45 protein-coding genes and 1 riboswitch (1 of these 46 only partly in view) are annotated in these 49,286 nt (G+C 63.8%); of the genes, 28 read left to right on the top strand and 17 right to left on the bottom strand.

Going from position 1 to position 49,286, the window contains the following annotated elements:
* Positions 1 to 160: 160 nt before the first annotated feature.
* Positions 161 to 550: a DUF3224 domain-containing protein gene (locus tag ACFQ6H_RS16100; RefSeq protein WP_378647183.1), complete on the bottom strand. Its 390-nt coding sequence runs from the start codon at positions 548 to 550 to the stop codon at positions 161 to 163.
* 66 nt (positions 551 to 616) lie between these two features.
* On the opposite strand from ACFQ6H_RS16100, the gene ACFQ6H_RS16095 reads away from it, so the two are divergent.
* Positions 617 to 913, top strand: coding sequence for an antibiotic biosynthesis monooxygenase family protein (locus ACFQ6H_RS16095; RefSeq protein ID WP_378538845.1), 297 nt, complete (start codon positions 617 to 619; stop codon positions 911 to 913).
* A 150-nt stretch (positions 914 to 1,063) separates the two neighbouring features.
* On the opposite strand, the gene ACFQ6H_RS16090 is transcribed toward ACFQ6H_RS16095, so the two are convergent.
* From ACFQ6H_RS16090 to ACFQ6H_RS16075, 4 genes are all read right to left on the bottom strand, one after another.
* Positions 1,064 to 2,668, bottom strand: coding sequence for a cytochrome bc complex cytochrome b subunit (locus ACFQ6H_RS16090; RefSeq protein ID WP_378538906.1), 1,605 nt, complete (start codon positions 2,666 to 2,668; stop codon positions 1,064 to 1,066).
* A 59-nt stretch (positions 2,669 to 2,727) separates the two neighbouring features.
* Positions 2,728 to 3,870 (bottom strand): ubiquinol-cytochrome c reductase iron-sulfur subunit, encoded by a 1,143-nt coding sequence (locus tag ACFQ6H_RS16085; RefSeq protein ID WP_020908103.1) that lies wholly within the window; start codon positions 3,868 to 3,870, stop codon positions 2,728 to 2,730.
* Positions 3,867 to 4,718 (bottom strand): c-type cytochrome, encoded by an 852-nt coding sequence (locus ACFQ6H_RS16080; protein WP_378647181.1) that lies wholly within the window; start codon positions 4,716 to 4,718, stop codon positions 3,867 to 3,869. The genes ACFQ6H_RS16085 and ACFQ6H_RS16080 overlap by 4 nt, the downstream gene beginning before the upstream one ends.
* Before the next feature lie 64 nt (positions 4,719 to 4,782).
* Positions 4,783 to 5,394, bottom strand: a complete 612-nt coding sequence (locus tag ACFQ6H_RS16075; protein WP_020908101.1) for a heme-copper oxidase subunit III — start codon at positions 5,392 to 5,394, stop codon at positions 4,783 to 4,785.
* Positions 5,395 to 5,521: 127 nt separating this feature from the next.
* Here ACFQ6H_RS16075 and ACFQ6H_RS16070 point away from each other — a divergent pair, with 127 nt between their 5' ends.
* Positions 5,522 to 6,010: a hypothetical protein gene (locus tag ACFQ6H_RS16070; protein ID WP_378538844.1), complete on the top strand. Its 489-nt coding sequence runs from the start codon at positions 5,522 to 5,524 to the stop codon at positions 6,008 to 6,010.
* 113 nt (positions 6,011 to 6,123) lie between these two features.
* Positions 6,124 to 7,215 (top strand): anthranilate phosphoribosyltransferase, encoded by a 1,092-nt coding sequence (gene trpD, locus ACFQ6H_RS16065; protein ID WP_378538843.1) that lies wholly within the window; start codon positions 6,124 to 6,126, stop codon positions 7,213 to 7,215.
* Between the two features lie 43 nt (positions 7,216 to 7,258).
* Here trpD and ACFQ6H_RS16060 read toward each other — a convergent pair whose 3' ends face one another.
* Together ACFQ6H_RS16060 and ACFQ6H_RS16055 are read right to left on the bottom strand one after the other, a co-directional pair.
* Entirely contained in the window at positions 7,259 to 7,534 is a 276-nt protein-coding gene (locus ACFQ6H_RS16060) for an Lrp/AsnC family transcriptional regulator (RefSeq protein WP_003941677.1), read from the bottom strand.
* Between the two features lie 78 nt (positions 7,535 to 7,612).
* Positions 7,613 to 9,295: a DEDD exonuclease domain-containing protein gene (locus ACFQ6H_RS16055; RefSeq protein WP_378647187.1), complete on the bottom strand. Its 1,683-nt coding sequence runs from the start codon at positions 9,293 to 9,295 to the stop codon at positions 7,613 to 7,615.
* A gap of 599 nt (positions 9,296 to 9,894) precedes the next feature.
* Positions 9,895 to 10,073, top strand: a riboswitch (cyclic di-AMP (ydaO/yuaA leader).
* Positions 10,074 to 10,087: 14 nt separating this feature from the next.
* Here ACFQ6H_RS16055 and ACFQ6H_RS16050 point away from each other — a divergent pair.
* The 4 genes from ACFQ6H_RS16050 (at position 10,088) to ACFQ6H_RS16035 (ending at position 14,678) form a co-directional block, all read left to right on the top strand.
* Complete coding sequence (locus tag ACFQ6H_RS16050) at positions 10,088 to 10,645, top strand: C40 family peptidase (protein ID WP_151531771.1); 558 nt, start codon at positions 10,088 to 10,090, stop codon at positions 10,643 to 10,645.
* A 325-nt stretch (positions 10,646 to 10,970) separates the two neighbouring features.
* A complete protein-coding gene (locus tag ACFQ6H_RS16045; RefSeq protein WP_378538842.1) occupies positions 10,971 to 12,023 on the top strand; it encodes a C40 family peptidase in 1,053 nt (350 codons plus the stop codon).
* Positions 12,024 to 12,097: 74 nt separating this feature from the next.
* A complete protein-coding gene (locus tag ACFQ6H_RS16040; protein WP_378647179.1) occupies positions 12,098 to 13,456 on the top strand; it encodes a peptidase MA family metallohydrolase in 1,359 nt (452 codons plus the stop codon).
* A 94-nt stretch (positions 13,457 to 13,550) separates the two neighbouring features.
* Positions 13,551 to 14,678, top strand: coding sequence for a glycosyltransferase family 4 protein (locus ACFQ6H_RS16035; protein ID WP_378538840.1), 1,128 nt, complete (start codon positions 13,551 to 13,553; stop codon positions 14,676 to 14,678).
* Positions 14,679 to 14,761: 83 nt separating this feature from the next.
* On the opposite strand, the gene ACFQ6H_RS16030 is transcribed toward ACFQ6H_RS16035, so the two are convergent.
* Positions 14,762 to 16,573, bottom strand: a complete 1,812-nt coding sequence (locus ACFQ6H_RS16030; RefSeq protein WP_378647177.1) for an AMP-dependent synthetase/ligase — start codon at positions 16,571 to 16,573, stop codon at positions 14,762 to 14,764.
* Between the two features lie 159 nt (positions 16,574 to 16,732).
* Between ACFQ6H_RS16030 and ACFQ6H_RS16025 the strand changes: the two genes are divergently transcribed.
* From ACFQ6H_RS16025 to ACFQ6H_RS15990, 8 genes are all read left to right on the top strand, one after another.
* The gene (locus ACFQ6H_RS16025; protein ID WP_378547077.1) at positions 16,733 to 17,119 is read left to right on the top strand and encodes a polyketide cyclase / dehydrase and lipid transport; all 387 of its coding nucleotides are present in this window, start codon (positions 16,733 to 16,735) and stop codon (positions 17,117 to 17,119) included.
* A 54-nt stretch (positions 17,120 to 17,173) separates the two neighbouring features.
* Entirely contained in the window at positions 17,174 to 17,611 is a 438-nt protein-coding gene (locus tag ACFQ6H_RS16020; RefSeq protein ID WP_378448008.1) for an SRPBCC family protein, read from the top strand.
* On the top strand, positions 17,612 to 18,859 hold the full coding sequence (locus ACFQ6H_RS16015) for an ArsA family ATPase (protein WP_378647175.1): 1,248 nt from the start codon (positions 17,612 to 17,614) through the stop codon (positions 18,857 to 18,859). It begins immediately after the preceding gene.
* Positions 18,856 to 19,251: a hypothetical protein gene (locus ACFQ6H_RS16010; protein WP_378647173.1), complete on the top strand. Its 396-nt coding sequence runs from the start codon at positions 18,856 to 18,858 to the stop codon at positions 19,249 to 19,251. Before ACFQ6H_RS16015 ends, ACFQ6H_RS16010 begins: the two co-directional genes overlap by 4 nt.
* Before the next feature lie 124 nt (positions 19,252 to 19,375).
* Positions 19,376 to 20,416, top strand: a complete 1,041-nt coding sequence (locus ACFQ6H_RS16005) for an ROK family protein (protein WP_051119159.1) — start codon at positions 19,376 to 19,378, stop codon at positions 20,414 to 20,416.
* A 94-nt stretch (positions 20,417 to 20,510) separates the two neighbouring features.
* The gene (locus ACFQ6H_RS16000; protein WP_378647171.1) at positions 20,511 to 21,317 is read left to right on the top strand and encodes a lysophospholipid acyltransferase family protein; all 807 of its coding nucleotides are present in this window, start codon (positions 20,511 to 20,513) and stop codon (positions 21,315 to 21,317) included.
* Between the two features lie 66 nt (positions 21,318 to 21,383).
* On the top strand, positions 21,384 to 21,875 hold the full coding sequence (locus ACFQ6H_RS15995) for a polyadenylate-specific 3'-exoribonuclease AS (RefSeq protein WP_003941683.1): 492 nt from the start codon (positions 21,384 to 21,386) through the stop codon (positions 21,873 to 21,875).
* A 90-nt stretch (positions 21,876 to 21,965) separates the two neighbouring features.
* Positions 21,966 to 23,351, top strand: a complete 1,386-nt coding sequence (locus ACFQ6H_RS15990; RefSeq protein WP_007730070.1) for a class II 3-deoxy-7-phosphoheptulonate synthase — start codon at positions 21,966 to 21,968, stop codon at positions 23,349 to 23,351.
* 63 nt (positions 23,352 to 23,414) lie between these two features.
* Here the strand turns inward: ACFQ6H_RS15990 and ACFQ6H_RS15985 are convergent, their stop codons facing one another.
* Positions 23,415 to 23,843, bottom strand: coding sequence for a protein phosphatase (locus tag ACFQ6H_RS15985; RefSeq protein WP_378538833.1), 429 nt, complete (start codon positions 23,841 to 23,843; stop codon positions 23,415 to 23,417).
* Positions 23,844 to 23,870: 27 nt separating this feature from the next.
* Positions 23,871 to 25,934 (bottom strand): Stk1 family PASTA domain-containing Ser/Thr kinase, encoded by a 2,064-nt coding sequence (pknB, locus tag ACFQ6H_RS15980; protein ID WP_378636983.1) that lies wholly within the window; start codon positions 25,932 to 25,934, stop codon positions 23,871 to 23,873.
* Between the two features lie 333 nt (positions 25,935 to 26,267).
* Here pknB and ACFQ6H_RS15975 point away from each other — a divergent pair, with 333 nt between their 5' ends.
* The gene (locus ACFQ6H_RS15975; RefSeq protein ID WP_378538831.1) at positions 26,268 to 26,636 is read left to right on the top strand and encodes an Rv2175c family DNA-binding protein; all 369 of its coding nucleotides are present in this window, start codon (positions 26,268 to 26,270) and stop codon (positions 26,634 to 26,636) included.
* A 32-nt stretch (positions 26,637 to 26,668) separates the two neighbouring features.
* Here the strand turns inward: ACFQ6H_RS15975 and ACFQ6H_RS15970 are convergent, their stop codons facing one another.
* The 4 genes from ACFQ6H_RS15970 to ACFQ6H_RS15955 all read right to left on the bottom strand — a co-directional run bounded on the left by ACFQ6H_RS15970 (position 26,669) and on the right by ACFQ6H_RS15955 (position 32,031).
* The gene (locus tag ACFQ6H_RS15970) at positions 26,669 to 27,610 is read right to left on the bottom strand and encodes a phytoene/squalene synthase family protein (protein WP_378647169.1); all 942 of its coding nucleotides are present in this window, start codon (positions 27,608 to 27,610) and stop codon (positions 26,669 to 26,671) included.
* A 19-nt stretch (positions 27,611 to 27,629) separates the two neighbouring features.
* Entirely contained in the window at positions 27,630 to 29,198 is a 1,569-nt protein-coding gene (locus ACFQ6H_RS15965) for an alpha-(1->6)-mannopyranosyltransferase A (protein ID WP_378636973.1), read from the bottom strand.
* Positions 29,199 to 29,296: 98 nt separating this feature from the next.
* A complete protein-coding gene (gene crtI, locus ACFQ6H_RS15960) occupies positions 29,297 to 30,889 on the bottom strand; it encodes a phytoene desaturase family protein (protein ID WP_378647167.1) in 1,593 nt (530 codons plus the stop codon).
* A 2-nt stretch (positions 30,890 to 30,891) separates the two neighbouring features.
* Positions 30,892 to 32,031: a polyprenyl synthetase family protein gene (locus ACFQ6H_RS15955; protein ID WP_378647165.1), complete on the bottom strand. Its 1,140-nt coding sequence runs from the start codon at positions 32,029 to 32,031 to the stop codon at positions 30,892 to 30,894.
* Between the two features lie 170 nt (positions 32,032 to 32,201).
* Here ACFQ6H_RS15955 and ACFQ6H_RS15950 point away from each other — a divergent pair, with 170 nt between their 5' ends.
* A complete protein-coding gene (locus tag ACFQ6H_RS15950; protein WP_378647163.1) occupies positions 32,202 to 33,191 on the top strand; it encodes a methylenetetrahydrofolate reductase in 990 nt (329 codons plus the stop codon).
* 48 nt (positions 33,192 to 33,239) lie between these two features.
* On the opposite strand, the gene ACFQ6H_RS15945 is transcribed toward ACFQ6H_RS15950, so the two are convergent.
* The 3 genes from ACFQ6H_RS15945 to ACFQ6H_RS15935 all read right to left on the bottom strand — a co-directional run bounded on the left by ACFQ6H_RS15945 (position 33,240) and on the right by ACFQ6H_RS15935 (position 36,290).
* On the bottom strand, positions 33,240 to 34,019 hold the full coding sequence (locus ACFQ6H_RS15945) for an LppM family (lipo)protein (protein ID WP_378538825.1): 780 nt from the start codon (positions 34,017 to 34,019) through the stop codon (positions 33,240 to 33,242).
* 70 nt (positions 34,020 to 34,089) lie between these two features.
* Complete coding sequence (locus ACFQ6H_RS15940; RefSeq protein ID WP_378647161.1) at positions 34,090 to 35,688, bottom strand: phytoene desaturase family protein; 1,599 nt, start codon at positions 35,686 to 35,688, stop codon at positions 34,090 to 34,092.
* A complete protein-coding gene (locus ACFQ6H_RS15935) occupies positions 35,685 to 36,290 on the bottom strand; it encodes a GNAT family N-acetyltransferase (RefSeq protein WP_378636964.1) in 606 nt (201 codons plus the stop codon). The genes ACFQ6H_RS15940 and ACFQ6H_RS15935 overlap by 4 nt, the downstream gene beginning before the upstream one ends.
* 147 nt (positions 36,291 to 36,437) lie before the next feature.
* Between ACFQ6H_RS15935 and ACFQ6H_RS15930 the strand changes: the two genes are divergently transcribed.
* The 11 genes from ACFQ6H_RS15930 to ftsW form a co-directional block, all read left to right on the top strand.
* Entirely contained in the window at positions 36,438 to 36,989 is a 552-nt protein-coding gene (locus ACFQ6H_RS15930; RefSeq protein ID WP_378647159.1) for an SAV_6107 family HEPN domain-containing protein, read from the top strand.
* A 237-nt stretch (positions 36,990 to 37,226) separates the two neighbouring features.
* Complete coding sequence (locus tag ACFQ6H_RS15925) at positions 37,227 to 37,673, top strand: DUF3040 domain-containing protein (protein WP_378647157.1); 447 nt, start codon at positions 37,227 to 37,229, stop codon at positions 37,671 to 37,673.
* A 593-nt stretch (positions 37,674 to 38,266) separates the two neighbouring features.
* Positions 38,267 to 38,698 (top strand): division/cell wall cluster transcriptional repressor MraZ, encoded by a 432-nt coding sequence (gene mraZ / locus ACFQ6H_RS15920; protein ID WP_003941779.1) that lies wholly within the window; start codon positions 38,267 to 38,269, stop codon positions 38,696 to 38,698.
* 190 nt (positions 38,699 to 38,888) lie between these two features.
* Positions 38,889 to 39,902 (top strand): 16S rRNA (cytosine(1402)-N(4))-methyltransferase RsmH, encoded by a 1,014-nt coding sequence (gene rsmH / locus ACFQ6H_RS15915; RefSeq protein ID WP_378647155.1) that lies wholly within the window; start codon positions 38,889 to 38,891, stop codon positions 39,900 to 39,902.
* Entirely contained in the window at positions 39,899 to 40,543 is a 645-nt protein-coding gene (locus ACFQ6H_RS15910; RefSeq protein ID WP_378547129.1) for a hypothetical protein, read from the top strand. Before rsmH ends, ACFQ6H_RS15910 begins: the two co-directional genes overlap by 4 nt.
* Positions 40,540 to 42,414, top strand: coding sequence for a peptidoglycan D,D-transpeptidase FtsI family protein (locus ACFQ6H_RS15905; protein WP_378647153.1), 1,875 nt, complete (start codon positions 40,540 to 40,542; stop codon positions 42,412 to 42,414). Before ACFQ6H_RS15910 ends, ACFQ6H_RS15905 begins: the two co-directional genes overlap by 4 nt.
* A 179-nt stretch (positions 42,415 to 42,593) precedes the next feature.
* Positions 42,594 to 44,225, top strand: coding sequence for a UDP-N-acetylmuramoyl-L-alanyl-D-glutamate--2,6-diaminopimelate ligase (locus tag ACFQ6H_RS15900; RefSeq protein WP_378647151.1), 1,632 nt, complete (start codon positions 42,594 to 42,596; stop codon positions 44,223 to 44,225).
* Positions 44,225 to 45,811, top strand: a complete 1,587-nt coding sequence (gene murF / locus ACFQ6H_RS15895) for a UDP-N-acetylmuramoyl-tripeptide--D-alanyl-D-alanine ligase (RefSeq protein WP_378647149.1) — start codon at positions 44,225 to 44,227, stop codon at positions 45,809 to 45,811. The genes ACFQ6H_RS15900 and murF overlap by 1 nt, the downstream gene beginning before the upstream one ends.
* Positions 45,808 to 46,890 carry a phospho-N-acetylmuramoyl-pentapeptide-transferase gene (gene mraY / locus ACFQ6H_RS15890; protein WP_003941699.1) on the top strand — a complete coding sequence of 361 codons (1,083 nt, stop codon included), beginning with the start codon at positions 45,808 to 45,810 and terminating at the stop codon, positions 46,888 to 46,890. Before murF ends, mraY begins: the two co-directional genes overlap by 4 nt.
* A 5-nt stretch (positions 46,891 to 46,895) precedes the next feature.
* A complete protein-coding gene (murD, locus tag ACFQ6H_RS15885; RefSeq protein ID WP_378647147.1) occupies positions 46,896 to 48,419 on the top strand; it encodes a UDP-N-acetylmuramoyl-L-alanine--D-glutamate ligase in 1,524 nt (507 codons plus the stop codon).
* Positions 48,416 to 49,286, top strand: the 5' portion of a protein-coding gene (gene ftsW / locus ACFQ6H_RS15880) for a putative lipid II flippase FtsW (RefSeq protein ID WP_378647145.1). 608 nt of this gene lie beyond the right edge of the window; 871 of the gene's 1,479 nt are visible here — the first part of the coding sequence; the start codon lies at positions 48,416 to 48,418; the stop codon falls past the right edge of the window. The genes murD and ftsW overlap by 4 nt, the downstream gene beginning before the upstream one ends.

The following is a 49,286-nucleotide window of genomic DNA, read 5'->3' as shown; positions in this document are numbered from 1 at the left end:
CTTCTGTTTTGTATATGCCACTGTTACTACCCCGCCCCGATTAATCCTTTTTTTCACCTCACTTCAACACGCGCCGACAAATCCACCCGGATGCGGCGCCTCTGTTGTCGTTGATGCAGGTGTAGGGCGGACAAGCTTGCCGAGTATCAACGGCTGTCTGTCAGTCGTGGAGTAGGTATTCGAGGTCGTAGCGGTGCAGACCGTCCACGACCTCGAGTTCGAGAGTGCCCGAGATACCCTTCAATTCGCCGGTTCCGGAGCCCGGCACGATCTCGTACAGGAGCTTCTGCGTTCCGTCGATCATCTGACCGAACCGCTGCAGGGCGAACGACCCCACCGCTTCCTCGACTTGCCCGGTGACAACCTCCAACGCGACGTAGCCGGCTTCACCGTGTGTCGGGTCGCCGGCGGACAGCATGAGGCCGGACGACGTACCTTCGATGCCGCCGACGAATGTCTTGTCGAACTCGAAGCGGCCGACGCGTCCGGCGAGCTCAGGATCGGCAGGGCGGAGATCGATCTCGAAGGTGCCGAGCGCATGGGATGTCATGGTCCGAGTATCTCACCAGGCGGCAACGCCTCGTGGGGACTCTCGAGAACGTGAAACACTTCGCCTATGATCCTCGAACATGCTGTCCTGCAGGTCGATCCGGCGCAGTCAGCGCAATTCGAGTCCGCGTTCGACGTGGCCCGCGCCATCATCTCCGAGGTTCCCGGATTCATCAGGCTGCGGCTCTCGCGCTGCGTGGAAGCACCGGAACGGTACCTCCTGCTCGTCGAGTGGGAGGACTTGGAGTCTCACACCATCGGGTTCCGTCAGTCCGCGGGATACGAGAAGTGGCGAGAACTTCTCCATCACTTCTACGAACCGTTCCCGACGGTCGAGCACTATTCGTCCGTCTTCGAGGTCTGAGATTGGGCGTACTGCCCTTCACACCGGCCGCATACGGCGAACCGGGGGAGTGGCAGAACACCTGGTGGTTCTTCGAATTGAATCGCTCAGAGAACGAGTGAGGCCCCGAACCGGAATCGGGTTCGGGGCCTCACTGGTCAGCTGTCGTTCTTAGTGGAGTTCTCCACTGGAACCGTTGGTCTTGCCGTTGGTTCGGTTCTGGTAGTCCAGAAGGATCTGAAGCTGCTCGTGCTCAGCTTCGTGATGAGCGGCTTCGAGAGCCTCGCTCTCCTCGACCGGGTCAGCGGTGATGAGGCTACCGCTACCGGGCTTACCGGCGAGGCCGAGCTTGTTCATCTTCTTCGGGACAGCTGCACCCTGGTACTCGAGCGGGATCGGGTGTCCGTGCTCGTCGACGGGGCCGAGCGGCTGGTGGATCTCGATGTACTGGCCGTTCGGCATCCGCTTGATGATGCCGGTCTCGATGCCGTGCTCGAGGACTGCACGGTCACTGCGTTGCAGGCCGATGCAGAACCGGTACGTCACGAAGTACGCAATGGGCGGAAGGATGACCATGCCGATACGGCCGATCCACGTCATTGCATTCAGCGAGATGTGCAGGTGGTACGCGATGATGTCGTTGATGCAGGAGATCGTGAGCACCAGGTAGAACGCGATGGACATTGCACCGATAGCGGTACGGACCGGCACGTCGCGCGGGCGCTGCAGGATGTTGTGGTGAGCGTCGTCTCCGGTGAGGCGCTTCTCGATCCACGGGTACGCGATCAACAGTGCGAACACGAGACCCATGATCAGGGCGACGGCGAACACAGCGGGGATCGTGTAGCGGTTGAACAGGTAGATCTCCCACGCCGGCCACAGTCGAGCAAGGCCGTCCGTCCACATCATGTAGATATCGGGCTGGGAACCAGCCGAGACCTGAGACGGGTTGTACGGACCGATGTTCCACACGGGGTTGATCTGGAACAGACCGCCGAGCAGTGCGAGCACGCCGAAGGTCATGGCGAAGAACGCGCCACCCTTCATCGCGAAGACCGGGAGAATACGAACGCCGACGACGTTCTGTTCCGTACGGCCGGGGCCGGGGAACTGCGTGTGCTTCTGGTACCAGACCAACGCGAGGTGGCCGGCGATCAGGGCCAAGATGATGCCCGGGAACAGCAGCACGTGCGCGACGTAGAGGCGCGGAATGATGAGGTCGCCGGGGAAGTCGCCGTCGAAGATCAGCCAGTGCATCCAGGTACCGACGATCGGGATACTCATCGTGATACCACCGAAGGCGGCGCGGAGGCCGGTGCCCGAGAGCAGGTCGTCGGGGATGGTGTAACCGAAGAAGCCTTCGAACATCGCCAGGATGAGCAGCAGGCAGCCGATGACCCAGTTCGCTTCGCGCGGGCGACGGAATGCGCCGGTGAAGAAGATGCGAGCGAGGTGAACGATGATCGACGCCGCGAACATCAGTGCAGCCCAGTGGTGAATCTGGCGAACGAAGAGACCGCCGCGCACCTCGAAGGAGATGTTCAGGGTCGTCTCGTAGGCGCGAGACATCGTCACACCGCGTAGCGGCTGGTATGCGCCCTGGTAGACGACGTGTGCCATCGACGGATCGAAGAACAGCGTCAGGAACACACCGGAGATCAGCAGGATCACGAAGCTGTAGAGCGCGATCTCGCCGAGCATGAAGGACCAGTGCGTCGGGAAGACCTTGTTGATCTGCCTGCGCATGCCTGCAGCGAGGTGGTAGCGGGAGTCCATAGCCTCCGCTTGTCCAGCCGCTGCCGCGCTGATCTTGGACGGTTTGGTTGTTGTTGTGGTCACGGTCGACGCTCCCAAAATGCCGGGCCGAGTGCTTCGATGAAGTCACCGTCGGCGACCAGGAAGCCCTCTTCGTTCACTGTAATAGGCAACTGCGGAAGTGCGCGAGCAGCGGGACCGAAGATCGGCTTGCCGTAGGTCAGTGCGTCGAACTGCGACTGGTGGCAGGGGCACAGAATACGGTTGCTCTGCTGTTCGTAGAGCGAGGTGGGGCAACCCAGGTGGGTGCAGATCTTCGAGTAGGCGAAGTAGTCGCCGTAGTTGAAGCTTTCCTGGCCCTTGCGCTTGGTGACACGCGCGGTGTCTTCCGTGCGCAGGCGGATGAGCATCACCGAGTTGCGAATGCCGCGCAGTGCTGCGAGCAGAGCATGCTCGTCGCCACGGTCGGACTCGCGGAACGGGAAGACCGTTTCCATCGATCCGGCATCGAGATCTTCCGGGCGAACGAGGACGATGTCCTCGGGACGGCCGGTGTCACGACGCAGGTAGATGGTCTCGCCCGGGTAGTTGGGGGTCCAGCCGGACACCCACAGGGGTGAGTCGTCGCCCTTGGCCCACGGGTTCTTGATGAGTCCGCCGAGAGGCATGACCATCATGACGCCGAGTGCGCCACCACCGAACATCAAGCTGCGCTTGATGGCCTTGCGGCGGGGGAGGGTGGACGTATCGAGGGTGTCACCGAGTTCGGCAACGATCGTGCGACGATCGACCTCTGTGGAACCACCGTCGTGGCGATCCTGGATCGAAACCTCTTCGGGGATGAACTTCTTCGTGAACTGAACGGCACCGATACCGACGCCGAGGATCGCCAGACCCATGGTCAGGCCGATCAGCGGGGTGTACAGGCTGTACTTGCCGTAGTTCTCGTCACCGGCACCGGCGTACTCCCAGGGCCAGAACAGGTAGATCGCGATGAACGCGATCGCCGAAACGCCGGCGAGGCCGAACCAGAAGGCGACGTTGCGCTCTGCGCGCTTCTCCGCCCTGGTGCCCTTTACCGACCAACGATCACGGCGGTAGACGACGTCGACGCCATCGAGATTGGTACCCAGCTTGACCAGGTCGTCGCGTGACATCGCGTCGAGCTCTTCATCTGTGTACTTCTTAGGCGTATCGCCGCCATGCTGGCCAGCGTCGCTCATGACCTTGCTCCGATCCACAATGCTGCACCGACGACAGCGATGATTCCGACGGCCCACATGGCGAGACCCTCAGAGGCCGGACCGAGGCCACCGAGCCCGTACCCACCGGGGTCCTTCGACTCGTCCGACGACTTGACGTAGGCGATGATGTCCTTCTTCTCCTCGATCGTCAGCTGACGATCCGAGAACTTCGGCATGTTCTGGGGGCCGGTAACCATGGCAGCGTAGATCTGCTGCTCGCTGGCCGGATCCAGGACCGGGGCGTACTTGCCCGAGGACAGTGCGCCGCCGCGGCCGGTGAAGTTGTGGCAGGAAGCGCAGTTGAGCCGGAAGAGCTCACTGCCGCGTCCGATGTCGCCACCGCGCAGCGAGGACTGGGCGATTTCGCCGTTCTCGTCGCGGATGAGCGTCGGGCCGCCGCCGTTGGCCTGGATGAAAGCGCCGAGGGCGTCGGTCTGCGCAGCATCGAACTTGGGGTCCTTGCGTGCAGCCTGGGCCTCGTTGCGAGCTGCGGGCATACGACCAGAGGAGACCTGGAAGTACACGGCTGCTTCGCCGACGCCGATGAGGCTGGGACCGCGGTCCTGCACGCCCTGCAAGTTCGCGCCGTGGCACGTGATGCATGACGTGTCGTAGAGCTGCTTGCCTTCACGAATCAGGGCTGCTGAATCGTCACTGGCGGTCGCAACCTGCGGAGCTGGTGTCAACGCCGAAGCGAGGAAACCTGCGCTGATCAATCCCATCATCAATACGAGCGCGCCGGTAACGCGCCGGCGGATTTTCCGCTGGCGACGCGACTTCGCGGCATTCGCTGAGTTATCGGATGCGGGAGGGGGGGATGAACTCATCTGTATCCCTTTGGTATGTCGGGACGGAACTGGACGTCAGGGGCTGCCTGGGGCGTACAGCTGATTAACGGATGAAATAAATCGTGGCAAACAGCGCGATCCACACGATGTCGACAAAGTGCCAGTAGTACGAAACAACGATCGCGGCGGTGGCCTGGGCGGGCGTGAACTTGCTGACCCGGGTACGTGCGATCAAGAAGACGAAGGCGATGAGACCGCCGATGACGTGCAAACCGTGGAAGCCGGTGGTCATGTAGAACACCGAGCCGTACACGCTGCTCGAAATCGTGGTGCCCTCGTGCACAAGGTGGTAGTACTCGTAACCCTGGCCGGAGACGAAGAACGCCCCCATGATCAAGGTGATGGTGTACCAGCGACGAAGTCCGAAGACGTCGCCACGCTCAGCCGCGAAGACACCCATCTGGCAGGTGAACGAAGATGCGATCAGCACCAAGGTCACCGGCACGGCCAGATACAGGTTCAATTCGGTTGGCTCCGGCGGCCAATTTCCGTTCGCCTGAGCTCGTGCCACGAAGTACATGGCAAAGAGCCCTGCGAAGAACATGAGCTCACTTGACAACCACACGATGGTGCCAACGCTGACCATATTCGGCCGGTTCAGCGAGTGCACGCGTTGGGTGATTGCCGATCCTGAAGTCCCTACTGCGCTCGTCACAGACAGAAGTATGACGCTTCGTCGTAAGAGACGACCACTCGGGTCCACCATCGGCGCGTCGCTCGGCTCGAGTTCGCGGGATCGGGCGGCGAACGCGCTGGTGGCGTGGTCGGAATATGCTGGCGCGATGGCAGCTACACACAAGAGTAGACCGTGGTTCCTGAGAATTTTCGGCACAAAGATTCCGACGCCGCTCGACGCGGGGCGGTCGGATCTGGTCGTCGTCGCCGAGGGCTTCGACGACGCCGAGGCGAGTTCGACCGCTCTCGAACGTGCCGGCTCCACCGAGCCGAAGTTCCGGGCGGAGTCCGAAGTGGTTCTGCGGCACCATCTGGACCTGCCGGAGGGTGCGGTTGTCGATGCCGAGAACATCGTCGCCCAGGACGGCTATGTGCGAGGCGTGAGTCGGCCCGAGGACGTGGCTCAGGCGGTCGAGAATTCGGTTCGCGTCATCTTCGAGCGTGTCCAGGTGCTGGACGCCCTGCATTGCTCCCAGGAGCGATCACGAATGGCCGGTCTGGCCCAGCGACTGGGTGGTTCGGTAGCCGGGTGGGATGCGCTTCAGCCCCCACCCCTTGCGGAGGCGACACCCAAGCGCGGCCGCCGAAAGTCCTGAGCGGCCCTATTCGGTGTCCTCGCTACCTCACTGACTAGGCTGCGAGGGTCAGAGACAGCACGTAAAGACAGCACGAAATCCAGCCCACATGAACGACAGGGGACCAAGGCACTATGGCCGGCACCGACGCATCCAACGCCGTGAACGTCGATTCGAGTGCAGTGGTGCGGTCCTGGCCGATGATTCTCGGTTTGCTCACGGACGGCAGTGACTTGTCGGAGGCGGACTCCCGTTGGGCGATGGGCGAGATCATGTCGGACAACGCCACTTCCGCTCAGATCGCAGCTTTCGGCGTCGGGCTGAAGATGAAGGGCGAAACTCCTGCGGAGTTGGAAGGGCTCGCTGCCGCGATGCTCGAACACTCCCGGCGCGTGCCGGTCGATTCCGACGTCGTCGACATCGTCGGTACGGGCGGTGACCGCTCCAACACCGTCAACATCTCGACGATGGCCTCGATCGTGGTTGCCGCGTCCGGTGTGCGAGTTGTCAAGCACGGCAACCGCGCTGCTTCGTCCAAGAGCGGCGGAGCCGACGTGCTCGAGGCGCTCGGCGTTCGCATCAACCTCGGGCCGGAGCAGGTGGCGAGGTGCGTCGAAGAGGTCGGCATCGGCTTCTGCTTCGCGCCGGTCTTTCATCCCGCACTGCGCTTTGCAGCGGTGCCCCGCAAGGAAATCGGCATCCCGACGGCGTTCAACGTGCTCGGTCCACTGACCAATCCGGCTCGCCCGCGCGCCGGCCTGATCGGGTGCGCATTTCCGAAGCTGATCTCGGTTGTCGCGGGAGTACTTGCGCAGCGCGGCAATTCGGCATTGGTGGTGCGCGGAGACGACGGACTCGACGAGCTGACCACCTCCACGACTTCGACGGTCCACATCGTCGGCGGCGGAAGTGTGCGAACCGTCACGCTGGATCCGCGTGATCTCGGAATCGACCGCGTTCCTCTCGAGGAGTTGCGCGGAGGAGACGCCGAAGTCAACGCCACGGTCGCGCGAACGCTGCTCTCCGGGCAGAAGGGCCCCGTCCGGGACGCGGTCTTGCTGAATGCGGGAGCAGCCATCGCGGCATTCAACGGTGTCGGCGACGACCTCGAGGGTGCGATCTCTGCCGGGATGGACGCCGCCGCTGCCGCGATCGACAGCGGCGCGGGCGCTGAACTGCTTCACAAGTGGGCGGCACTCACCGCCGATCTGGCTGACCAAGCCTGATCGACGTCAGTCGAAGAGGCGTCGATCAGGCTCGGTCGACGGGCTACTCGCCCAGAGAGAAACCGGCTTCGACGTCAGCGCTGGAGAACGACTGGAATGCAATGTGTGTGGCGGTTCGGAGAACACCGGGCACCTTGTTGATTCCTCCGGTGACCACGTCGGCGATCTGGGCGTGGTCACGTACTTTCACGATGGCGATCAAGTCGACGTCACCTGCGCACGAGTAGACCTCGGTCACTCCGGACAGGTCGGCGACGGCCTGAGCGGTTTCCGGGATCCGGGCGGACTCGGCGTGAATCATGACGATGGCGTTGATCATTTCTCTCCTCGATTTCCCGGCGGGTTGTGATGACCCGGTGGTTTCGATCGAGCTTAGGGGTGCCGCCCCGCCGTTACGTCATCGATGTTCGGATTCGGTACCGGCTCGCGCGAGTCGGCACCAGGCTTCCCACTTGCCGGCGCCGCCCACCGGTTCGACGTAGCCGGATGTCGCCGACACGATTCGGACACCGTCCGATCCGAGCCATCTGGCGATCAGTCCCAGTTCTTCGGGCGAGGCGCCGCGAAACGGGGCGTCGTCCGGCAACACGGTTTCGGCGGCTGCTGTGATGGCGTCGACGACGGGCATCGGGTGTGTTCCGCGCCCGGCGAGTCCCGCGGAGGCGAGCCGTCCGGATCGGATCACGGACAGCTCCCAGCCGCCGTCCCCCGTGGGGCGGGCGAGAACGAGTTGTTCGATCGCCGCGACTGCGGCGAGCCGCTGTGTTCGCCGCACTGCGGTAGCGACTGCGACGGTTCGGTCACGCAGACGAGCAGCATTCTCGAACAACGCGTGTGCGGACAGCTCGTCGATCCGCGCCTGCATCTTTTGGAGAGGAGCGTCGTTGGTCCCCCGGAAGAAACCACGCACAGCCTCAGGGGCCGCCGCGTAGTCCTCTGCAGTGATTTCCGGGGCCCAGGAGGCCGGACACGCTCCCAATTCGCGAGCGGGGCAGTCAGGGCCGTGGACGGCGCCGCGCCCCAGTCGCTTGGTGCAGGTGCGTAGACGACTGAACTCTGCGACCGTTTCGGCGACGTCTACTGCATCGGCGCGAGAGGTGAACGGGCCGATGGAATCGGCCGTCGGCGTGCGAACCACGGACAATCTCGGGAATGCCTCGTCCGTGATGGTGATCCACCAACCGCGCTTGGGAAACTTGGAGCGGCGGTTGTACGGCGGCGCATGCGCGCTCAGCAGGCGCAGTTCGCGGACCCCGGCTTCCAAAGCATGCGCGCACTGGACGTGGTCGACGCGAGTGGCCAGCGCGACCATTTCCTTCATACGGCCGCGCGTCTCCGAACCGGTGAAGTAGTTGCGGACGCGGCGTCGTAGATCGGTAGCAGTTCCTATATAGAGGGCTTCGTCCGAAGGACCTCGGAAAAGGTAGACGCCGGGGCTTCTCGGCAGGTCGGCGGCAAAGGACCGTTTGGCCCGTTGATGCGAGGAAATATTGGGCAGGTAGTCGATGAGTTCGCTGTAACTGTGGACGCCCTGGTTCCCGACCCTGTCGATCAGTCCGTGGAGGACGTCGACGGTCGCACGCGCGTCGTCGAGAGCCCGGTGCGTCGGCTGGGTGGTCACTTGGAAGAGATGGGCGAGTGCGGAGAGCTTCACCGAAGGTGCTTCGTCGCGTGTGAGTACCCGTCGGGCGAGTTTGACGGTGCACAGGACACGGAATGCCGGCCACGGGCGTGCGCTGCGTGACGCCGCTGCTTTGAGGAAGCCGATGTCGAACGGCGCGTTGTGTGCCACCAGCACCGCGCCCTCGGCGAACTCGAGAAATGCAGGCAGGACACGCTCGATCGGCGGTGCGCCGATCAGCATGGCCGTGGTGATTCCGGTCAGCTCGACGATGTACGGCGGAATCGACCGGCCGGGGTCGACGAGTGTGGCCATTTCACCGAGGACCTCGCCGCCCCGGATCTTGACGGCGCCGATCTCGGTGATGGAGTCCTGGTCGGCGCTTCCACCTGTGGTCTCGAGGTCGACGACGACAAACGTTGTCTCGCTCAGCGGTGTGTCCAACTCGTCGAAGCTCAGTTGCCGCCCGACGTCGAATTTCTCCCCGTCGGAGAACGGGGGCGGAGACGGAAATTCTCGGGCCGAGGCGGGACTCACATCGCAGACAGTAGAAGGACCCCCCGACAGGAATTGGCGAGTGCTGACGCGGAATCCGGCTCACTCCGACTTCCATTGGGAAAGCAGCGGATTGACCCCCGACAAAAGTATGAGAGACGAGGATCACACTTGCGGTGGGAACTCGCGAATGCGGCCTCGCACCTACTTGCCGGTAGGGCGATTCGTGAGGTTGTTGCTACGACGATCAGCCGCCGAAAATGCTGGATTGATCGAAACAGGTTCTAGTTTCAAGTAATCGGCGTTGAACTGCATGGAAGATCGGATTGTCGGGTTTGGTGACCCTTGCCAGTGGGTACCAAGCGCAGGTTTGCGGGCCAGGTGAGCCTCGCCGAACAGACCTGTTGTTATCTCTTCGTGACCCGTTGGGAGTATCGCGGGCGCGGCAGCACGATTTCCGGCGAATCAGGCGCGATTGTCACGAAGCGGTCGACATCGTCGCGATCATTTCGTAACCTTCCTGAGACCTAACGAAGTCTTGCCGGACCAAACAGGACCGGCATCGTCAGGAACCGCCTAATCGGGATCTCCGCGAGGAACCCGAACCGGGAACCCAAGTTTCCACTGGGGTGAATCCCGCCTGGGGTGCAGCACGCACGATCGCTGCAGACCACGCGGGTAGGGCTGATCTTCCCAGCCCGAACCCGTCAGCTAACTCGGTCGGCGGATGAATGGAAGAAATGGAGCACCCCTTAAGTGGCGTCACAGAGTTTCAAGCGTTCAGCGCAGTTGGCAGTAGCCGGCGCGCTCGCAGTCGGTGCATTTGCTGCAACCGCTGCACCTGCCTCGGCAGACCCCATCACGATCCCCGGCGTCGGCACCTTCGAGGTTCCGGGCGTTTCTATTCCTCAGTTGCCGGTCATCCCGGGCATCACCGACATCGCACCGGCCGCACCGGCCGCTCCCATCTCCAGTGTTGGTGAGCAGGCAGTTCGCGCCGCAGAGAGCAAGCTGGGCTCCCCGTACGTGTACGGCGCATCGGGCCCGGACGCATTCGACTGCTCCGGTCTGGTCCAGTGGGCATACAAGCAGGCCGGCCTGAACCTGCCTCGCACGAGCTACGACCAGGCTGCAGCCGGCGTTGCCGTTGCACAGTCCGATCTCCAGGTCGGCGACGTGATCTCCTTCTACGGCGGATCGCACTCGGGCATCTACGCCGGCAACGGCAATGTCATCCACGCGTCGACCGCTGGTCAGCCCGTGAAGCTCGCACCGGTGTCCTCGATGCCGTACGACGGTGCTCGCCGTTACTGATTTCTGATCACGCTCGACGGCTGTCTCCGGTAGGCAGTCGGAACGATCCGCCGCTGCAAGGCGGCGGAGCTCGGGGGAGCTCCGGATCTTCGAATGTGGGCCTCGAATCTTCTGATTCGAGGCCCACATTTTTGGTTTCTCGACAATCCGCCGGTACTTCACCCCGACACGCCTACCGGCGAGTAGACACAAACGTATGCCGTTCCGTAACCTTACCGAGACATTTCGCGGCCGAGACAGGTACTGTGGATAGTTGACAGCCAGCTAACAGATCGTCGACCGGTCCCGGTCGACGTCGCTTCATCGAGACGGAGAGTTGCATTCCGTGGTTTCATCGAAAAACAACAGTCGAGTACGCGCCGCATTGACAGTGGGAGTGCTGGCGTTCGGACTCGTCGCAGGGCCTTCGATGCAGGCCGGTGCCGATCCCGTCATCACCAATCCGACCGAGGCACTCGACAAGCTGGGTGAGCTCTCCCGGGTATCCGAGCAGACCAACGAAGCGCTGCACAACGCGCAGATCGATCTCGACGCGAAGCTGGGCGTCGCGAACGATGCGGACGCGCGATCGGCAGCCGATCAAGGCCTTCTCGACGCGGCTTCGGCACGCGTCGCGGAGTTCGCTCCGGCGGTAAACCGCATTGCCACAGCGAATTACCAGGGTGCGCGGACCAATCGCCTCTTCGCTTTGATGGTGAGCGATTCGCCGCAGCAGTTGCTCGACCAGATGTCCGCGCTCGACGTGATCTCCAACGACGCCGCAGTGCAGGTCTCCCAGTTCAACCAAGCTACTGCCGATGCGCGTGCTGCCTCGGAAGCGTCGAAGCGATCGGCCGAAGAGGCTCGAACCGCCGCCGATCAAGCCCGTGCACTCAGTGACGACTTGCAGCGCAAGCAGAGTGAACTGCAGACGCAGATCGCCGATGTGACCAAGGCATTCCAGAACCTCACCGATGCCGAGCGTAACCAACTGAGCGGTACGCCATTCCCGCCGGACGTCGATCTCAGCAAAATTCTAGCTAACTTGACGCCAGGTTCCGGCGCCGCGGCGCTCCAGGCAGGCCTGACCCGTATCGGTGATCCGTACGTCTGGGGCGCAACCGGCCCGAACGAGTTCGACTGCTCAGGTCTGGTGGTCTGGGCCTACAAGCAGATCGGGAAATCTCTGCCCCGTTCGAGCCAAGCGCAGGCGCAGGGCGGTGTTCCGGTCTCGAGGGACCAACTGCAGCCCGGTGACGTCGTGACTTTCTACAGCGACAACTCGCATGTCGGTATCTACGCCGGCGACGGAAACATTCTGCATGCGTCGACGTTCGGCGTACCGGTAAAGGTTCAGTCGATGGCAGGCATGGAGTTTTCCACTGCGCGTCGTTACTGACGGCTTGCTGCGTCCGGGCGACGTGTGGCCAGCCGCCGTGAAGCGTCGAGTCGAGTTCTCCTACACTCGGCACCGTGCCGACTGAACCGATGACGACGCCCGACGTCGGCGCAGATCGAAAACGCCGTTGGGAGTACCCAGCTCTCGTGGCACTCGGTGTTGCCGTGGTGCTCGTTCTCGGATTGACGATCTTCCTGACGAACAGGTCCGATTCCGACGAAAATGCAGCCAGCGAGCAGGATGCCGAACGAACCGCTCAGGTACAGGCCTTTCTCGATGCCTGGGCTGCGGCGCAGATGTCCGACGATCCGTCGGGGCTGGCGAAGTTCGTCGACGATGCCGCCGCACCCGGTGTGCTCGAAGCGGAAATTCGACGAGCCACCGCAGCGGGAGCGCTCGACTTCTCCGACTGGGGATACGAGATTCCCAGCGGCGGCCTGACTCCGGCGCCGCGAACCGGTGCGCCGGACGGAGACGTCGAAGTATGGAATGCGCAAGTCCTGTTGCGGTACGCCCTCGACGGCGTCGACGCGTTACCCACTCGCAAGGGCGTGTCCATGACGCTCGCGAAACGCGGTGATCTGTGGTCGGTTCTTGCTGACGGGGCGATCGTCGGGCTGGACGGAGCCCGAACGACGGGCGAATCCTGGAACGGCCCTTGGGACTTCGGCCCGCTGGCCGTCGCCGAAAATTCTGCGGGTAACGCGCTGGTGATCGGGCATCCGGGTCAGCAGGCGTTTGTCGATGCCTTGGCGTCCGATGTGGACTCGGCCATCGAGAACACGACGCAATTGTGGGGTCCATGGTGGTCCGAGCGAGCGGTGCTCATGGTGGCTGGATCGGCGGAGGAATTCACCGCACTGGTCGGCTCCCATCACGACGGCGCTTCGATTGCCGCAGTGTCGGTCGCGGATGCGACGGCGGACGGGTCTTCCGACGTGAGCGGCCAGCGGGTGGTTTTCTCGCCTGCCGCGGCTTCGAGGTTGACCGACATCACCAGGCGAACGGTGTTGCGCCACGAACTCATGCACATAGCCGCCCGATCGAAAACCCGTGACGGGTCACCGATGTGGGTGTTGGAAGGGTTCGCCGAATACGCGGGCAACCGCGGCTCCTCGCGGGCCTGGGGCGAGATCGCGCCGACTCTGGCAGCAGCGGTACGCGCCGGCGATACTCCTACCGAGTTTCCGGACGACACGCAGTTCGGCGGTGTACCGGTCGTGAGTTCACTGGCGTACGAATCGGCGTGGTCGATCAACGCGTACATCGCTGATCGATTCGGAGAGGCCAAGCTGACCGACCTCTTTCGGGCCCTGGCCTCCGGAAAGATGACGGCCGAAGACCTCGACTCGCGGATCCGAGCGGTGCTCGGCGTCGGAACCGAGGAACTACGAACCGGATGGGTCGACTGGACCAACAGCCATCTGGGCTGAGTAGTCGGCGGTTCGGTCGTTCGCGGCGCTGTCGTCCGTAACTGCGAGGTGACCTTGTCACGTCTCGACGAACCGGGTGCCCTACGGTGGACGGATGCGCCGGACCCTCTTGGTGACCAATGATTTTCCTCCTCGCCCCGGAGGTATCCAGTCTTATCTCCACACGTTCGCAGGGCACCTGCCGGCGGACAAGTTGGTGGTGTACGCGCCGCGGTGGCGGGGCGACTCGCACAAGAAGTTCGACGCGGCACAGCCTTTCGAGGTCGTTCGGCACCCGACGACGCTGATGCTGCCCTCGCCTTTTGTCGCTCGTCGGGCCGCGAAGCTGGTCAAGAAGCACGACTGTGAGTCGGTCTGGTTCGGTGCGGCGGCGCCGTTGGCATTGTTGGCGCCGGTTGTTCGGCGCGCGGGAGCGAGCCGAGTGATCGCGAGTACCCACGGCCACGAGGTCGGATGGTCGATGATTCCCGGTGCGCGGCAGTCGTTGCGCGTGATCGGTGATCACACGGATGCTGTGACGTTTGTCAGCAAGTACACCCGTGGACGGTTCTCGGCGGCTTTCGGCCCGCAAGCGGCACTCGAGCACCTGCCGTCGGGCGTCGACACGTCGGTGTTCCACCCGGACTCGGTCGCCCGGGCAGAACTGCGCAAGCGATATGGGCTGGGGGAGCGGCCCACGATCTTGTGCTTGTCGCGGCTCGTGCCCCGCAAGGGACAGGACATGCTTATCAAGGCGCTTCCGGCCATTCGCAAGAGCATCGACGGGGCGGTACTGGTGATAGTCGGCGGTGGGCCCTACGAAGACCACCTCCGTCAACTGGCGCGTAAAACCGGGATGGACGATCACGTCGTCTTCACCGGCACGGTGCCCGCCGCGGAGTTGTCGGCTCACCACACGATTGCCGACGTGTTTGCGATGCCGTGTCGTACCCGAGGCGCCGGCTTGGACGTCGAAGGATTGGGAATCGTCTACCTCGAGGCTTCGGCGACCGGCGTTCCAGTCATCGCCGGGCGCAGTGGTGGCGCCCCGGAAACGGTGCAGCAGAACAAGACCGGGCTCGTGGTCGACGGCACCTCGGTTCGTGACGTGGCCGAATCGGTGATCGAGGTTCTGTCCGATCGTGATCGAGCGGCCGCGATGGGAGCAGCCGGCCGGGCGTGGGTTGCCGAAGAATGGAAGTGGGACACGCTCGCTTCGAAGCTGCGTAATCTCCTCGGCTGAGCTACTGCGGACTCGAACGCCAACGGCCCGCACCGAATTCGGTGCGGGCCGTTCACTGCGGCGGAGACCTAACTGTCGAAAAACTACTTGGCGTAGATCTTTTCGATGTCCGCGGCAAAGCTCTCGTGCACGACGTTGCGTTTGAGCTTCATCGTGGGCGTGAGTTCGCCTGTGTCCTCGGAGAAGTCGACCGGAAGAATGCGGAACTTCTTGATCGCCTCGGCGTGTGAGACGAGCTTGTTGGCCTCGTCGATGGCGTCCTGGATTTCACCGACCAGTTCGCCGTCCGAGACCAGGTCGGCAGCTGTGGTTCCCGCGGCCTTGTTGTTGCGCTCGTTCCAGGCGGGGAGAGCCTCGGCGTCGATGGTGATGAGAGCGCCGATGAAGGGCTTCTGGTCGCCGACCACGATGGCCTGGCTGATCAGCGGATGGGCACGAAGGGAATCTTCGAGCTGAGCGGGGGAGACGTTCTTGCCGCCTGCCGTGACGATGATTTCCTTCTTGCGTCCGGTGATGGTGATGTAGCCGTCCTTGTCGACGGTGCCCAGGTCGCCGGTGTGGAACCAGCCGTCCTCGATCGACTCGGCGGTCGCCTTCTCGTTGCGCCAGTAACCGGTGAAGACCACGGGTCCCGAGAGGAGGATCTCGCCGTCTTCGGCAACGCGAACGGAGTTGCCGGCCAAGGGCTTTCCGACGGAGCCGACCTTCTGGGCGCCGATGGTGTTGACGGCGAACGCTGCGCTGGTTTCGGTCAGTCCGTAGCCCTCGTAGATCGTGACGCCGATACCTCGGAAGAAGTGGCCGAGTCGAGCGCCGAGAGGTGCGCCACCGGAAATGGCCAGCTGGCACTGTCCGCCGAGTGCAGCGCGCAGCTTCGAGTAGACGAGCTTGTCGAAGAGGGCGTGCTTGGCTTTGAGGACGATGCCGGCGCCGCCCTTGTCCTGGGCCTCGCTCCAGGCAACCGCAGTGTCTGCGGCCGCGTCGAAGATCTTGCCCTTGCCGTCGCCGTGAGCCTTGGCACGTGCGCTGTTGTAGACCTTCTCGAATACACGCGGCACCGAGAGGATGAAGTCGGGCTTGAACTCACCGAACGTCGGAACGAGGTTCGGGATGTCGCTCGTGTGCCCCAGCGTTGCACCGGCATCGAACGACGCGATGCTCACTGCGCGAGCGAGAACGTGCGCGAGCGGCAAGAACATCAGGGTGCGAACACCGGGAGTCTTGAGCAGCGTGCCGAGGTTGGAGTCGAGGATGCCCTTCGACTCGGCAATGAGGTTGGAGTGCGTCAGCTGGCAACCCTTGGGTCGGCCTGTGGTGCCCGAGGTGTAGATCAGGGTGGCGGGATCGGAGGCCTTCAGTGCAGCGACGCGGGCGCGGACGTCCTCGTCGGAGATGTCGACGCCCAGTGCTGTCAGTTCCTCGACAACACCTTTACCGCCCGCCGCGGCATCGATCTGGTAGACCGAGCGGAGCGCGGGTGCGGCTGCAGCGACGTCCTTCACGGTCGCGGCGTGCGTGTCGTTCTCGACGATGAGGTCGATTGCCTCGGAGTCCTCGAGAATCCAACGAACCTGCTCGGCTGCGGAGGTTTCGTAGATCGGAACCGTCACGCCACCGGCTGCCCAGATTGCGTAGTCGACGAGCGGCCATTCGAAGCGAGTCGCCGACATGAGGCCGACGCGGTCTCCCTGCTTGACGCCGATCGCGATGAGCCCCTTGGCGACGGCGGTCACCTGAGCGGCGAAATCGCCCGCAGTGACATCGACCCATGCATTTCCGACTTTGCGCTTGTAGACAACCGCCGCCGGCTTCGTCTTCGCGAAGGCGAAGACCGAGTCGACCGCGGAGGCATCCTCGGGAATGGTGAACGTCTGGGGTGCGCTGAACTCAGGCACGAAATACCTCCGACACTGCGAAATACTGACGAGTAGGGTTTTCGTCTCCTACTGTAGTCGCATGTCCGACGCAGTTGTGGCCAGGCTTACAGTCTGTCCGGTATGCAGTGGTGCGACACCCCTCGACGCTTCGCCGACGCGATATGTGAAGCTACTTCGGTGAGCAGCATCCAGGTCGCAGACCAGACTTTCATCGCCGCCCCGCCCGAGCGGGTCGCCGAACTGTTGTCCTCGCGTGCGCGGTGGCGTCGCTGGTTCAGTGATATTGCGCTCGAAGTCCGGGAAGATCGTGGCCCCGCAGGATTTCGCTGGGGAGTGTCCGGTCAGCTGGTCGGCACCATGGAGGTGTGGCTCGAACCGGTCATGGACGGGACGATCGCGCACTACTTCCTGCACTGTGAACCGGTCGGCGTATCACCGTCCGATCTGGGGAGCCTCGACCTCGCCGGGATGAACCGAAAGCGTCGGGTCGACGGCAAGGTCATGTCCTTCGAGCTCAAGCGCGAACTCGAAGCAGGGCGTGCCGCCGGAGTGGCACCGGACTGATAATCGAAGCAGTGCAGGTTCTGGACTCTTGACGAAGGAAGGTAGCGCAGTCGTATGGCCGAGAAGACCAAGGGGTTGATCAGCATCGACGCCCCTGCCGACGCCGTGATGAACGTCATCGCCGATTTCGCGCAGTACCCCGAATGGGTGGCCGCGGCGAAGTCTGTCGAGGTGACGGCGCCGGGGCAGGGCGGCCGCGCGGACCGAGTGCGTTTTGTCCTCGACGCGGGAATGGTGAAGGACACCTACGAACTGCAGTATTCGTGGGCGCCGGACGGTATGGCGGTGAGCTGGGAGCTGATCTCGGGTGAGATCCAGAAGTCCCAATTCGGTTCGTACACACTCGAACCCGGCCCGAATGGCACCACCTCGGTCACCTACGAGTTGACGGTCGACCTGACGATTCCGATGATCGGTCTGTTCAAGCGCAAGGCCGAGAAGATCATCACCGACACAGCTCTGAAAGAACTGAAGAAGCGAGTCGAGGGCTGAGTGCCGGAGCAACGATCGCGCGTCCAACTGTTCGTCGGTAAAGGCGGAGTAGGCACGACGACGCTTGCCGCCGCGACTGCTGTGTCGGCTGCGACCGATGGGGCGAGAGTGCTGCTCGTGTCGATCGATCAGGCGGGTTCTCTTGCAGACGTCCTGGGCGTGCCGAATCCGCGAACGACCACATCTCTCACCGAGCGTCTCGATGTCCGGCAACTCGACACGTCAGCGCTCCTCGAGGACAAGTTCCGAGGATTGTCGGGGTTGATCGACGCTGCAGGAACTTTCGGAGCGGGAGATCACGAACACGGCTCGTCGTTCGAGGGCTTGGAACCGGAAGAGTTGACGGGATCCCTGGGCGTCCAGGACATACTCGGGCTCTCCGAGATCGTCGACTTCTCGGACAGCGGCGACTACGACCTGGTGATCGTGGACTGTCCGGCCGCAGCCGAAGCGCTGCGGATCCTCGGGTCGCCGTCGATGGTGTCGGAGTACCTCGAGCGAGTGTGGCCGCGGCACAGGCGGATGGTCGCCGTGACGGGCACGGACATGCGATTGCTGTTGCTCGTGTCCGTCATCGAACGGGTGCTCGCGTCGGTGGATCGAATCGCAGTGCATCTCACGGATCGGGAGAACACCAGCGTCCGTGTGGTGACGTCGGCGGATGGCGTGTCGGTCGCGGCGACTCGTCGGACGTTGTCAGGGCTGGCTCTCGCAGGTTTGCGAGTGGACGCGATTGTGGTCAACAACCTTGTCCCGCAGTTCAACTCGCCAGTTGCAAAGAGTGTCGACGATTCGCCAGCAGCGCAGTGGCTCGCTTCGATCCGGGCGTCACAAGAACTCGTCGTCGACGAATTTCGTGGATCAACCGATGGAATGTCCGTCACAACGGTCGAACGCGCCCGCGTCGAACCGGTAGGGTTGGCGGCTCTGGGCGAGATCGCGGCCACCTTCGAGGGTGAAACGGGCACTTTCGACACCGTCGATACCGCGGACAACATCGTGGTCTCGTTGGAGTCGGGGGCCGGAGTCGATTCGGTGTACGTGATGCGGATGTACCTTCCGCTCGTGGATCCGTCGTCGTTGTCGTTGGGCCGGGTGGAGGACGATGTGCTGGTGGGAGCAGACGGCGTACGACGCAGAGTTCGTTTGGCGTCGGTGCTGCGTCGTTGTGTCGTGAACGGGGCGGAGTTGGACGGCAGTTATCTGATCATCCGGTTCAGCCCGGATCCCGCGGTGTGGCCGGTATGAGCGAAGAGCACGAGCGCCTCGTCGCGGAATTTCGCGCGCTGGCGGATAGCGTTCTGACACGGCTGGAACCGATGTTGCAGAAGGCTGCCGCAGCAACGGCCGACGTTGCGAGTGACTCGGCGTCCACGGACACGCAGCCGGTGTTCACCGGCTGCAGTTGGTGCCCGGTGTGCGCCCTCGCTGCACTGGTTCGCGGTGAGCACCACGAACTGCTGGCATTTCTCGCGGGTCAGGCAGCAGCGTTCCTTGCGTTGCTGCGCGAGATTCTCGACGAATTTCTCGGGGGGCCGTCCGGCCCGGATCGTGGACCTGACAGTGGTGCGACGACATCAGGGGCCGAGCGAACTCGGACGGCAGCATTTGTCCCGATCAACGTGACGGTCAAGGACTGACTTAGTACCCCGGGTAGAACGAACGGCTCGCGTTGAGCACAATCGACACAATGGTCACCGACGCACGAGGCACCGATACCGGGTGCGCACTCCAGCGGGCGCCGCTCGCGCGGGAATTGTCGCGATGAGCGCGCGCCGCTTGAAAGCGGTCTCCGACTCCTCCATGGACGACATCTTGACGGTCGGCATCGACGTCGGCGGGACGAGCATCAGGGCCTCCGTCGTGGACGTGGACGGACAAGTGCTCGAGATGATTCAAGCTCCGACTCCGCAGTCGGCGAGAGCTCTCGAAGACGGTCTTGATCGCGTCGTGCGAGAGTTGGTCACCAGGCACGAGGTATCGGCCGTGGGGTTGGCGGTCGCCGGGTTCATCACGTCCGATCGAAGCTCGGTACGCTTCGCGCCGCACTTGCCGTGGGTGGACGCCCCTGTCGGAAGCGACTTGAGCAAGCGACTCGGACTGCCGGTCGTTCTCGAGCACGACGCCAACGCAGCAGCATTCGCCGAACATCGATTCGGCGCGGCCGCAGGGGGCCGCAATGTCGTGATGGTGGCAATCGGGACCGGAATCGGCGGCGCGCTCCTGATCAACGGCGAGCTGTACCGGGGGAGTCACGGCGTCGCCCCCGAACTCGGCCACATCCAGGTCGTGCCAGGCGGGCGGCAATGCGCGTGTGGCAAACGTGGGTGCTGGGAGCGCTATTGCAGCGGAACGGCGCTCGTGGACACGGCAATCGAACTGCTTGCCGCCGACCCGGCCGCGTCGACGGTTCTGGCGCGTGAGGTAGCGGTGGATCCGGGTTCCCTCACCGGTCGCCGGATCGCGAACGCCGCGCAGGACGGTGACCCACTCGCGTTGGCGACCATCGCCGAGTTCACCCGTTGGCTGGCCGTCGGACTGGCGATGGTTGGCGACGTCTACGACCCCGACCTGGTGGTGATCGCCGGCGGCGTCGCAAGTTCGGCCCCACTATTTCTCGACGACGCCCGTGAGCAGTACGCGACTTTGTTGACGGGCGCGAAGCACCGCCCGCTGGCACGAATCCGTTCGGCTCAGCTGGGCGAAGCCGCGGGGATGGTCGGCGCCGCAGCCTTGGCTCGCTCGGTAGTGCCTCAGGATCTCGGTGGGGTCGACGGCGCTGGAACCACATCTGCCGGACTGTGATCGGCGCGATCCTGCAGGGGCGTGTGTAGCGGGGGTTACGGGTCGGCAGTAAGGTCGTACTCAGCGAAATTCAGTTGTGAATGGGAGGGACGCCGTGTGGTATTGGCTCTTCAAGTATGTGTTGCTGGGGCCGATTCTCTGGCTGCTCGGGCGTCCGACGGTCAAGGGTCACGAGAACATTCCGACTGACGGAGCGGCCATCCTGGCCAGCAATCACCAGGCGGTTCTGGACTCGTTCTACCTTCCGCTTCGCGTCAACCGCCGCATCACGTTCCTTGCCAAGAGCGAGTACTTCACCGGTTCCGGCCTGAAGGGCGCTTTTCAGAAGTGGTTCTTCACCGCGGTCGGTCAGGTCCCCATCGACCGAACCGGCGCGGACGCCGCGCAGGATGCGCTCAACGCCGGTCTCAAGGTTCTCGGTTCTGGCAGTCTGCTGGGCATCTACCCCGAGGGAACGCGCTCGCCTGACGGTCGCCTCTACAAGGGCAAGACCGGAATGGCGCGCCTCGCGCTCGAATCGGGTGTCAAGGTGATCCCGGTTGCGATGGTCGGTACCGACAAGATGAATCCGATCGGCTCACGGATGTGGCGCCCAGCCAAGGTCACCGTCATCGTCGGCGAACCCATCGATTTCTCCCGCTTCGAAGGCATGGGCGGAAACCGCTTCGTCGAGCGCGCTGTGACCGACGAGGTGATGTACAAGCTGATGAAACTCTCCGGCCAGGAGTACGTGGACATCTACGCGGCGAGCCTGAAGAATCAGACACCCGCGAAACCCGAAGCTGCCGTCGACGTTCCGGCGGAAAGCGGCGAGTCGGTTGTTGATCTCGTCGCCTCCGCCGAGTCGAAGGAAGCCTCGAAGACCGACAAGGATTCGGTCCCGGACGCACAGGCCAGCTAGAGATTTCCCACATCTGCCGCACGCGCATTGGCTCCAGGGCCTGCGCGTGCGGCATAGTTTTCGGACGTGCGCTACTTCTACGACTGTGAATTCATCGAAGACGGTCGAACCATCGATCTCGTGTCCATCGGCGTTGTCTGCGAGGACGGCCGGGAGTACTACGCGGTCTCGACGGAGTTCGATCCCGCCCGCGCCGGTAGTTGGGTGCGCAAGAACGTGCTTCCGAAGTTGCCGCAGCCGTCGTCGCCGCTGTGGAAATCACGCGAGAAGATCCGCGACGACCTACTGAAATTCTTCGTTCCGCGGCCGATGGTCGTTCCGGAACTTTGGGCGTGGGTCGCCGCCTACGACCACGTCGCGCTGTGCCAACTGTGGGGCGATATGACCGAACTACCGCAGTCGATGCCGCGCTACACCCGCGAACTCCGACAGTTCTGGGAAGACAACGGCAGTCCTGCCCTCCCGTCAGCGCCTGCCGACGCACACGACGCACTTGCCGACGCCAGGCACAACCTCGTGAAGTTCGACGCGATTTCGGCAGCACGTTCACTTCGCTGACCCAGGTTTCGGTGCGCGAGAAGTGTCCCGATTGAGCAGCGATCGAGAGCCTGTGTGACGCGCCGACGGGCGAGCGAATATCCTGTAGAGGTGAACTGGACTGTCGACGTGCCGATCGACCGCTTGCCCGAACTCCCGCCGCTGCCTGCCGGACTGCGTAAGCAGCTCGACGAGGCGCTCGCGAAGCCCGCTGCTCAGCAGCCCTCGTGGCCCGCTGACCAGGCGGCCGCCATGCGGACTGTGCTCGAGAGCGTGCCTCCCATCACGGTGGCCAGCGAAGTCGAGGCGCTGCAAGAGCGTCTCGCGCAGGTCGCGCGTGGCGAGGCATTCCTGCTCCAGGGCGGTGACTGCGCCGAGACATTTGCGGACAACACCGAGCCGCACATCAAGGGGAACATCCGCACGTTGCTGCAGATGGCCGTCGTGCTCACCTACGGTTCCTCGATGCCGGTCGTCAAGGTCGCTCGCATCGCCGGCCAGTACGCCAAACCGCGCTCTGCCGACATCGACTCGCTGGGCCTGAAGTCCTACCGCGGCGACATGATCAACTCGCTCGTCGCCGACGAGGCAGTCCGCGCGCACGATCCTTCACGTCTGGTGCGTGCATACGCCAACGCCAGCGCCGCGATGAACCTGGTTCGCGCACTCACCGGCGCCGGCATGGCCGACCTGCACAAGGTGCACGACTGGAACCGTGAGTTCGTCGCAGCGTCTCCCGCCGGCGCACGCTACGAGCAACTCGCTGCCGAGATCGACCGCGGCCTGCAGTTCATGAACGCGTGTGGCGTCACCGATCCGAGCCTGCACCAGGCACAGATCTTCGCCAGCCATGAGGCCCTGGTTCTCGACTACGAGCGCGCGATGCTGCGTCTCGACAACGACAGCGATCACCCCAAGCTCTACGACCTGTCGGCTCACTTCCTCTGGATCGGTGACCGCACCCGTCAGCTCGACGGCGCGCACATCGCCTTCGCCGAGTTGGTGTCCAACCCGATCGGTCTCAAGATCGGTCCGAGCACGACGCCGGAAATGGCGGTGGAATACGTCGAGCGCCTCGACCCCACCAACAAGCCGGGTCGACTGACCTTGATCTCGCGCATGGGTAACGGCAAGGTCCGCGACCTGCTGCCCGCGATCATCGAGAAGGTCCAGGCCACCGGCCACCAGGTCATCTGGCAGTGCGATCCGATGCACGGCAACACGCACGAAGCCTCCACCGGATACAAGACGCGCCACTTCGACCGCATCGTCGACGAGGTTCAGGGCTTCTTCGAGGTCCACAACGGTCTCGGCACGCATCCGGGTGGCATCCACGTCGAGCTGACCGGCGAGAACGTCACCGAGTGCCTCGGCGGCGCACAGGACATCTCCGACCTCGATCTCGGCGGTCGCTACGAGACGGCGTGCGATCCGCGACTGAACACGCAGCAGTCGTTGGAGCTCGCCTTCCTCGTGGCGGAGATGCTGCGAGGCTGACACCTCGCCCGTACTGATTCGCCGGTAAACGCCCTCACCCGCTCGCGCAGGTGGGGGCGTTCGCTATTTCGTGAATCGCGTGACAAATCGGCGCTGCCACGGCATTTCGACGGCGCGAGGTGAGTAGTGCGCGCGAACGTACGCGGTGGCGTCCTGACTCGGCACGCCGTCCACGACGGCGAGAGCGGCCAATGCTGTTCCGGTGCGGCCGTATCCACCACCGCACGCGATCTCGACTCGTTCGGTTTCCGAACGCACCCACGCTTCCTGCAGGGCGCTGCGCAGCGCAGCCGGATCGCTCGGCAACCAGAAATCCCGCCAGCGGACCCACACCGAATCCCACTCGGTAGCGGGAGGTTCCTTACCGGTCAGGTAGACGCCGAAGGTGGGGAGAGGTCCGGAAGGAAGTGGATTGCGGAGTCCTCGACCCCGGATCGATCGTCCCGACGGCAGGTCGAGTATCCCTAAGCTCTCGGGTTCCCATGTGACCATGAATTCAGACTAGGCCGAAGCGAACTGTCAGGGAATTGCGACGACGCTGATGTCGGTGCCCTTGGCAACGAGGTCGTTCTTGACGCTCTGGCTGATGATGACCGAGCTGTCGTTCTGAGTGAGCTGACGCACGGTGATCTCTAGGCCGAGGCGGCCGAGTTCTTCGCGTGCGGAGGAGACGGAGCGGCCGATCAGCGAGGGAACCTTGACGGAGTCGGAGATCAGGAGAACAACGGAGGTGCCGGCGTTGACGGAGGACCCGCCAGCGGGATCGGTGCCGATCACGTTGCCGCCCTCGACGGCGTCGTCGAACGTTGTTCTGGTGGTGCTGACGGAGATGCCAACCTTGTCGAGGGCGGCGCGTGCGGCGTTCTCGGACATGCCCTTCACATCGGGAATGTCGACTGGCGGTGACCCTTTGGACGTGATGACCTTGACCGAGGAGCCAACGGCAACTTCAGTTCCCGGTGCCGGGTCGAGGGCTGCCACGCCGCCGATCGGGATCTTGGAACTGAAGGTGTCCCCGCCGTCGACCGCCACGAGGGTGCGGTCGGAGAGTTGTGCGCCCAACGCCGTGACGTCGCCGCCGGCCGGAATGGGTGGGACCGTCGGACGCCCGAGCGAAGTCAGGAGCGCGACGGTCGAGCCTTTGGTGACCCTGGATCCGGAGGCCGGATCTGTCCCGATCACCGTGTCGATGGGTTGGGCATCGGAGTACTGACCCTGGACGTCGGGAGTGAGCCCGGCGTCCTGCAGGGCGGTGACCGCAGTGTCCTTGGTCAGCCCGTCGATCGAAGGAACGGCTGTGTAGCGGCCCGAGCCCATCCACCATCCGCCGAAGCCCAATGCAAGCGCGAGGACCGCGATGACGAGTAGCCAGATCAGGGTGGCTCGCCGCGATTTGCGTCGTGCCTCGACAAAATGAGCATGTGGATCGTGGGGCTCAAGTTGGTCGTCGCCGAAATCGGAACCGTCGTCGAAATCCGAGTCGCCGTCGACCGTCGCCGGACGAGCAGTTTGAGCGGTGACCGCGCGAGTGTGCTGGATGCCGCCGGGGGGAGGGGAGCCCGTGCCGAGCGCCGTCGTGGCTGCGGCAGCAGGGGCAACGCCGGACGCCAACACCGTCGTGGCAGCAGAGTTCGGGTGCGCAGCAGCGTTCGGGCGCGCATCCGTGGGGGGCGCCGGCGCCGGTTGTGGCCGAGCCGGGGCAACCTGTGCGCTTTGGTGCTGGGCGCTTCGGCGCGGCGCCGGAACGCGATACGACGGAAGCTCCAGTTGTTCGCTAACGCTGCGAAGTGCGGCTGCCATCTCACCGGCGTCGGCGAAACGATGTGCCGGCTCGCGATGAGTGGCTTCGGCAACCAGGCGATCGAACTGCGCCGGTACACCGGGGATGCGGGAACCGGGGCGCGGGACATCGTCGTGGATGCGTTGGTAAGCGATGGAGAGCGACGTATCTCCGGTGAAAGGGGTTGTACCGGTGAGAAGTTCGAACATCAACACGCCGGTGGAGTAGACGTCGCTTCGAGTGTCGGCAATTCCGGACGTCACCTGTTCCGGCGACAGATAGGCCGCGGTGCCGAGGATCACGCTGTTGGATGTGGTGGTTGCTGCCGCGGCCGCACGCACCAATCCGAAGTCGGCGATTTTCACTTCACCGGTGTCGGAGATGAGGATGTTCTCCGGTTTGACGTCACGGTGAACCAGTCCCGCTCGGTGCGCGACCGCCAGCGCGTCCAGGACAGGCGCTACGACCGCTGCAACGGCGTGAGGCGGCATCGGTCCGCGCTCACGGAGGAGTTCGCGCAAAGTTCCACCGTCGACGAGTTCCATCACGAGGAACACGTGATTGCGATCGCTGCCCTGGTCGTAGACGGCCACCAGGGCCGGATGCTTGAGCCGGGCCACGGCCCTGGCCTCGAACTCGAAACGAGTCAGGAACGCTGGATCACCGGCGAACTGCGGGTCCATCACCTTGATCGCGACAGGTCGATCCAACCGTGTATCGAGGCCTCGATACACGGTCGACATACCGCCGCGCGCGATCGGTGCGTCCACTCGATAGCGGCGCTCGAGCATTTCGCCGATCAACCCTCGACCTCCGTAATGACTGTTCCTCCGTATTTACGATCTGCGTGTTTACGATCTGCGTGTTTACGATCTGTGTGGTGGCTATCAGCAAGTAAGTGGTTGTGCGGCGCAATGGCCCCCGCCGTACGGGCGCCGATTCACGGTCACCGCGCATTCACGGTCACCGCGCATTCCCGGTTACTGATACGCCGCATCCCGTCCATCGTAGCCAGCGATACCGACGCGGAAGTCTCGAGAACGTCACAGAGCGTATTGGCCGAACCGGAGCGACGGTTTCGAGCACGCCGCCGGGCGGTACACAGCGGGCACGCCGGACCGGATAAACTTCCCGCGGTGAGCGCGATTCCTTATTGTGATGATGTCCTGGATTCTTCGGTTTCCCTGTTTCAGCTGGTGGATGTGGCGAAGAACGTCGGGTTGCCGGTGAGCAAGGTTCACCAGTTGCTTCGCGATCACAAGATCGTCGCAGTCAAGCGTCACGGTGTCCTCGGTGTTCCCGAAGTGTTCTTCGGCGAGGACGGCCAGATCGTCAAGTGGCTGCCCGGTCTCCTGGCGGTGCTGCACGACGGCGGCTACACCGACATCGAAATCCTTCGCTGGTTGTTCTTGGCCGACGACTCCCTGCCGGGCCGCCCGGTAGACGCGCTGCACGGTCATCTCGCGCGTGAGGTCATCCGCCGCGCGCAGGCGATGGCTTTCTAACTTGCCGGCTTTCTGACTCACCCACTGCGCATTCAACCGCGCCGGATTTTCGCCGCGTACGTAGCCGACCGGACGAGACCGGGCGCCGCGACCCGAAGCCGCGTGCGTCCGGGAACGGATACTCGTCGATGCAGGATCCGGAAGTCGGCGCGCTCGACCTGATCGAGAATTGCTCCGTACAACACGAAAGCTGTGTGAATCGACGGCTGGACTCGCCGGTCGAGCATCGGGATTCCGGATTCGGCAGACCGATACCGTCCTCGCGTCACGGCAACGAAGTGTGCCAGTGCACGCTTGACGCGAACGTCCACCGTGCCGGTTCTGCGCCCGTGCTCGAGCATCTCGATGTCGACGCCGAATGCGGCGAACTCGCTTGCCGGTAGATACAGGCGTCCGCGGTCGAGGTCTTCGCCGACGTCGCGGATGAAGTTGGTCAGCTGAAACGCCTCACCGAGATTCGACGCGGGCACCACTGCTTCCTGCTGCGGAACGCTCACTCCGAGAATCGGGAGCATCTGCAAACCGATGACGACGGCCGAGCCGTACATGTACTCGCCCAGTTCGTCCATGGTGTTGTAGACGGGTCGAAACTTCGCCGTGTCGGGGGCGTCCATCCGCATGGACTCGAAGAAGGCTTCGAAATATGTACGAGGAATGTCGAACGTCTTCACGGCGTCGGCGAAGGCCGGCAGTACCCGGTTCATGTCCGCGGGAACCGTCGCCGGGAGGTCACGGATTCCGGTGGCGTGCAGTGCCGTGAACGTCGCGCGTTCGACGTCAGCGAGGACAGTGCCGCGTTCATGTGGACCCGACGGCTCGTCCACGATGTCGTCGACGACGCGAGCAAATGCGTAGAGGGCATGAACTGCGCGGCGTCGTGGCTCGGGTAGCAACCGGGCGGCCAGAAAGTATGTGCGGCCGTGTTCCTTCGTCACGCCCTCGCAGAATCCGTAGGACGCGGACAGTGCGTTCATGACAAGTGGATCACGCGGATCATGACGCCGAGGTCGCCGAGGCTGGTGTAGAGACTTCGGCCGGTTTTTCATGACGGCGACCACGAAGTCGGAGTGGGTCTTCCGTCTGCAAGGACATCGCCGCGATCACGGCGGCGAAGACGGCCAGAGCCACATGCGGGAAGGTGTACAGGCCGATGGATCCGTCCGGCTGGAACACGAGCATCAGCCAGGTGGACAGGCCGGTGAGTACAGCGAGGGTGGTCGGCGACATTGCGAAACCGGCCGCTACTGCCAGCGGCCAGGAGTAGTACCAGGGGAGTGCGGCGGGGGAGAGAACGACGATGGCGACCATCACGATCACGATGCCCATGACGGCGTCGCGCTCGGTCTTGCGGTAGCGCCACCATACGACGGCGATGATCGCGATCAACACTACTGCCGAGATGGTCCGGGAGACTTCGAGGATGTCGTTGAAATGGTCGCCGGCGAACCAGGAGGTGGCCATGGTTCCGATGTGCGCCACGATCGTGGGCAGTGAGAGCCAGTTGATGATCTTTGCCGAGCCGGAGAGCGCTGTTGTCCAGCCGAGACCGACACCGGCAATCAGTGAGGTGGATCCGAGCACTGCCACGAACACCGCGAAACCGGCACCGGCCGTCTTGACGAACGACCGGATCGGTGACGCCGGTTCGCGGCCGGCGGCCGCGGCATCCTCCCGCTCGTGGATCATCCAGATCCAGACGATGAACGGAAGCGCAACGCCCGCGGTTGCCTTGATCGCGACGGCGAGTGCAATCAACCCGATTCCGAACAGATGCTTACGTTCGAGAGCGAGCGCGATGCCTGCGGCCATGAGGCCGACCATGAGCATCTCGTTGTGAACGCCGCCGATCAGGTGGATCAGGACGAGGGGATTGAGTACGGCGAGCCACAGAGCGATCGAGGTGTTTCCGCCGAGCTTCGTCGCGAGATGGGGGACGGCCCACATCATCAAGGCAAGTCCGGGGAGCATCGTGATCCGCAACAGCATCGTGCCGGCGATGACGTTCTCACCGGTCAGACGAACAATGGCGTCGGCGAGGAGAAGGTGAACCGGCCCGTACGGAGTAGTAGTCGTCGTCCACACGTTGGAGACGTTGTCGAGCAGGATGCCCGGATTGACGACGGGCCCGACGGCGTACGGGTCGAAGCCGTTGCGCAACAAGGCGCCTTGTGCCAGGTAGGAGTAGGCGTCACGGCTGAACATGGGAACCGCGAACAGCAGCGGAAACGTCCAGACCGGGACGACGTAGCGCAGACCGCGCAGCGAGACGTCACCGCGCAGGGTCGAGCGGCCCAGTCGAACCCAGGCGCCGATCATGCAGAGAACACCAATCCACACGATTGCCGCCGACAGGATCGATCCGTGTCCGAAACGTAGCCAGGACAGATGCATCGACTCGAGCAGCGGATCCTGGCGCCGGACGCTACCGGCGCCGAATCCACCGAAAGTGATCATGACTGCGCCGAAGAAACCGAGCAGTGCACTGTGACCTTCGGGAGTCCGAAGGAAATTGGCGGCCCTTAGGTGCCACGGTATTTCAGTGGCTGCGGCAGAGGACGTCATCGGTGCAGGTTCCTCCCCCGAGGAGATCGGTGTCGATCGGCGCGTGCAGCGCCCGAGTCGGTGAATCGTGGATGAATGGTCGGTTACGAGGGGCTAGTTTAGTTGCTCGCACGAGTGCCCACCGCGCTGGCTCGCTCGCGTGTACCGGTAATACGTTCGGCGGCGAGCCGACCGGACAGCAGAACGGTCGGTACTCCTACCCCCGGAACGGTTCCCGACCCGGCGAGAACGACGTTGTCGAAGCCGCGGGCGAGGTTCTTGCGTCGGAACGGCCCCGTCTGGGTGAAGGTGTGTGCCGCCGCGAACGGACTACCGGCGGCCATGCCCTTCGCGAGCCAGGTCTGCGGGGTGTCGACGTGATCGATCTCGAACGACTCGGCCAGTCCCGTGTAACCGCGTTCCTGCAGCGTGAGGAGGATTTCGCGAACGTAGGGCATGCCGAGAGTCGACCAGTCGAGCGGCGCACTGTCCAGATTCGGGCACGGCGCGAGGACTGACAACGGTTCACGGATCCGGCCGTCTCGCGAGAAGGCCAAGCCCGGATCGGTCTGTGCCGGTCGGGTGACGAGCAGTGACGGATCACTCATCAGTTGCCCGCGGCCGCGGCGTGCCGTGATCTCGGCGAAGGTACGCTTCCACGCCTCGCCGAAGTCGATCATGTGGTGTCGCTGCGCGGGCCATCCGTCGGCGACCGCAGAGGAAACAGTGCCATGAATCACGACCGCGGACGGCGATGTACGCACTCGGCGCGGGCGGAATCGGGTATGTGGGCGCAAGAGCGAGTCCGTGACGGCCATGTCGGGAGTGAGGACAGCGGCGTCACAGTGGAAGCGCTCACCGTCGCGTGTGTGAACGGCTTGCACGCGCCGATCGCTCACTTCGAGGCGTTCGACAGTGCGGCCGAGATGCAGAATTCCACCGGCCTCGGTGAAGGCGTCGGCCATGGACTCGGCGATCGTGCGCATCCCGCCCTCGGGGAAGTAGACGCCGAGCGAGGTATCCATGTGCGCGATCGCCCCGTACACCGCGAGGGCTCGAGACGGAGCAACGCCGGCATACAGCGCTTGGAAGGTGAAGATCCGCCGAAGGCGAGGGTCGCGGATCTTGCGATCCACCTGCCTACCCAGTTTCCCGAATCCTCCCAGCGCGACGAGTCGGCTCAGATCCTTGACCGCGGCACGCGAATTGACCAGTCCGAGGGGAGAATCGAAGTCGGCGTCCATGAAGCGATCGAATTCGGCGTCGAAGATCCGGTTCAGCCATCGGCGCAGCACGCGGTATCGCTGCGCTTCTTCCGGCCCGCAGACACGGGCTACTTCGGCAGCCATGTCTTCGGGATCGGCGTGAACATCGAGAGCGGTGCCGTCCGCGAATCGCGCATGGTACGTCGGATCGAGCTTGTGCACAACGAATTTGGGGTTCGTCGAGTCGGGGTCGGCGCCGACGGCGGCAAGGGCGTCTTCGACGAGTTCGGGCATCGTGAGCACCGTGGCGCCGTTGTCGATGCTGTAGTCACTGCCTTCGTAGATGCCGACTCGTCCACCGACCGAGCTGTTGCTCTCGAGAATCGTGACTTCGCGCCCGGCGCCCCGCAGATACAACCCCGCAGACAGTCCGGCGAGTCCGGCGCCGACGATCACGACCCGATCGGTCGGCGAGCTGACAGTTCGAGTGCGGTGCACGTCTGCCACGGTCAGTAGCTTCGCTTCGTGGCCGCGACCGCCATGTCGGTGAGACGAGCCTTGGCCTGCGCCGTTGCTGTGCTTGCACCGAGAGCGTTCGACGCTGCCTCGACGAGAGTGTCGATCTGCGTCTCGACGTCGGTGACGGCGCCGAGATCGGTCATCACCTCGCGCAGGGTGTCCACTTCGTTGTCGGTCAGGTCGGTGCCGATTCCGTTGCGAAGTAGTTCGGCCGCCGCCGGGTCCTCGGCGTCGGCGCGGGCGAGTGCCATCGCGAACAGCACAGTGCGCTTGCCTGCAATGAGATCGTCGCCCGAGGGTTTGCCCGTGACAAACGGGTCTCCGAACACTCCGAGTAAGTCGTCGCGAAGTTGGAACGCGATGCCGATGTCCGTTCCGAACGTGCGGTAAGCGTCGATCAACTCGGCGTCAGCACCGAACAGTGCGGCGCCGAGGTGCAGTGGGCGTTCGATCGTGTACGCGGCGGTTTTGTAGCGGTTGACCCGCATGGCCGCCTCGACGGTTTCGTCACCGCGGGCTTCGTTGCTGATGTCGAGGAACTGGCCACCGAGCACCTCGGTGCGCATTGCCGACCAGACCGGGCTGACCCTTGCGGCCGCCTCGGGGCTGATCCCGGATTCTCGGATCATGTCGTCCGCCCAGGCCAACGCCAGGTCGCCGAGCAGAATGGCGACGGCCTCGCCGAAGTGCGCGGAGTCGCCGCTCCACTTCTCGCCGCGGTGCTGGTCCTCGAATTCGACGTGAACGGTCGGGAAGCCGCGCCTGGTCGTTGATGCGTCGATGATGTCATCGTGGACGAGCGCGCAGGCCTGAACCAGTTCGAGGGCCGCGCACGCACGAATCACCGCGTCCGCGTCGCTCCCGTTCGGGTCGCCTCCGGCGCCGAGCCAACCCGTCCAGGCGAACGACGGCCGGACCCGCTTTCCCCCACGCAGGACAAAGGCCTCGAGGGTATCGACGGCCTTCTCGTATCCACCGCCGATGTTCGAGACGAGTTCGCGGCGTGAAGCGAAGAAGTCGCGGAGCGCTCCTTCGAACATGCCTGGCAGTTCGAGTGAGGTCGGATGCGGTGCGGTGTTGGTCGAACTCTGTCCAACGCGCGCGGTTCCTGCGGACAGGGTGGCCTCCAAGATCGGTATGTTCTCGCGCCGGAGGGTTACACGGAAGCGAGCTTGGAGCCCAGCTTAGTGGGGGTTGGAATCAACGGCGGGTCGGGCCGTGAACTGCGTGATCCTGACATTCGGGATGCGCAGTCCTGGGCGATGAGCTTGTTTGCCGCTGGAAAACATATGCTTGACCGGTGACATTCGATCCAGTCAGGGGCCGCTCCAGCGAGGGGTGGGCCACCCGAACACCGTCGATCGTCGATCGGATCGCTTCCTCGAAAGGTAGCCGCATTCCGTTCTCGGTCGAGTTTTCGCCGCCGCGCGACGCCGACGCCGAAGCGCGCCTGTGGCGTGCGGTGCGTACCTTCGAGCGGCTCGGACCGGCATTCGTCTCGATGACGTACGGCGCAGGCGGGTCGACGCGCGATCGAACAGTGCGCGTCACCGGTGAACTGGCCGAAGAGACGACCCTGCTGCCGGTCGCTCACCTGACTGCGGTGTCGCACAGCACCGAAGAGCTTCGTGCCATGGTCGGTGCTTACGCCGACCGCGGGATCAGCAACATACTCGTGTTGCGCGGCGATCCGCCCGGCGATCCGCTCGGCGAGTGGAAGAAGCATCCCGAAGGCGTCGAGTACGCCGAGGAACTCGTGCGGATGGTCCGTGATCTGGGCGACTTCCACGTGGGTGTGGCGTCGTTCCCCGAGGGTCACTACCGCGCTCCGGACTTGGCATACGACACGAAGTACCTGGTGTCGAAACTGCGTGCCGGTGCGGAGTACTCGATCACGCAGATGTTCTTCGACGTGGAGGACTACCTGCGTCTTCGTGACCGGGTGAGTGCGTACGACGCGGAACAGGGCGCCAAGCCGATCATCCCGGAGATCATGCCGGTGACCTCGCTGCGTTCGGTGAGGCGCATGCTCGAACTGTCGGGCTCGTCTCTGCCTCCCGCCCTCGAACGTCGATTCGACGCCGCGGCTGGAAGCGGTCCGGAAGAGAACCGTGCAGCGGTCCGTGAACTCGGTATCGATCTGGCCACCGAGATGGGTGAGCGGTTGATCGCCGAAGGCGCTCCGTGCCTGCACTTCATCACGTTGAACTTCGCGCGTGCCACCAGCGAGGTCCTCGATCGCCTCGGTCTCACCCCCGACACCTCGGTCGGGACAGCGCAAGCCGTCTGATCTTCGGTTGTCTCGCTCGACAACGATCGAGTGGGCAACCGCCAGACGCTACTTCGCGGTGTTCTTCGGATTCTTGTTGTCTGCTTGCTTCGTGCCAGGCGTCTTCATGGCCGGTGCTTTCGCGGCGGGCGCGCGCTTGATCGGTGCTCGATTGCGCGCCATCCAGGCCATCGCACCGACGATAATCGCGACACCGAGCGCCAGCCCGGCCATGATTCCTGCCCACCCGGCGAAGCTTCGGGTGCTGGGGTCCGCGTAGTTGACCTCGGCGCGCATCGTGGACACCTCGCCGGCGGGCAAGGTCCACGACACCCGGGAATCGCCGTCTCGTGTTCCGTTGGTCGTGCCGACCCGTGCCGGGAAGGCGATGCTGACCTGGACGTCGGCGCCCTGAGTTGGAACCGTCTTCAGGTCTGCCTTGCCGTCGAGTGTGACGGTGTCCCCGGATCGCTTGAGGGTGATCTGGAACGACCCGGACCCCTCGGCGTACATGGAGCCCAGTTGGGCGACGTCACCGAAGGACAGATCGCTGAAGAAAGCCTGGCTGCCGACGTATCCGTCCTTCTTGTACTCCTGAACCCGTATCTTGTCCTCCAGTGACGAAGGTGGGGTCAGCTGCGGACCCTTGTCCGCCTCGTTCGCCGGAATAGCAGCAGCTACCACCTGTCCGGTCACACGATCGTTCGCGGACACTCCCATCGACACCTGCACGCGGATGCACCCGGCAAGCAAGGGAACAAGCATGAGGGCGAGCGCGGCAACCGTCAGGAAACGTTTCCGACTGGTCGGCTTGGCGGCGGGATCGGTGGACTGTTGCACAGTGGTCATCGTGCCAGCCGTGGCGTAGCCAGTCATCGAGGCGGGGGCGTGTCGGCGGATGAAGTTCGGCGGGTGACCTTCACGACCTGCTCGAACGACGCATCCAACGACCAGTCGCACCCCGGCGGCTGTCCGACAGTGCGATTCGAGCGGCACTGCGACCACTGGCTCCGGACACCCCACCACCGGGATGCGTCGACGCACCGGTCAGATACAACCCGTCTGCTCCCGGAACGCGATGCCCGGACAGTTCCGGAAGCGGTCGCCACAACATCATCTGATCGAGTGACATCTCGACGTGCATGACATTTCCACCGATCATCCCCAATTCCGACTCGATGTCGCGGGGAGTCTGAATGAAGCGGTCGAGGACGGAATCAGCGAATCCGGGCGCGGCGGCCTCCATCTCGCCGACGATCCGGTCGGCCTCCGCCTCCGCGACCGACGCCCAATCACGACGTCCGCTGAGGCGATACGGTTGCCACTGTGACCACAGTGTCACCTGATGTCGGCCGGACGGGGAGATCGTGGGATCGATTCCGCTGAAACTCATTCCGAGAACCGCAGGGCGGGGAGGAAGTTCCCCCGCCAGCGCTGCGCCGTGTGCAGCGCGCAAGTGGGCGCGATCGGAAACGAGCAATTGCAATCCCGACGTGCTTTCCGGCGTCGTGGCATCGCCGCGGTAGGACGGAAGCGCCGATGTTGCCAGTCGCAGTACCGCGCCGATACCGGGGCCTACCCTGATGCGGCGACGCCATCGTTCGAGCGTCTCGCCGTCGAAGCCGCCCCGGCCCAGGAGTTCGAGCGTGGTGAGGATGTGGCACCCGGCAATTACCTTGCGAGCGTGAATCTCTCGACCGTTCTCGGTCGTGGCGGTCCAGTGATTCGAGTTAGGGCGGATCGACGCCACACCGTCACCGAGTGAGATTGCGGCGCCGTCGACAGCCATGCGGGAGGCCAACGCAGCACTCAGCGCGCCGCTCCCGCCGACTGCCCGCCCGGGAGGCAAGACGTGCATGAGGGCCGCGAAGCCGACCATCGGAGCGGTTCCCGGTTCCGACATCGGAGGCCCGGACTGGGCGCCGAACCACGCCAATGCAGCCTTGAGCGCCTCGCTGTCGAAATACTCGTCCAGCAGTGCGTCGCCAGGCGCGAGGAACTGCCGCGAGAGTTCGCTGTTGCCGCGTGCGGTGGCGAGACCTCCGAACGCACCGATCAGGTTCGATCCCGTGGGCGGCGCCGAAAACGCTTTCATGACGTGTCGACTGCGCTCCGACCAGACTGCGACGAACCGTCGATACGAGTCGGCGTCCTTTGTCCCGCAAGCTCGTTCGATGGACCGGCAGGTTGCGTCGAGGTCGCGGTGAAACACGATGCCCGGCCCGTCGGTGCCCGGCGCAGGCGGCGCGAACGCCCACGGGTCACAGTCGATGTAGCGCAGCCCGTGCGCGGCGAGTCCGAGCTCCTCGATGATGCCGCTGTGTCGAATCATGAGGTGCGCCGACGACCCCCGGTCCACCTTGTATCCGGGAAATCGTTCGACGGTCGAGACGGCGCCGCCGAGAACCGTGTCCTTCTCGAGCACCTCGACCGACCAACCCTCGCGTGCGAGGTAGGCGGCCGAAACGAGGGCGTTGTGTCCGGAGCCGACGACGACGGCGTCGATAAGTGCGCTCACAGCGGCAGTCCGCGGCCGAGGACCGCGAACGGTCGGTTGTCGCCGGCGAAACGAAATCTGCGGAGCACGTCACGAAAGCCGAGGCGACGGTACAGCCGCCAGGCACGGTTGTCCTCTTCGTACACCTCGGGGGTCGACAACAGAACACTGCGTTCGGGTCGATCAGCGAGGAGGTGGCGCAAGAGCGATTCGCCCAACCGGTGACCTTGTCCGTTCGGATGCACGTGAAGTTCGGTGAGTTCGAAGTAGTCGCTCAGAATCGCGTCGATCTCGCTCTGGGGGCGACCCGAGCGCCGAAGCCCGTGCAGTACCTGCTGATGCCACCACTGATCCGGGCTCCCGCGATACCCGTAAGCGATCCCCACCAGTGGCAGATTTTCGTGCGACGGTTGCTGGGGAACTGCCAATGCGCCGACGGCTTTCCAGCCGGGCCGGTTCGCATGCTCCTGCCACATCGGTGCGCGATGGAACTCGGTTCCTCGCGGATAGTCCATCGCTGTGACGTACACGGCCAGTGCCTCGTGGAGTCGACTCGCGAATTCTTCGCGGTCGAGGTCGACCGTATGTGGTGTCCAGGCGATCTGCGGGTCGACCGGTCTCACCTCTTCTCTTGACGGCGTGTCGGTGGGTGCAGTTATATTGAATAGGTCGAACAGATGTTCGATGTGGGTGATCCGGAGATGCCCGAAGGGAAGCGGGCATCTCCGGCCCACCTGGTCTTGGATCCTTACGGTGCAGGAGGTGCCCCGATGTCCGAGCGTGTGAAGCCTGAACGTGTGAATTCCGTACGAACTCTTCCTGTCGAGTTGTCGAGTCCGTCGGATGCCGCAATCTCTCGATTGCCGATGTCGGCGCGGCGGTCGTTCGGTGCGACGGCCACCAGCCACGGCAGTGTTCAAGTGGGAAAGTCCGGTGTGGCATGGGGACTGCTTCGGAAGGCCGATGCGCTTCTGGAGGAAGCGATCGGGGCAGGCGATCCTGCCGACCGGTTCCGGTGTGCTTACCTGGCGGCGCTGCGTGGTGCCGGGGCGGTCTTGGCGGCGGCCCCTGCCGGTGCCGGCTCGAAGCGTAAGCGAACTGGAAACGCGTGGGTCCTGATGGACGCCGCGGCGCCCGCGTTCGGTGCGTGGTCGAAGTTCTTCGCGGGGTGGTCTGCTACGCGTGCGGCCGTCGAAACCGGTGTGTCGATCGTGATCACAGACTCCGATTCCGACGCATTTTTTGCCGAGGTCGGTCGTTTTCTCACAGCCGTCGAAGATTTCATCGGTCAGGACACGTCCGCGCATTTGCAAGCGTCGTGAACAAATGGTCCGTCCCGGCAGTCGTTTCCGGGGAAAATCCTGGTCTGCGCGGGCAAATGGAGCCGAATCGGGGCCCTTCGGCACGAATACGTACGCTTGTGGCGGAACTCGTACCCGGAGTTGGTGGTCCGAGACCTAAACTGCTCGTATTATGAAAACAGGTAATCGTCCAAGTTGATTACCCGCCGCCTCACACCGTGAGGTGGTTGCCAAACTTCCAGTGCCGGGGGAGGTACCGTGCCACTCTCCGAGCACGAGCAGCGCATGCTCGATCAGATCGAGAGCGCTCTCTATGCCGAAGACCCCAAGTTCGCCTCCAATGTGAGGGGCGGCCGTATGCGGGCGCCGTCGAGTAGACGGCGATTCCAAGCAGCGGCTCTATTCGTGCTGGGTCTGGTCCTGCTGATCGCGGGGGTTGCCCTCCCGCTCAAGCCGGGCGGTTTTCCGATCATCAGCCTGTTCGGTTTCTTGTTCATGTTCGGCGCAGGGGTTTTGTTCCTCTGGGGTGGTGGACGTAAGTCCGCAGCATCTGCCGACCCCGCTTCCGAAGGCGGCAATCATCCGTCCGGTCCGCCGGGTAGGGGTACCGCCGGTGGTTCCGGACGGGGACGCGGCCGGAAGTCCGGCGGTGGATTCTCGTCGCGGATGGAAGATCGATTCAAACGCAGGTTCGAGCAGGACTAGCTCTCCTGCCCTCCTTCGGGGCGTACTTCGAGAGTGATGCAGTTCGGACATGTCGCCCTTTGCGGGGCACGAACGACCACACGTGTGGCGGTCGGCAACCAAGGTTGCCGACCGCCACACGCGTTGGTGTGGGTGTTGTCGTGCGCGCTGGCGGGGTTGCCGGCGAATCAGTGACGCGCGAGCGAATCACTCGCCACCTTGGCCTCCCGTAGACGTGCCCAGGGGCATCCTCCACTTCGCTCCACCCGGCCCTCCACTTTCCTCCACCCTGGTCGAACTGCAACGCACGACCAGATCTCGCCCCGCTCACGTCTATTCGAAAACCGTGTTTGTACTGCGATTTTATCTGGGGGAGCGGCAAATCGTGGCGTGAAGCGTCGATATGACGGTGGTGTGGGCCGGGACACGGTTGCAAATTTCCCCCACGTCTCCCCACCTGCGCTGACCTGCTATTTATCAGCAAATGATGCTGAATAGGGACCATGTGCTCCTTGTTTGTGGGGGAAAGTGGGGTACTGTGGGTTCGGGCGGAGAGCTGAAGCACGATCCGCTCGATAGGGAGGGTTTCAGCGCAAGCTCGCAGGAGGTGTCGAGTGTTCCTCGGTACCTTCACGCCGAAGCTCGACGACAAAGGTCGGCTCACGTTGCCGGCAAAGTTCCGAGACGAACTGGCAGGAGGATTGATGATCACCAAGAGTCAAGATCACAGCCTCGCCATCTACCCCCGGGACGAGTTCGTCAAGCTCGCTCGAAAGGCAGCGGCAGCTCCACGCAATGATCCGGCAGCTCGGGCGTATGTACGTGCCCTGGCCGCCGGCACAGATGAACAGCACGCCGATGCCCAGGGGCGAATCACCCTCTCGGCTGATCATCGGCGTTACGCAAACCTGTCGAAGGAATGCGTAGTGACCGGCTCCGTCGATTACCTCGAGATCTGGGATCTAGCAGCCTGGGAGAGGTATCTCGGAGACAACGAAGAGGACTATTCGCAGGCAACAGGCGAATCTCTCAGCGAGATCGTCTAGGCGAAGAGCCCCCGGCGAATGCCGCGAGGCCTCTGCCCGGAAAGACCCTGACGCACTTCCCCAGCGCCAGGTTCTCCTTCGGGCAGGGACCTCGAAGCATTCGCCTTCTCGAACAGTCATCGCCTTCTCGGAAAGTCAGCAACTTTTCGAAAAGTCATCGGAAATCATGAAAGTAGGAGCCGGAGCAATCATGGTGGATCACGAGGTGAACGAACCCTCGGATGCCGATGGCTTCGCACACGTCCCTGTACTTCTGCATCGCGCCGACGACCTTCTCGGCCCTGCCATCACAGCTGTCGGTGACGGTGGTGCGGGCGCCTACATGATCGATGCGACGTTGGGGCTCGGCGGCCACTCCGAATTCTTCCTCGGCAAGTACCCGGGCCTTCATCTCATCGGTCTCGACCGCGACACCAATGCACTCCGTATCGCTTCCGAGCGTCTGGCGCCCTTCGCAGACCGAACCACGTTCGTGCACACCACGTATGACGGGATCGAAGACGCGCTCGAACAGGCCGATCTGCCGTCGACGGAGTCGGTTCACGCGATCCTCTTCGATCTGGGTGTGTCGTCGATGCAGCTGGACGAAGCCGACAGAGGTTTTGCGTACTCGATCGATGCCCCTCTCGACATGCGAATGGATCAGACGGTCGGGCTGACCGCGGCAGAGGTTCTCAACACCTACAGCCACGGCGACCTTGCTCGCATTCTGAGCACGTACGGCGAAGAGAGATTCGCCGGAAAGATTGCGTCCGAGGTCCTTCGGCAGCGTGAGCGTGAACCTTTCACCACCAGTGCAGCTCTGGTCGAGTTGCTCTACCGGACAATCCCGGCCGCCACGCGACGTACCGGTGGACACCCGGCCAAGCGCACCTTCCAAGCGCTGCGGATCGAAGTCAATGCCGAGTTGGACTCGCTTCGTGCAGCGGTGCCTGCAGGGCTCGATGCACTGGCAGTCGGTGGACGAGTGGTGTTCATGTCCTACCAGTCGCTCGAGGATCGAGTTGTGAAGGCGGAGTTGGTTCCCCGCTCCAAGTCCACCAGTCCTGAGGGTCTGCCGGTCGAGTTGCCGGGAATGGGCCCGGAGTTCCGCATTCTCACCCGTGGCGCAGAACGTGCGTCCGAGCAGGAAATCGAAGAGAACCCACGATCAGCTCCGGTGCGTTTGCGTGCCGCAGAACGCATTTCCAGGAGGCGAGCATGAGTGGTCAGGGCAAATCCGGTGCAGCGCAACGCGCATACGAGAAGCGCACCGCACGGGCGGCCGGTCGGACCGGAACTGCCGCTGCTGCCGGCCCGTCGATCTCTCCTCGAGCGATGCTCAAGGGACGAGTACCGTTCGTGGCCTCCGTCATCGGACTGCTGTCGATCGGTCTTGCGGTGACCCTGCTGCTGACCACTCGCGCTGCCGAGGATTCGTACCAACTCAGTGATGCGCGTGCTTACAACCAGTCTTTGGTCGAGCAGAAAGCAGCGCTCGAACGTGACTTCCAGTCGCGTAACTCGGCTCCGGAGTTGGCAAATCAGGCCAGCGCTCTCGGCATGGTCCCGGCCAAGGATCCTGCACGCCTGGTGGTGCATCCGGATGGTTCGGTCGAGGTCGTCGGAACGCCGACGCCCGCGACTGCCGGAGCTATGCCACCGCTCGATGCGCCCACGTCGGTCCCCGCACCGACCTCGACGCCACCGCGCACCACGCCGCCGGTAGTCCCGGGAGCCACGCCGAGCGTTCCTAATAACACGCGAAACCTCGCGCAGAGTGAACAATTGGTTCCTGTGATCCCCACGACGACAGCACCCGCCACCACGACGGCGGTGCCTGCTCCGCCTGAGGAACGTCGGTGAGTCAGAACTCCCGTAACAACCCCGGTCGGCGTCCGCGCCGCTCGGCTACCGCCTCCTTCCCGTTTCGCCAGCGAGTCGGTCGTATCACCATGTGTGGTGCGCTCGCCGTTGCGGCATTGCAGCTCTTGTGGATTCAGGGCATCGATGCGCCGAGTCTGGCCGCGGAATCCGCTAATCAACGAACCACGACGCAGGTTGATCCCGCCGTACGCGGCTCGATTACCGACCGCAACGGAAATCCTCTCGCGTTCACCATGGAAGCCAAGGCGCTGACCTTCCAGCCGGTGCGGGTACGCAAGGAACTGGAGGAAGCGCGCGCCAAGAGCATCGAGCAGGGCGTCGAGGGCGCCAAGCAGGCGCCGGAAGTGAGCGATCGCCTCGCTGAGATCGCAGCCGGAATCCACGCCAAGCTCGGCGATACCGTTCCGGAAAAAGATCTGCTTCAGAAAATGAACAGCAACGAGACCTTCACCTACCTCGCGCGCAGCGTGGACCCGGCAGTTGCAGCCGAGATCTCGGACAAGTTTCGGGAGGTCGGGCTCGAGCGTCAGGACATCCGCGAGTACCCCGGTGGCTCTCTGGCCGCGAATCTCGTCGGCGCGACCGGTTGGGACGGGCACGGGTTGCTCGGCCTCGAAGATTCGATGGACTCCACACTCGCCGGAACCGATGGATCCGAGACCTACGACCGCGGTTCGGACGGGGCTGTGATCCCCGGTAGCTGGCGTGACAAGCAACCGGCCGTCAACGGTTCGGGCGTCGAACTGACCATCGATTCGGATCTCCAGTTCTACGTTCAGCAGCAGGTTCAGATCGCCAAGGACAAGTCGGGCGCAAAGAACGCTTCGGTTGTGGTCATGGACTCCAAGACGGGGCAGGTGTTGGCGATGTCCAACGACAGTACCTTCAACCCCGCGATCGGCATCGACAAGAACGCGCCGACAGTCGAAATGGGCAATCCGTCGGTCAGCACACCGTTCGAACCCGGATCGGTGAACAAGATCGTCACCGCTGCAGCGGCCATCGAGGACGGTAAGACAACGCCGGACGAAGTTCTGCAGGTGCCGGGCAGCATCACGATGGCCGGCGCCACGGTCAAGGATGCGTGGGATCACGGTGTGGCTCCGTACACCTCTACCGGTGTGTTCGGAAAGTCCTCGAACGTCGGCACGCTGATGCTCGCTCAGCGAGTGGGCGAGGATCGCTACGCAGACATGCTGAACAGGTTCGGCCTCGGACAACGCACCGACGTCGGACTTCCCGGCGAGAGCGCGGGCAGCGTTCCGAGCCGCGACCAGTGGTCCGGCGGAACCTTCGCGAACTTGCCGATCGGTCAGGGTCTGTCGATGACAACCCTGCAGATGACGGGGATGTACCAGGCTATTGCCAACGACGGTGTGCGAATTCCTCCGCGGATCGTGAAGTCGACTGTCGATTCTTCCGGCGCTCGAACCGAGACGCCGCAGCCCGAGGGCGTCGAGGTGGTCAGCGCCCAGACAGCCGCGACGGTTCGGGACATGTTCCGATCGGTCACGCAGGAAGACACGGGTAACCAACGAGGAACCGGTGTTGGCGCGGGCGTCGAGGGATATCAGGTCAGCGGCAAGACGGGCACCGCGCAGCAGGTGGATCCCGCGTGCAAGTGCTACTCCAACTCCAACTACTGGATCACCTTCGCGGGAATCGCGCCGGCGGACAACCCGAGATTCGTGATCGGAATCATGCTCGACGCCCCGGTTCGCGGCGTGGACGGCGGCGGCGGTCAATCGGCAGCGCCGTTGTTCCACAACATCGCCTCGTGGATGTTGCAGCGTGACAGTGTTCCGATGTCGCCGGACCCCGGTCGCAAGTTGGTGTTGCAGGCGGACTGATTGCGGGGTGTGGGGTCCGACACGGTCTTCGGGTTAATCCCGGACACGGTAATCTCAAACGCCGCAGTAATCTCATTCATTGCAGTGCGCCGAACCTTGCTGGCGCTGCGATCGCCATAGAACAACGACAGACCAACGACCGCCGTAGACCAACGACAATTCCCAGGAGTCGAGTGACAGTGCCGAATCGTTTGCAATCGTCGAACTCGGACGGCGCTCCCGGGACGCGTCCGACACAACCGGTTGCTACCGCGGTCACGGCGCTGTCCGAACTGTCCGGGGCTCGCCTCGAATGGGTCGGACAACCGGGATCACAGTCACCGGAGGTGGTCGTCAAGGGCGTCGACCTGCGTGCGCAGGGAATCGTGACCGATGACCTCTTCGCTGCTCTGCCCGGTGCCAGGACGCACGGCGCTCAGTTCGCCGTCGACGCTCTGGGGCGCGGTGCGACCGCGATCTTGACCGACGAGGCCGGCCTGGAATTGATCGAGGCCGCTGACAAGGCACCCGACCGTCCCGTTCCCGTTCTGGTTCATCCGAATCCGCGGGATGTGCTCGGCGAGATCTCAGCGGAAATCTACGGCCGACCTTCAGAGAAGATGCAGGTCGTCGGCATCACCGGCACGTCCGGCAAGACCACGACGTCGTACCTGCTCGAAGCAGCGATTGCCGGAGCCGGCCGCAAGCCCGGCCTGGTGGGCACCATCGAGACTCGCATCGACGGCCGCCGGGTCCCCAGCGCGCTGACCACGCCGGAAGCTCCACAACTGCATGCTCTGTTCGCCGTGATGGCGGAGCAGGGGATCGACACCGTCGTCATGGAGGTGTCCAGTCACGCGCTCGCTCTCGGACGCGTCGACGGCATCCGCTTCGACATCGGCGCTTTCACCAATCTTTCGCAGGACCACCTCGATTTCCATCGGGACTTCGAGGAGTACTTCCAGGCCAAGGCTCGGTTGTTCGATCCCGAGTCGACGGTGCGAGCCGAGCATGCCGTCGTCTGCGTCGACGACGTATGGGGTCGACGGATGGCCGAGTTGGCCGCGACCGACGAGAGCGATGCAGTGACCACGGTCTCGACCTCGACGGCCGAGGCCGAATGGAAGGTCGGTGCAGTCGAGGTTGCCGAGGACGGCTCACAGACTTTCGAGTTGGTCGGGCCCGACGGACAATCATGGCCGGTCTCGCTTCGCCTCCCCGGGCGATACAACGTGGCCAACGCTGCGCTGGCGCTGACCGTCAGTTTTGCTGCCGGCCTCGACCCGGACGCCGCTGTTCGAGCGCTCGGCACTGTGGATGTCCCCGGACGAGTTCAGCGGATTGACCGTGGACAGAGCTTTCTCGCGGTGGTCGACTACGCGCACAAGCCGGCAGCGCTCGAAGCGGTGATCGCTACGCTGCGCAACCAGGTTCCCGGCCGAGTTGCCGTGGTGGTCGGTGCGGGCGGGGATCGCGACGCCGGCAAACGGACTCTCATGGGCGAAGCGGGTGCGCGAGGTGCAGACCTGCTGATCGTCACCGACGACAACCCCCGTACCGAGGATCCGGCGAAGATTCGTGCTTCGGTGATGCAAGGCGCCATGGACGTGCCCGAATCCGAACGCGGCGAGGTTCGTGAACTGGGGGACCGGGCGACCGCGATCGAGCAAGCGGTCCGGTGGGCACAGCCAGGAGATGTCGTCCTGGTGGCAGGCAAAGGCCACGAGGTAGGTCAAGAAATCGACGGGGTCAAACACCCGTTCGACGACCGCGAGGTGTTGGGCGAAATGATCGGCCGATTCGCGATCAACACAGCACATGGAGGCAAGTAATGATCCCGATGACGCTCTCTCGGATCGCCGAGATCGTCGGAGGAACCCTGCACGACGTCGACGATTCGTCGACGCAGGTGACTGGAACCGTCGAATTCGATTCGCGCAAGGTCGGTCCAGGTGGGCTTTTCCTCGCACTACCCGGCGCACGTGTCGACGGCCATGATCACGCGGAAGCTGCGGTGGCGGCAGGCGCCGTCGCGGTACTCGCGGCGCGGCCGGTTGGAGTGCCGGCGATCGTCGTTCCTTCGGTGCCGAACGACGGTCCCAGTGCGGTGATGCTGCTCGAACACGACACCGACGGATCCGGGGCCGCAGTCCTGCACGCCCTCGGTCTTGTGGCCCGAGCAGTCGTCGACGAACTGGCAACTGACGGAACAGCAACTGATGGTGGGCTGACGCTGGTCGGTGTCACCGGTTCTGCGGGCAAGACCTCGACCAAGGACCTGATTGCAGCGCTGTTGCGTGAGCGCGGTGAGGTGGTTGCGCCGCCCGGATCGTTCAACAACGAACTGGGTTTGCCGTGGACGGTCCTCCGCGCGGACGCGAAGACTCGTTTCCTGGTCCTCGAGATGTCGGCACGCGGGGTCGGCCACGTCGGCGAGCTGACCGAGATTGCGCCGCCGAAGATCGGCGTCGTTCTCAACGTCGGTACCGCTCACCTCGGTGAATTCGGTTCGCGTGAAGCGATCGCTGTCGCCAAAGGTGAACTGGTGGAAGCACTCCCGTCGGCAGCTGACGGTGGAGTCGCGGTCCTCAATGCCGACGACCGCATGGTCGCCGCAATGGCGAGCCGGACCAAAGCCCGGATCGTATTCGTCGGCCAGTCGGAAGACTGCGACGTTCGGGCGACCGACGTGGTCGTCGACGATCAGGCCCGGGCTTCCTTCACGCTGAACTGTTCGCAGGGTTCGGCACGTATTCGCCTGGCCGTCCACGGCGAACATCACGTGAGCAATGCTCTTGCCGCTGCGGCTGTCGCGCTCGAGAACGGCCTCGCGGTTGAAGACATCGCGCGTGTCCTCGAGGGCACGAAGGCAGCGTCCGCGAGGCGAATGGAAGTTACCGAGCGCGCCGACGGCGTCACCGTTGTCAACGACAGTTACAACGCCAATCCCGATTCCATGCGCGCCGCCCTCAAAGCGTTGGTGTCCATGGCACGATCGGATCGGCACTTCGGGCGTCGTAGCTGGGCTGTGCTCGGTGAGATGGGTGAACTCGGGCCGGAGTCGGTGGTCGAGCACGACGCGATCGGTCGCCTTGCCGTCAGGCTCGACGTCAGCAAGTTGATCGTCGTCGGAACGGGCCGCACCTCACGTGCGATGCATCAAGGAGCGGTGATGGAGGGGTCGTGGGGTGACGAGTCCGTCGTCGTGCCCGACGCAGCTGCGGCAATTGCCATCCTCGAAGCAGAACTCGAACCCGGCGATCTCGTACTGGTGAAGGCGTCCAAGTCGGTTGAACTGTGGACGGTCGCCGAAGCGATTCTGGCCGCAACGCCCGGCGGCGACGGCGAGAACACCGGTAGCGAGAACATCACTGGTGACGAGAACACTGACGGCGAGAACAGCGGGGATTCGCAGTGATCCAGATTCTTCTCGCCGCAGGCATCGCGCTCGCGGTCTCCATCATGCTCACGCCGATCCTGATCAAGGCGTTCTCGAAACAAGGTTTCGGGCAGGAGATCCGAACCGAAGGTCCGGCCAGTCACCAGGCCAAGCGCGGCACCCCCACCATGGGCGGCGTCGCGATCCTGACCGGAATCTGGGCCGGCTATCTCGGCTCGCACCTCATCGGTCTCGGCATGGACAACGCGGAGGGGCCATCGGCGTCCGGGCTCCTCGTTCTGGGTCTGACCACCGCTCTCGGCGGAGTCGGTTTCCTCGACGACTTCATCAAGATCCGCAAGCAGCGCAATCTCGGACTGAACAAGACAGCGAAGCTGGTCGGACAGTTCGTCGCAGCAATTGCCTTCGGTATCTTGGCCCTTCAGTTCCGCGGTGACGACGGGCTGACTCCGGGCAGTGTTCATCTGTCGTACGTTCGTGACATCGCCACCGTCTCTCTCGGTTCCGTGGTCTTCATCGCGTTCTGCTACCTACTGGTCAGTGCCTGGTCCAATGCCGTCAACCTGACCGACGGCCTGGACGGTCTGGCCGCAGGAGCGATGAGTTTCGTTCTCGGTGCCTACGTCATCATCACGTTCTGGCAGTTCCGCTACTCGTGTGAGACCAACCCCGGCAAGGGCTGCTACGACGTCCGCGATCCACTCGATCTTGCGGTGCTCTGCGCGGCCGGCGCCGGCGCGTGCATCGGCTTCCTGTGGTGGAACGCCGCACCCGCCAAGATCTTCATGGGCGACACCGGTTCTCTTGCCCTCGGCGGCATGCTCGCCGGGTTGTCGATCACCACCAGCACGGAACTGCTGATGGTTGTCATCGGCGCACTGTTCGTCGCGGAGGCCGCGTCGGTGGTGATCCAGGTAGCGGTGTTCCGGTCCAGCCGACGGCGGGTGTTCCGAATGGCACCGTTCCATCACCACTTCGAACTGGCCGGGTGGGCTGAAACCACGGTGATCATCAGATTCTGGTTGCTGGCGGCTATCGCGTCGGCAATCGGATTGGCACTCTTCTACAGCGAATACCTCGCAGCGCTCGGAGGCTGAAAACCATGACCAGCTCAGCGGATTCCGAGAACGATCTGTCCTGGCTCCGCGGTACGCGAGTGCTGGTCGCCGGTGGGCGGGTATCCGGTCAAGCCACCATCGAGCCTCTTGTCGCACTCGGCGCTGTCGTGACGGTTGCCGATTCGACCCTGGACTTCGCGGAGCGCTGCGCCGAACTCGGCGCGGACATGGTGACCACCACCTCGATCGAGGATGCCCCGGATTCGATCACCGACTACGGGCTCGTTGTCACCAGTCCCGGCTTTCGTCCGGATGCACCGATCCTGGCAGCCGCCGCCGGTCACGGGATTCCCATCTGGGGAGACGTCGAGTTCTCCTGGCGCGTCGACCACAGCGGGCACTTCGGCGCGCCGCGCAAGTGGCTCGTCGTGACGGGGACCAACGGCAAGACCACGACGACGTCGATGCTCGCCTCGATTCTCGACGCCGCCGGAGTTGTCGGCCGAGCCTGCGGGAACATCGGACTGCCGATTCTCGACGCGCTCGCCGAGACGTCGCCGCGCGTGGAGTACCTCGCTGTCGAACTGTCCTCGTTCCAACTGCACTGGGCGCCTTCGGTACGTCCGGATGCCGGCGTGGTCCTCAACGTCGCCGAGGATCACCTCGACTGGCACGGCGGAATGAGTGCGTACGCCGAGGCCAAGTCGCGGGCATTGAGCGGAAAGGTCGCGGTGGTCGGCCTCGATGACGCAATCGCGTCCGAGTTGGGAACTCGCGCCACTGCAGACAAAGTCGCCGGGTTCAGATTGGGTGAACCAGGCGAAGGAGAACTGGGTGTCGACGGGGGATACCTCGTCGACAATGCGTTCGGCGATCACGTCCGCTTGGCCGAAGCGGCGTCCATAGATCCGGCCGGTCCGGCGGGCGTCATGGACGCGCTGGCCGCTGCCGCCTTGGCACGGGCACTCGGATTCGACGCAGGCGTCGTCGAGCGCGGACTGGCCGCACACAAGGTCGGCCCACACCGCGGGGCGCTGGTCGGCCGTGTCGGGTCCGTTGTGTACATCGACGATTCCAAGGCCACCAATCCGCACGCGGCCAGACCGTCGATACTCGCGCACGATCGCGTCGTCTGGGTTGCAGGCGGTCTACTCAAGGGAGCAAGCGTCGACCAGTTGGTGAGCGAAGTCGGCCCGAGACTCTCCGGCGCTGTCCTTCTCGGCCGTGACGCTGGTGTGATCGAGGACGCGCTCGCGCGACACGCGCCCGATGTTCCCGTGGTGCACGTGATGTCGGGGGACGATGCAGTGGTGAGCGAAAACAGCAGCAACTCGACTCTCACCATCCGGCTGCCGTCGGGTGCCGACGCGGATGCCGTCATGGCTGCAGTGGTAGTCGAAGCTGCCGAATTGGCCTCCCCAGGTGACGCCGTCGTACTCGCGCCGGCCGCCGCGTCCTTGGACATGTTTGTCAGTTACGGGCATCGCGGTGACAGCTTCGCCGCCGCAGTAGCCGAGCTGCCCGATCCGTATACAGATTCGCCTGGCGAAGCCGGGAACCTGCGATGACCAAGGGTCCCAAGACCCGAATCGGTGCCTGGTTGGCGCGGCCGTTGGCGTCGTTCCACCTGGTGGTGACGATTGCCACGATGTTGACTGTCTTGGGGCTCGTGATGGTTCTGTCGGCGTCGAGCGTCGAGCAGTACGTGTCCGGCGGCTCGGCATATTCGTTGTTCACCCAGCAGTTGATCTTCGCGATTCTCGGGGCGGTGCTCTTCTACGTCGCGCTGCGGATTCCGGCGAGAGTGCTCCGGCAGTATTCGTTTCCGCTGTTCGTCGTCGTGCTGATCATGCTGGTACTCGTCCTGATTCCGGGAATCGGCACCGAAGCGCAGGGCGCGCGTCGCTGGTTCAACGTCGGCGGATTCTCGGTGCAGCCCTCGGAAATCATGAAGGTCGCACTGGCGATCTGGGGCGCCCATCTGTTGGCCTCGAGGCGAGCGGACGACCGATCCGTGAAGTCGATCCTGATTCCGCTCGTACCCGCCGCGATGCTGGTCTTCGCGCTGGTCGTCGCGCAACCGAACCTCAGTACGACCATCGCATTGGGAATCATCGTCGGGGCCTTGCTGTGGTTCGGTGGGCTGCCACTGAAGCTCTTCGGCTCGATCGCTGTGACGGGCGTTGTCGTGGCAGGCGTGCTGGCCATGACGGCCGGTTATCGTTCCGATCGAGTTCAGGCCTTCTTCAACAAGAGCGATGACCTGCAGGGCAACAACTACCAGGCCAAGCAGGCTCTGTATTCCCTCGCCGACGGAGGCTTGCTCGGACGCGGACTCGGGCAGAGCGTCGCCAAATGGAACTACCTACCCAACGCTCACAACGACTTCATCTTCGCGATCATCGGCGAAGAGCTGGGATTTGTCGGCTGTGCGG

Source organism: Rhodococcus sp. NPDC056506 (genome assembly GCF_042794945.1).
Classification (GTDB): domain Bacteria; phylum Actinomycetota; class Actinomycetes; order Mycobacteriales; family Mycobacteriaceae; genus Rhodococcus_F.
Note: the sequence above shows the minus strand (reverse complement) of the source record. Positions and strands in the feature narration are given on the sequence as shown.

Coding starts and splice junctions, on each gene's coding strand:
- ACFQ6H_RS16100 (WP_378647183.1), bottom strand. CDS start 550: ATGACATCCCATGCGCTCGGCACCTTCGAGATCGATCTCCGCCCTGCC.
- ACFQ6H_RS16095 (WP_378538845.1), top strand. CDS start 617: ATGATCCTCGAACATGCTGTCCTGCAGGTCGATCCGGCGCAGTCAGCG.
- ACFQ6H_RS16090 (WP_378538906.1), bottom strand. CDS start 2,668: ATGGACTCCCGCTACCACCTCGCTGCAGGCATGCGCAGGCAGATCAAC.
- ACFQ6H_RS16085 (WP_020908103.1), bottom strand. CDS start 3,870: ATGAGCGACGCTGGCCAGCATGGCGGCGATACGCCTAAGAAGTACACA.
- ACFQ6H_RS16080 (WP_378647181.1), bottom strand. CDS start 4,718: ATGAGTTCATCCCCCCCTCCCGCATCCGATAACTCAGCGAATGCCGCG.
- ACFQ6H_RS16070 (WP_378538844.1), top strand. CDS start 5,522: ATGGCAGCTACACACAAGAGTAGACCGTGGTTCCTGAGAATTTTCGGC.
- trpD (WP_378538843.1), top strand. CDS start 6,124: ATGGCCGGCACCGACGCATCCAACGCCGTGAACGTCGATTCGAGTGCA.
- ACFQ6H_RS16060 (WP_003941677.1), bottom strand. CDS start 7,534: ATGATCAACGCCATCGTCATGATTCACGCCGAGTCCGCCCGGATCCCG.
- ACFQ6H_RS16035 (WP_378538840.1), top strand. CDS start 13,551: ATGCGCCGGACCCTCTTGGTGACCAATGATTTTCCTCCTCGCCCCGGA.
- ACFQ6H_RS16020 (WP_378448008.1), top strand. CDS start 17,174: ATGGCCGAGAAGACCAAGGGGTTGATCAGCATCGACGCCCCTGCCGAC.
- ACFQ6H_RS16010 (WP_378647173.1), top strand. CDS start 18,856: ATGAGCGAAGAGCACGAGCGCCTCGTCGCGGAATTTCGCGCGCTGGCG.
- ACFQ6H_RS16005 (WP_051119159.1), top strand. CDS start 19,376: ATGAGCGCGCGCCGCTTGAAAGCGGTCTCCGACTCCTCCATGGACGAC.
- ACFQ6H_RS15985 (WP_378538833.1), bottom strand. CDS start 23,843: ATGGTCACATGGGAACCCGAGAGCTTAGGGATACTCGACCTGCCGTCG.
- ACFQ6H_RS15970 (WP_378647169.1), bottom strand. CDS start 27,610: ATGAACGCACTGTCCGCGTCCTACGGATTCTGCGAGGGCGTGACGAAG.
- ACFQ6H_RS15965 (WP_378636973.1), bottom strand. CDS start 29,198: ATGACGTCCTCTGCCGCAGCCACTGAAATACCGTGGCACCTAAGGGCC.
- ACFQ6H_RS15945 (WP_378538825.1), bottom strand. CDS start 34,019: ATGACCACTGTGCAACAGTCCACCGATCCCGCCGCCAAGCCGACCAGT.
- ACFQ6H_RS15930 (WP_378647159.1), top strand. CDS start 36,438: ATGTCCGAGCGTGTGAAGCCTGAACGTGTGAATTCCGTACGAACTCTT.
- rsmH (WP_378647155.1), top strand. CDS start 38,889: ATGGTGGATCACGAGGTGAACGAACCCTCGGATGCCGATGGCTTCGCA.
- ACFQ6H_RS15910 (WP_378547129.1), top strand. CDS start 39,899: ATGAGTGGTCAGGGCAAATCCGGTGCAGCGCAACGCGCATACGAGAAG.
- murF (WP_378647149.1), top strand. CDS start 44,225: ATGATCCCGATGACGCTCTCTCGGATCGCCGAGATCGTCGGAGGAACC.
- murD (WP_378647147.1), top strand. CDS start 46,896: ATGACCAGCTCAGCGGATTCCGAGAACGATCTGTCCTGGCTCCGCGGT.